This window comes from Duganella sp. Dugasp78, assembly GCF_059491455.1.
In genome coordinates this window covers 6,487,979-6,545,649 of record NZ_CP168506.1, presented here as the reverse complement: position 1 = coordinate 6,545,649, position 57,671 = coordinate 6,487,979, and the positions used below count along the sequence as shown (strand labels likewise).

48 protein-coding genes, 2 tRNA genes and 2 pseudogenes (1 of these 52 cut by a window edge) are annotated in these 57,671 nt (G+C 63.9%); 35 read left to right on the top strand and 17 right to left on the bottom strand.

From position 1 onward, the window contains the following. The 3 genes from ACEN9O_RS29035 to ACEN9O_RS29025 form a co-directional block, all read left to right on the top strand. A protein-coding gene (locus ACEN9O_RS29035; protein ID WP_495618554.1) for a CoA transferase crosses the window boundary here: on the top strand, positions 1-762 show its 3' portion. 588 nt of this gene lie to the left of the window's left edge; 762 of the gene's 1,350 nt are visible here — the last part of the coding sequence; its start codon lies off the left edge, out of view; the stop codon is at positions 760-762. Between the two features lie 186 nt (positions 763-948). Beyond that, positions 949-2,328 carry a flagellar filament capping protein FliD gene (fliD, locus tag ACEN9O_RS29030; RefSeq protein ID WP_495615247.1) on the top strand — a complete coding sequence of 460 codons (1,380 nt, stop codon included), beginning with the start codon at positions 949-951 and terminating at the stop codon, positions 2,326-2,328. A gap of 141 nt (positions 2,329-2,469) precedes the next feature. Beyond that, positions 2,470-3,582, top strand: a complete 1,113-nt coding sequence (locus ACEN9O_RS29025; RefSeq protein WP_495615246.1) for a polyamine ABC transporter substrate-binding protein — start codon at positions 2,470-2,472, stop codon at positions 3,580-3,582. A gap of 278 nt (positions 3,583-3,860) precedes the next feature. Here ACEN9O_RS29025 and sixA read toward each other — a convergent pair whose 3' ends face one another. Further along, on the bottom strand, positions 3,861-4,328 hold the full coding sequence (sixA, locus tag ACEN9O_RS29020; RefSeq protein ID WP_495615245.1) for a phosphohistidine phosphatase SixA: 468 nt from the start codon (positions 4,326-4,328) through the stop codon (positions 3,861-3,863). A gap of 42 nt (positions 4,329-4,370) precedes the next feature. Beyond that, positions 4,371-6,467: a polyphosphate kinase 1 gene (ppk1, locus tag ACEN9O_RS29015; RefSeq protein WP_495615244.1), complete on the bottom strand. Its 2,097-nt coding sequence runs from the start codon at positions 6,465-6,467 to the stop codon at positions 4,371-4,373. Between the two features lie 304 nt (positions 6,468-6,771). On the opposite strand from ppk1, the gene pstS reads away from it, so the two are divergent. The 7 genes from pstS to phoR all read left to right on the top strand — a co-directional run bounded on the left by pstS (position 6,772) and on the right by phoR (position 13,431). Continuing rightward, positions 6,772-7,818: a phosphate ABC transporter substrate-binding protein PstS gene (gene pstS / locus ACEN9O_RS29010; protein ID WP_495615243.1), complete on the top strand. Its 1,047-nt coding sequence runs from the start codon at positions 6,772-6,774 to the stop codon at positions 7,816-7,818. Positions 7,819-7,967: 149 nt separating this feature from the next. Next, positions 7,968-8,966 (top strand): phosphate ABC transporter permease subunit PstC, encoded by a 999-nt coding sequence (pstC, locus tag ACEN9O_RS29005; protein WP_495615242.1) that lies wholly within the window; start codon positions 7,968-7,970, stop codon positions 8,964-8,966. After that, on the top strand, positions 8,963-9,835 hold the full coding sequence (pstA, locus tag ACEN9O_RS29000) for a phosphate ABC transporter permease PstA (RefSeq protein ID WP_495615241.1): 873 nt from the start codon (positions 8,963-8,965) through the stop codon (positions 9,833-9,835). Before pstC ends, pstA begins: the two co-directional genes overlap by 4 nt. A 70-nt stretch (positions 9,836-9,905) precedes the next feature. Continuing rightward, positions 9,906-10,670, top strand: a complete 765-nt coding sequence (gene pstB, locus ACEN9O_RS28995; RefSeq protein WP_495615240.1) for a phosphate ABC transporter ATP-binding protein PstB — start codon at positions 9,906-9,908, stop codon at positions 10,668-10,670. 37 nt (positions 10,671-10,707) lie between these two features. Beyond that, entirely contained in the window at positions 10,708-11,421 is a 714-nt protein-coding gene (phoU, locus tag ACEN9O_RS28990) for a phosphate signaling complex protein PhoU (RefSeq protein ID WP_495615239.1), read from the top strand. A 10-nt stretch (positions 11,422-11,431) separates the two neighbouring features. Continuing rightward, positions 11,432-12,121 carry a response regulator gene (locus tag ACEN9O_RS28985; protein ID WP_117009873.1) on the top strand — a complete coding sequence of 230 codons (690 nt, stop codon included), beginning with the start codon at positions 11,432-11,434 and terminating at the stop codon, positions 12,119-12,121. After that, entirely contained in the window at positions 12,121-13,431 is a 1,311-nt protein-coding gene (phoR, locus tag ACEN9O_RS28980; protein ID WP_495615238.1) for a phosphate regulon sensor histidine kinase PhoR, read from the top strand. The genes ACEN9O_RS28985 and phoR overlap by 1 nt, the downstream gene beginning before the upstream one ends. A gap of 79 nt (positions 13,432-13,510) precedes the next feature. On the opposite strand, the gene arr is transcribed toward phoR, so the two are convergent. Genes arr through ACEN9O_RS28965 form a run of 3 tightly spaced genes read right to left on the bottom strand, consistent with a single transcriptional unit; the run spans position 13,511 to position 15,717 of the window. Continuing rightward, entirely contained in the window at positions 13,511-13,966 is a 456-nt protein-coding gene (gene arr, locus ACEN9O_RS28975; RefSeq protein ID WP_495615237.1) for an NAD(+)--rifampin ADP-ribosyltransferase, read from the bottom strand. Between the two features lie 12 nt (positions 13,967-13,978). Beyond that, positions 13,979-14,848, bottom strand: a complete 870-nt coding sequence (locus ACEN9O_RS28970; protein ID WP_495615236.1) for a CPBP family intramembrane glutamic endopeptidase — start codon at positions 14,846-14,848, stop codon at positions 13,979-13,981. A 56-nt stretch (positions 14,849-14,904) separates the two neighbouring features. Next, positions 14,905-15,717 (bottom strand): MipA/OmpV family protein, encoded by an 813-nt coding sequence (locus ACEN9O_RS28965; protein WP_495615235.1) that lies wholly within the window; start codon positions 15,715-15,717, stop codon positions 14,905-14,907. 178 nt (positions 15,718-15,895) lie between these two features. Between ACEN9O_RS28965 and ACEN9O_RS28960 the strand changes: the two genes are divergently transcribed. Next, positions 15,896-16,558, top strand: a complete 663-nt coding sequence (locus tag ACEN9O_RS28960; RefSeq protein WP_495615234.1) for a glutathione S-transferase family protein — start codon at positions 15,896-15,898, stop codon at positions 16,556-16,558. A gap of 6 nt (positions 16,559-16,564) precedes the next feature. Here the strand turns inward: ACEN9O_RS28960 and ACEN9O_RS28955 are convergent, their stop codons facing one another. Further along, a complete protein-coding gene (locus ACEN9O_RS28955) occupies positions 16,565-17,098 on the bottom strand; it encodes a phasin family protein (protein WP_495615233.1) in 534 nt (177 codons plus the stop codon). Positions 17,099-17,352: 254 nt separating this feature from the next. On the opposite strand from ACEN9O_RS28955, the gene ACEN9O_RS28950 reads away from it, so the two are divergent. Further along, a complete protein-coding gene (locus tag ACEN9O_RS28950) occupies positions 17,353-19,161 on the top strand; it encodes an FAD-binding oxidoreductase (protein WP_495615232.1) in 1,809 nt (602 codons plus the stop codon). A 77-nt stretch (positions 19,162-19,238) separates the two neighbouring features. After that, on the top strand, positions 19,239-20,012 hold the full coding sequence (locus ACEN9O_RS28945) for an alpha/beta fold hydrolase (protein ID WP_495615231.1): 774 nt from the start codon (positions 19,239-19,241) through the stop codon (positions 20,010-20,012). 89 nt (positions 20,013-20,101) lie between these two features. Here the strand turns inward: ACEN9O_RS28945 and ACEN9O_RS28940 are convergent, their stop codons facing one another. The 6 genes from ACEN9O_RS28940 to ACEN9O_RS28915 are packed head-to-tail and all read right to left on the bottom strand — an operon-like array spanning position 20,102 to position 27,271. Beyond that, a complete protein-coding gene (locus ACEN9O_RS28940; RefSeq protein ID WP_495615230.1) occupies positions 20,102-21,895 on the bottom strand; it encodes an MFS transporter in 1,794 nt (597 codons plus the stop codon). An 11-nt stretch (positions 21,896-21,906) separates the two neighbouring features. Continuing rightward, positions 21,907-23,013: an N-acetylglucosamine-6-phosphate deacetylase gene (gene nagA, locus ACEN9O_RS28935; RefSeq protein WP_495615229.1), complete on the bottom strand. Its 1,107-nt coding sequence runs from the start codon at positions 23,011-23,013 to the stop codon at positions 21,907-21,909. A 2-nt stretch (positions 23,014-23,015) separates the two neighbouring features. Further along, positions 23,016-23,783: a DeoR family transcriptional regulator gene (locus ACEN9O_RS28930; protein WP_495615228.1), complete on the bottom strand. Its 768-nt coding sequence runs from the start codon at positions 23,781-23,783 to the stop codon at positions 23,016-23,018. A gap of 33 nt (positions 23,784-23,816) precedes the next feature. Continuing rightward, positions 23,817-25,172, bottom strand: a complete 1,356-nt coding sequence (locus ACEN9O_RS28925; protein ID WP_495615227.1) for a D-tagatose-bisphosphate aldolase, class II, non-catalytic subunit — start codon at positions 25,170-25,172, stop codon at positions 23,817-23,819. Between the two features lie 10 nt (positions 25,173-25,182). After that, positions 25,183-26,142, bottom strand: coding sequence for an ROK family protein (locus ACEN9O_RS28920; RefSeq protein WP_495615226.1), 960 nt, complete (start codon positions 26,140-26,142; stop codon positions 25,183-25,185). Then, the gene (locus ACEN9O_RS28915; protein WP_495615225.1) at positions 26,129-27,271 is read right to left on the bottom strand and encodes an AgaS family sugar isomerase; all 1,143 of its coding nucleotides are present in this window, start codon (positions 27,269-27,271) and stop codon (positions 26,129-26,131) included. The genes ACEN9O_RS28920 and ACEN9O_RS28915 overlap by 14 nt, the downstream gene beginning before the upstream one ends. Positions 27,272-27,542: 271 nt before the next feature. Between ACEN9O_RS28915 and ACEN9O_RS28910 the strand changes: the two genes are divergently transcribed. The 11 genes from ACEN9O_RS28910 to ACEN9O_RS28860 all read left to right on the top strand — a co-directional run bounded on the left by ACEN9O_RS28910 (position 27,543) and on the right by ACEN9O_RS28860 (position 44,362). Continuing rightward, positions 27,543-30,830 carry a TIM-barrel domain-containing protein gene (locus tag ACEN9O_RS28910; protein WP_495615224.1) on the top strand — a complete coding sequence of 1,096 codons (3,288 nt, stop codon included), beginning with the start codon at positions 27,543-27,545 and terminating at the stop codon, positions 30,828-30,830. Between the two features lie 91 nt (positions 30,831-30,921). Beyond that, positions 30,922-33,900, top strand: coding sequence for a TonB-dependent receptor plug domain-containing protein (locus ACEN9O_RS28905; RefSeq protein WP_495615223.1), 2,979 nt, complete (start codon positions 30,922-30,924; stop codon positions 33,898-33,900). Between the two features lie 20 nt (positions 33,901-33,920). Then, positions 33,921-35,255, top strand: a complete 1,335-nt coding sequence (locus tag ACEN9O_RS28900) for a DUF3472 domain-containing protein (protein WP_495615222.1) — start codon at positions 33,921-33,923, stop codon at positions 35,253-35,255. A gap of 15 nt (positions 35,256-35,270) precedes the next feature. Continuing rightward, the gene (locus tag ACEN9O_RS28895) at positions 35,271-36,623 is read left to right on the top strand and encodes a Gfo/Idh/MocA family protein (RefSeq protein ID WP_495615221.1); all 1,353 of its coding nucleotides are present in this window, start codon (positions 35,271-35,273) and stop codon (positions 36,621-36,623) included. 54 nt (positions 36,624-36,677) lie between these two features. Beyond that, positions 36,678-37,601 (top strand): patatin-like phospholipase family protein, encoded by a 924-nt coding sequence (locus ACEN9O_RS28890; protein ID WP_495615220.1) that lies wholly within the window; start codon positions 36,678-36,680, stop codon positions 37,599-37,601. Between the two features lie 36 nt (positions 37,602-37,637). Next, positions 37,638-38,048, top strand: coding sequence for a GlcG/HbpS family heme-binding protein (locus ACEN9O_RS28885; RefSeq protein ID WP_495615219.1), 411 nt, complete (start codon positions 37,638-37,640; stop codon positions 38,046-38,048). A gap of 180 nt (positions 38,049-38,228) precedes the next feature. Further along, the gene (locus tag ACEN9O_RS28880) at positions 38,229-38,678 is read left to right on the top strand and encodes a type II toxin-antitoxin system HicB family antitoxin (RefSeq protein WP_495615218.1); all 450 of its coding nucleotides are present in this window, start codon (positions 38,229-38,231) and stop codon (positions 38,676-38,678) included. A 216-nt stretch (positions 38,679-38,894) separates the two neighbouring features. After that, a complete protein-coding gene (gene carA / locus ACEN9O_RS28875) occupies positions 38,895-40,058 on the top strand; it encodes a glutamine-hydrolyzing carbamoyl-phosphate synthase small subunit (RefSeq protein WP_495615217.1) in 1,164 nt (387 codons plus the stop codon). A gap of 1 nt (position 40,059) precedes the next feature. After that, complete coding sequence (gene carB, locus ACEN9O_RS28870) at positions 40,060-43,290, top strand: carbamoyl-phosphate synthase large subunit (protein ID WP_495615216.1); 3,231 nt, start codon at positions 40,060-40,062, stop codon at positions 43,288-43,290. A gap of 113 nt (positions 43,291-43,403) precedes the next feature. Then, the gene (gene greA / locus ACEN9O_RS28865; protein ID WP_008447358.1) at positions 43,404-43,880 is read left to right on the top strand and encodes a transcription elongation factor GreA; all 477 of its coding nucleotides are present in this window, start codon (positions 43,404-43,406) and stop codon (positions 43,878-43,880) included. Then, a complete protein-coding gene (locus ACEN9O_RS28860; protein WP_495615215.1) occupies positions 43,880-44,362 on the top strand; it encodes a DUF4149 domain-containing protein in 483 nt (160 codons plus the stop codon). Before greA ends, ACEN9O_RS28860 begins: the two co-directional genes overlap by 1 nt. 82 nt (positions 44,363-44,444) lie before the next feature. Here the strand turns inward: ACEN9O_RS28860 and ACEN9O_RS28855 are convergent, their stop codons facing one another. After that, positions 44,445-44,915 carry a YhbY family RNA-binding protein gene (locus tag ACEN9O_RS28855; protein ID WP_495615214.1) on the bottom strand — a complete coding sequence of 157 codons (471 nt, stop codon included), beginning with the start codon at positions 44,913-44,915 and terminating at the stop codon, positions 44,445-44,447. Between the two features lie 43 nt (positions 44,916-44,958). Between ACEN9O_RS28855 and ACEN9O_RS28850 the strand changes: the two genes are divergently transcribed. The 9 genes and pseudogenes from ACEN9O_RS28850 (at position 44,959) to ACEN9O_RS28810 (ending at position 51,778) form a co-directional block, all read left to right on the top strand. Continuing rightward, positions 44,959-45,660, top strand: coding sequence for an RlmE family RNA methyltransferase (locus tag ACEN9O_RS28850; protein ID WP_495615213.1), 702 nt, complete (start codon positions 44,959-44,961; stop codon positions 45,658-45,660). Between the two features lie 202 nt (positions 45,661-45,862). Then, positions 45,863-47,746, top strand: a complete 1,884-nt coding sequence (ftsH, locus tag ACEN9O_RS28845) for an ATP-dependent zinc metalloprotease FtsH (RefSeq protein ID WP_495615212.1) — start codon at positions 45,863-45,865, stop codon at positions 47,744-47,746. A 73-nt stretch (positions 47,747-47,819) separates the two neighbouring features. Further along, a complete protein-coding gene (folP, locus tag ACEN9O_RS28840; protein WP_495615211.1) occupies positions 47,820-48,668 on the top strand; it encodes a dihydropteroate synthase in 849 nt (282 codons plus the stop codon). Between the two features lie 14 nt (positions 48,669-48,682). Further along, positions 48,683-50,032: a phosphoglucosamine mutase gene (gene glmM, locus ACEN9O_RS28835; protein WP_495615210.1), complete on the top strand. Its 1,350-nt coding sequence runs from the start codon at positions 48,683-48,685 to the stop codon at positions 50,030-50,032. A gap of 71 nt (positions 50,033-50,103) precedes the next feature. After that, positions 50,104-50,180 (top strand) — tRNA-Pro (locus ACEN9O_RS28830). Positions 50,181-50,253: 73 nt separating this feature from the next. Beyond that, positions 50,254-50,330: transfer RNA gene (locus ACEN9O_RS28825), tRNA-Arg, on the top strand. Positions 50,331-50,349: 19 nt separating this feature from the next. Then, positions 50,350-51,054: a hypothetical protein gene (locus ACEN9O_RS28820; protein ID WP_495615209.1), complete on the top strand. Its 705-nt coding sequence runs from the start codon at positions 50,350-50,352 to the stop codon at positions 51,052-51,054. A 100-nt stretch (positions 51,055-51,154) separates the two neighbouring features. After that, a pseudogene (locus tag ACEN9O_RS28815) lies at positions 51,155-51,570 on the top strand (YeeE/YedE family protein). Then, positions 51,494-51,778 (top strand): DUF6691 family protein, encoded by a 285-nt coding sequence (locus ACEN9O_RS28810; RefSeq protein WP_495615208.1) that lies wholly within the window; start codon positions 51,494-51,496, stop codon positions 51,776-51,778. The pseudogene ACEN9O_RS28815 and the gene ACEN9O_RS28810 overlap by 77 nt, the downstream one beginning before the upstream one ends. 127 nt (positions 51,779-51,905) lie before the next feature. On the opposite strand, the pseudogene ACEN9O_RS28805 reads toward ACEN9O_RS28810, so the two are convergent. Then, positions 51,906-53,699, bottom strand: a pseudogene (locus ACEN9O_RS28805) (CocE/NonD family hydrolase). 352 nt (positions 53,700-54,051) lie between these two features. On the opposite strand from ACEN9O_RS28805, the gene ACEN9O_RS28800 reads away from it, so the two are divergent. Next, positions 54,052-54,540: a septal ring lytic transglycosylase RlpA family protein gene (locus ACEN9O_RS28800; RefSeq protein WP_495615207.1), complete on the top strand. Its 489-nt coding sequence runs from the start codon at positions 54,052-54,054 to the stop codon at positions 54,538-54,540. A gap of 15 nt (positions 54,541-54,555) precedes the next feature. Here ACEN9O_RS28800 and ACEN9O_RS28795 read toward each other — a convergent pair whose 3' ends face one another. Continuing rightward, positions 54,556-54,993, bottom strand: coding sequence for a GNAT family N-acetyltransferase (locus ACEN9O_RS28795; RefSeq protein WP_495615206.1), 438 nt, complete (start codon positions 54,991-54,993; stop codon positions 54,556-54,558). Between the two features lie 81 nt (positions 54,994-55,074). Continuing rightward, complete coding sequence (locus tag ACEN9O_RS28790; RefSeq protein ID WP_495615205.1) at positions 55,075-55,803, bottom strand: substrate-binding periplasmic protein; 729 nt, start codon at positions 55,801-55,803, stop codon at positions 55,075-55,077. 79 nt (positions 55,804-55,882) lie between these two features. Here ACEN9O_RS28790 and ACEN9O_RS28785 point away from each other — a divergent pair, with 79 nt between their 5' ends. After that, the gene (locus ACEN9O_RS28785) at positions 55,883-56,518 is read left to right on the top strand and encodes a flavin reductase family protein (protein WP_495615204.1); all 636 of its coding nucleotides are present in this window, start codon (positions 55,883-55,885) and stop codon (positions 56,516-56,518) included. Here ACEN9O_RS28785 and ACEN9O_RS28780 read toward each other — a convergent pair. Continuing rightward, positions 56,512-57,549: a type II asparaginase gene (locus tag ACEN9O_RS28780; RefSeq protein ID WP_495618553.1), complete on the bottom strand. Its 1,038-nt coding sequence runs from the start codon at positions 57,547-57,549 to the stop codon at positions 56,512-56,514. The two genes, ACEN9O_RS28785 and ACEN9O_RS28780, sit on opposite strands and share 7 nt — an antisense overlap. Positions 57,550-57,671 lie beyond the last annotated feature (122 nt).

The window sequence follows — 57,671 nt, the reverse complement described above, 5'->3', positions numbered from 1 at the left end:
CTGAAGGTGCTCGATCTGACGCGGGTGCTGGCCGGGCCAGTGGCGACGCGCTTCCTGGCCGGCTATGGCGCGGACGTGCTGCGCATCGATCCGCCAGGCTGGAACGAGCCGGGCGTGATACCTGAGGTGAGCCTGGGCAAGCGCTGCGCGCGCCTGGATCTGCGCCTGGCGCCGGACCGGGCGATTTTCCAGCGCTTGCTGGCGCAGGCGGACGTGCTGGTGCATGGCTACCGGTCGGGGGCGCTGGAGGGGCTGGGATACGGCGAGCAGGAACGCCGGCGCTTGAATCCGGGGCTGGTCGATGTGGCGCTCGATGCGTATGGCTGGTCCGGACCGCTGAGCGGGCGGCGCGGCTTCGACAGCCTGGTGCAGATGAGCACAGGCATCGCTCATCGCGGCATGCAGTGGCGTGGGGCGAGCAAGCCGGTGCCGCTGCCGGTGCAGGCGCTGGACCACGCGACCGGCTATCTGGTCGCGGCAGCGGTGGTGCGCGGCCTGATAAACCGTCTTGCTGAAGGGAGTGCGACGCAGGCGCGTCTGTCGCTGGCGCGCACGGCCTTGTTGCTGACGCAGCTATCGCCGCGGGAGGCATCGAACGCGCAGCCGCTGGCGCCAGCCGGCGATGCGGACCTGGCGCCGGCGCTGGAGCAGACCGCGTGGGGGCCGGCGCGGCGCTACCTGCCGCCGGTGGCGATCGCCGGCGTACCGATGACCTGGGCGCGGCCCGCCAGCGAACTGGGCTCCTCACCGCCCAGCTGGTAAACACCGGGGGTCAAGTCTGACATTCGGACACGGGCTCAACCATAGCAAGGCTGCTATGGTTGAGCCCGTGTCCGAATGTCAGACTTGACCCCGGCGGTTGAGGTGGCGGGTAAAAGGCGGTCTGTTCCGCGCTTTGGATTTCGGTTGATGTTGCATACTATGTAACCAAATCAGGCGGAACGTATCATGGCGACCTCCAGCATCAATTCCAGCGGCACCACCGGCGGTTCGACGGTGTCGAACGATATCTACAACCGCGTCCAGCAAACGATGGCGTCGCAGAACAGCGCCGCGACCAAGCTGAATACGACGCTGAAGAACGACCAGGCCAAGCTGTCGGCACTGGGCCAGCTGCAAAGCGCGCTGGCGAGCTTCCAGTCGATCGCTGCCGGCCTGGCCGGCAGCGGCTTGAGCACCAGCGCCGCCACCTCGGTCAAGAATGTGCTGACCGCCGCTTCGACCGGCGCCGCCAAGGCCGGCACCTATGCCATCGACGTCAAGCAGCTGGCGCAGGGCCAGTTCCTTACCAGCGACGCCTTTGCGGCGCCGGACGCAAAGATCGGCTCGGGCGCCGCCACCACCGTCAAGATCGACTTCGGCACGGCCGGCGGCGGCCAGGGTTTTGCCCTCAACGGCAAGGCGGCCAGCAAGTCCGTCACCATCGACGGCAGCAATAACACGCTGGACGGCATCGCCGCCGCGTTCAAGGCGGCCGGCGTGGACGTGAAGGTGGTCAAGGGCGGCGACGGCAAGTTCTCGCTGGCGTTTGCCGGCCAGAGCGGCGCGGCCAACAGCATGCGCATCAGCGTCAGCGGCGATGCCGCGCTGAAAAGCCTGCTCGGCTACGATCCCGACGGCAGCCAGAAACTCAAGCAGACCAGCGCCGCCATGGACGCCATCCTGAGCGTCGACGGCAAGGATGTCACGAGCAGCAGCAACACGGTCGACAAGGCCATCGCCGGCGCCACGCTGACGCTGACCGGCGCCGGCAAGACCGATGTCGCCATCACCCAGGACGCCAGCCAGATCGGCGCCAACCTGAAATCCTTCGTCAGCGCCTACAATGACTTGAACAAGAAGCTGCAAGCGCTGCAAAAGGGCGACCTGAAGTCGGACACCGCGCTGGGGCAGGTGGTCAGCCAGCTGAACCTGCTGCTGAAGACGGGTGGCGGCAGCGTCCCGGTGTCGGCGCTGGGCGCGGCCGGCGTCAGCCAGGACAGCAGCGGCCAGCTGGTGGTCGACGACAAGAAGCTCAAGGCCGCGCTGGCCAGCGATACGGCCGGCGTCGGCAAGCTGTTCACCAACAACGGCAAGGGCATCGCCGACCTGCTGTCGGCCAAGGCCGCGGCGCTGAGCTCGGACGGCAGCGTGATCAGCAAGGAAACCGGCATGCTGGGCCGCGAGATCAGCAGCGTCAATGGCCGCCGCACCGTGCTGAGCAAGGCGCTGACGGCGCAGGCGACGGCGCTGGCGGCGCTCTACACGGCGCAGGCCCAGACCAGCGCCGGCAGCGCGGTCAACGGCGCGGCCGGCAAGGCCGGCACGTTGTTCGACATGCTGGGCTAGTTTTACCCCGCACGGCACGGCGGGGTCCGACCCCGCGGGGTCAGACCCCAGGCTTGCGGGTCATTTTTACACGAATTCCTTGCGTCGGAACTGGCTATGCCCGATCATCACGGCTTGTGATTGATTCCAAACGGAGGGGCTATGGCAGGGAAGTTCGTTGGTGCGGTGCTGGTGGCGGCTGGCTTGATGGCCGGCGCAGGACAGGTCGCGGCGCAGGCGCAGGAGGAGAAAGTCCTCAACATCTATAACTGGTCGGATTACATCGCCGACGATACCGTCAAAAACTTTGAAAAGGAAACCGGTATCAAGGTCCGCTATGACCTGTTCGATAACAACGAAATCCTCAATTCCAAACTGGCCGCCGGCAAGTCGGGCTACGATATCGTGGTGCCGACCGCGCAGTGGGCGCGCCTGCAGATTGACGGCAAGCTGCTGCGCAAGCTCGACAAGTCCAAGCTGAGCAACCTGAAAAACCTGGACCCGGCCATCCAGGCCAAGCTGGCCGGCATCGATCCGAACAACGAGTACCTGGTCGACTGGCTGTGGGGCTATACCACGGTGGGCATCAACGTCAACAAGGTCAAGGCCGCGCTGGGCGGCATGCCGATGCCGGACAATGCCTGGGACCTGATCTTCAATCCGAAATACGCGGCCAAGCTGAAGTCGTGCGGCGTGTCCTTCCTCGATTCGCCGTCCGAGGTGCTGCCGGCCGCGCTGCTGTACCTGGGCAAGCCGGCCTACTCGAAGAACGCCGCCGACTATGCCGAGGCCGGCAAGCTGCTGCAGTCGATACGTCCCTACGTGACGCTGTTCAGTTCGTCGGGCTATATCAACGACATGGCCAACGGCGCGGTGTGCGTGGCGCTAGGCTGGTCGGGCGACATCAACATCGCGCGCCAGCGCGCGATCGACGCCAAGAACGGCAATGTGATCGAGGTGCTGGTGCCGAAGACCTCGGCCGCGCTGGTGTTCGACACCATGGCCATCCCGGCCGACGCGCCGCATCCGAACAACGCCCACTTGTGGATCAACTACATCCTGCGGCCCGAGGTGCATGCCAGCCTGACCAACAAGGTGTTCTACGCCAATCCCAACCTGGCCAGCCTGAAGTTCGTGCGCAAGGATATCGCCAGCAACAAGACGGTGTTCCTGTCGGATGCCGACAAGCAGCGCATGGCCGCGCCGGAGGCGGTGCCGGCTGATATCCGCCGCAACATCACCCGCATCTACACCAAGTTCAAGACCGGCCTGTAAACGCGTCATTCCCGCGCAGGCGGGAATCCATAGTCAGCATGGATTCCCGCCTGCGCGGGAATGACTGTGGCTTCAATGAAGCCGATGCTATTCGTCGTGATAGCGGTCGATTAATTTATGTTTGCTGCCGCGCATTTCCTCGATGAGCTCATACACCACTAAGGCAATCATCCCGCCAAAGATACCCATCGTGAGCAAGGTGAACATGGTAACCCTCCCTCGTGTTGTTACGATTAAACTTTAGCAGATGGTTGCCGCTTTACAAGCTCAACGCGGATTTATTTCACCACCAGGTCGGCTGCCATGACCGCCTTCAGGTAGACGCTGATGGCGTTGCCGGGGTCGCGCTGGGAGAACCACCAGGCGCTGGCCTTGCGGATGTCCCATTCCAGATCGTCGCCCGTCAACAACAGCGAAGCCAGCTGGCCCAAGGTCGGCTGATGGCCGACCACCAGCACCGAATCCTTGTTGCCCGGCCAGTTGACGGCCTTGAGGATGTCGGACGCGTCAGCGCCCGGCGCGAGGTCGGTGTGGATTTTGAACTTGCGCCCCAGCGCCTCGGCCGTCTGCAGGGTGCGCACGGCGGGACTGCACAGGACGCGGCAGCTGTCCGGCAGTTGGGAATCGAGCCACTGGCCCATGCGCCGCGCCTGCTTCAGACCTTTCACGGTCAGCTCGCGCTCCAGATCGGACATGCCGGGTTGCGCGTCCTCGGCCTCGGCATGCCGCCACAATATGAGATCCATGTTTTTCTCCTGAACGACATGTGAAAAAAGATCCCGCTTCGCTTAGTCTCCCAGATGGGCGCCGGGCATGCCCAGCGTCTCCATCAGATGCTGCTGGGCGCTGTAGGGCAGCTGCTTGCCGCGCGCCTTGCGGCGCAGGTAGTGGCCGTCCGCCTCCAGCTCCCACGCGTTCATATTATCCTTTAAATAAGGATTCAGGCCTTCGTTCAGTACGCGCCGCTTGAGTGCCTTGTCGAGCACGGGGAAGGCCACCTCGATGCGGCGGAACAGGTTGCGGCTCATCCAGTCGGCGCTGGCCAGCATGACATCGTGCGCCAGGTCGTTGCGGAAGTAGTAGATGCGGCTGTGTTCGAGGAAGCGGCCGATGATGGAGCGCACCTTGATGTTTTCCGACAGGCCCGGCACGCCGGGCTTGAGCGTGCAGGCGCCGCGCACGATCAGGTCGATCTTGACGCCGTCCTTCGAGGCCGCGTACAGCGCGCGGATCACCGACTCGTCGACCAGCGCGTTGATCTTGACGATGATGCGTCCCGGCCGTCCGGCGCGCGCGATGCGCGCTTCGTTGCGGATGGCCTTGACGATCTCGTTGTGCAGCGCGAACGGCGCTAGCCACAGGTGCGTGAGCCGGTGCGGCTTGGTCAGGCTGGTCAGGTGGATGAACACTTCGTTGACTTCCTGGCTGATGCCCGGATGGCAGGTCAGCAGGCCGAAGTCGGTGTAGAACTTGGTGGTGGTCGGGTGGTAGTTGCCGGTGCCGAGGTGGGCGTAGAAGCGCAGCTTGTTGTCTTCGCGGCGTATCACCAGCGCCACCTTGGCGTGGGTCTTCAGGCCCACCACGCCATACACCACTTGGGCGCCGGCCTGTTCCAGCTTGTCGGCCCAGTTGATGTTGGCTTCCTCGTCGAAGCGCGCCTTGAGCTCGACGATCACGGTCACTTCCTTGCCCGAGCGCGCGGCCAGGATCAGCGACTCCATCAGGTCCGAGTTCATGCCGGTGCGGTAGATGGTCTGCTTGATCGCCACCACGGCCGGGTCGAGCGCGGCGCTGCGGATGAAGTCGATCACGGTCTGGAACGACTGGTAGGGATGGTGCAGCAGGATGTCGCCGTCGCGCAGGGCTGCGAAGATGTCCGGGCTGCCCGCCTTCTGCGCGATGCCGGGATAGAACGGCGGGAAGCTCAGCGCCGGGTTGTCGACGTGGTCCATGATCTCGGTCAGGCGCACCAGGTTGACCGGGCCGTTGACGGCGTACAGCCGGCTCTGGTGCAGGCCGAACTGGTCGAGCAGGAACTGCGACAGCTCGGGCGGGCAGTTCTTGGCCACCTCCAGCCGCACCGAGGTGCCGAACTGGCGGCCCTGCAGCTCGCCCTTGAGCGCCTGGCGCAGGTTCTTGACCTCGTCCTCGTCGACCCACAGGTCGGAGTCGCGGGTGACGCGGAACTGCGAATACGCGATCACCTCGCGGCCGGCAAACAGGTCGGAGATGTGGGCGTGGATGATGGACGAGAGCAGGCAGAACGACACGCCGCCGCTTTTCGACAGGTGGTCGGGCAGGCGGATCACGCGCGGCAGCACGCGCGGCGCCTTGACGATGGCGATCGCGGTGCCGCGGCCGAAGGCGTCCTTGCCGGACAGCGAGACGATGAAGTTGAGGCTCTTGTTGACCACCTGCGGGAAGGGGTGGGCCGGATCGAGGCCGATCGGCGTCAGCAGCGGGCGCACCTCGGTGTCGAAGTAGTCCTTGACCCAGGCGCGCTGCGCCTCGTTGCGCTCGTTGTGGCGCACCAGGTGCACGCCGTTGGCGGCCAGCTGGGGCAGCACTTCCTGGTTGAGGATTTCATACTGGTGGGTCACCAGCGCGTGGCATTCGGCGCTGATGCGCGACAGCGTGGCCACCAGCGCCGGATGGTTGGACAGCGAACCTTCGACGCTGCCGGCCGCCAGCAGGCTGGCCACGCGCACTTCGAAGAACTCGTCCAGGTTGCTGCTGGCGATGCACAGGTAGCGCAGCCGCTCCAGCAGGGGAATGCTTTTATCTTCGGCTTGCGCCAGCACGCGCCGGTTGAACATCAGTTGCGACAGCTCCCGGTCCAGAAACGCGGAGTTCTTGTTTACTTCAGCATGCAAGTCAGGCTTCATGTCTTTTTGTTCACTTTGCAGGTAGTCTCATTCTAGCCTGTATTGCGGCAGAATGATGCAACAGTGTAAATAAGAAATATGACAGGTCCATGACATCGCTTGTCATAAATGACGCGGACGGCGCGCCGATTATGACAACGCTGGCGTAGTATATGGCGGCACATGGCCTGTTTCCAGAGGAGGGAGGGCGCAAAAGCGGGGCGGGATAACTATTTTTGACATATTTCGGTCATGTCATAAAGCTGTCATATAGCCCCGGTAGACTGCGCAGCATCCTAACCTGTCATAAACCAAAGGACCTGTAATGCGACTCAAACAACTGATCTCTTCCCTGGTAGTGGGCGTGTCTGCTGTCATGGCGTTCTCCTCCGCCGCATCCGCCGCCGATATGACCGGCGCCGGCTCCTCGTTCATGTACCCGATCGCCGCCAAGTGGGCCGATATGTACAAGGGCGCCACGGGCAACGTGCTGAACTACCAATCGGTGGGCTCCGGCGCCGGCATCAAGCAGATCAAGGCCAAGACCGTGGACTTCGGCGCATCGGACAAGCCGCTGAGCGCCGCTGAACTGGACGCCGAAGGCCTGATGCAGTTCCCTGCCATCATGGGCGGCGTGGTCACCGTGGTCAACCTGGACGGCATCACCCCTGGCCAGATGAAGCTGACCGGCCCGCTGGTTGCCGACATCTACCTGGGCAAGATCACCAAGTGGAACGACGCCGCGATCGCCGCGCTGAACCCGGGCGTCAAGCTGCCTGCCGAAGAAATCACCGTGGTGCACCGCGCCGACGGTTCGGGCACGACCTTCCTGTTCACCGACTTCCTGTCGAAAACCAGCCCTGAATTCAAGACCAAGATCGGCGCCGACGCTGCCGTGAAGTGGGCTGTGGGCGTGGGCGGCAAGGGCAACGAAGGCGTGGCCGCCAACGTGCAGCGCATCAAGGGCGCGATCGGCTACGTCGAGTGGGCCTTCGCCAAGAAAAACAAGATGTCGCACACCCAGCTGAAAAACAAGGACGGCAACTTCCTGCAGCCTGACGACGAGTTCTTCAAGGCCGCCGCCGCCAACGCCGACTGGGCCAAGACCCCGGGCTTCGCCGTGGTGCTGACCGACCAGCCAGGCAAGAACGCATGGCCGATCACCGGCGCGACCTTCGTGCTGATGCACAAAGCCCAGGCTGACGCAGCCAAAGGCAAGGAAGTGGTCAAGTTCTTCGACTGGGCCTTCAAGAACGGCGCCGCCGCTGCGACCGATCTGGACTACGTGCCGATGCCACCGTCGGTCGTCAAGCTGATCCAGGACTCCTGGAAAGCCCACCTGAAGGATGCATCGGGCAAGGCCATCTACTAATCGGGATCGTCCCTTCGCTGCCGGCTGTTGGCGGCGAGGGGGTTAGCCTGCGCCGCCCGACCGGGCGCCGCAGGCTAGCTTACATCAACGAGACAACCATAATGAGCGCTGATATCACTTCCACGCCCCTGACCCCATCGGAGCCGCTTATGCAGGCCAGCACCGCCCAGGCGAGTGCAGCGGAGCACGCCGCGCTGCGTTCCCTGCAACGCACCATGCGCAACCAGCGCATCCAGGATTTCATCTTCCACAAGACCACCATGCTGTTCGCGCTGTCCGTGCTGGCGGTGCTGCTCGGTATCATCATCTCGCTGGTGGTGGGCGCCTGGCCGGCGTTCAAGGAGTTCGGCCCGGGCTTCATCACCACCGTCGAGTGGGACCCGGTCAATGAAAAATACGGCGCCGCGATCGCCATCGTCGGCACCCTGGCCACCTCCGGCATCGCGCTGCTGATCGCCTTCCCGGTCAGCTTCGGCATCGCCCTGTTCCTCACCGAGATCTGCCCGGCTGGCCTGCGCCGTCCGCTGGGCACGGCGGTCGAGCTGCTGGCCGGCGTGCCGTCCATCATCTACGGCATGTGGGGCCTGTTCGTGTTCGCGCCGCTGTTCGGCGACTACGTGCAGCCGCTGCTGAAAAACACCCTGGGCCACCTGCCCATCATCGGCCAGTTCTTCAGCGGCCCGACCATGGGCATCGGCATCCTGACCGCCGCGCTGATCCTGGCGGTGATGATCATCCCGTTCATCTCGTCGGTGATGCGCGACGTGTTCGAGATCGTGCCGGCCGTGCTGAAGGAATCGGCCTACGGCCTGGGCTGCACGCGCTGGGAAGTGGTGCGCAAGATCGTGCTGCCTTACACCAAGACCGGCGTGGTCGGCGGCGTCATGCTGGGCCTGGGCCGCGCGCTGGGCGAGACCATGGCCGTGACCTTCGTCATCGGCAACGCCAACAAGCTGTCGTGGTCGCTGTTCGCGGCCGGTAACTCGATCGCCTCGACCCTGGCCAATGAATTTGCCGAGGCCGACACGCCGCTGCACACCTCGTCGCTGTTCGCGCTGGCGCTGATCCTGTTCGTCATCACGTTTATTGTTCTGTCCTCCGCCAAGCTGATGTTGGCGAGCATGTCCCGCAAGGAAGGCATCAAATGAAGCAAGCTACCACTTCGTCGCCGGTCAACCCGGTCTACCGCAAGCGCCTGCTGGCGCACCGTGTCGGCATCGCCCTGTCCGTGCTGGCGATGTCGGTCGGCCTGCTGGTGCTGGCCTGGATCCTGATCACGCTGGCCGTCAAGGGCTTCGGCGCGCTCAACCTGCACCTGTTCACGCAGCCGACCCCGTCGCCCGGCAGCGAGGGCGGCGGCGTGGCCAACGCCATCGTCGGCAGCCTGATGATCGTCGGCCTGTCGACGCTGGTGAGCACGCCGATCGGCATCCTGGCCGGCATCTACCTGGCCGAGTACGGCGAGGAAAACAAGATCGCCAGCCTGACCCGCTTCGTCACCGACATCATGCTGTCGGCGCCGTCGATCGTGATCGGCATGTTCGTGTGGGCGCTGTACGTGGCCACCGTCAACCATTACTCGGGCTACGCCGGTTCGCTGGCGCTGGCGCTGATCGCGATTCCGGTGGTGGTGCGCACCACCGACAACATGCTGCGCCTGGTGCCCAACAGCCTGCTGGAAGCGGCCTTCGCGCTGGGCGCGCCGCGCTGGAAGGTGGCCATGCTGGTGCGCCTGCGCGCCGTCAAGGCCGGCGTGATCACCGGCGTGCTGCTGGCCGTGGCCCGCATCTCGGGCGAGACCGCGCCGCTGCTGTTCACCGCGCTCAACAACCAGTTCTTCAGCGCCGACATGAACCGGCCGATCGCCAACCTGCCGGTGGTGATCTACGGCTTCGCCATGAGCCCGTACGACAACTGGCGCGAGCTGGCCTGGGGCGGCGCGCTGCTGGTGACCTTCAGCGTGCTGGCGCTGAACATCATCTCTCGCACCTTGTTCAGCCAAAAAGTCCCGAATTAAACCTGCGAATCAAATCTGAAAAAAGCGATCAACAATGAATACGCAACTGAGCCAAGAGAATGTGGTGCCCATGAACGGCAAACGTAAAACCATCGAGATTTCGGGTCTGAATTTTTTCTACGGTAAAACCCAGAGCCTGACCAACGTCAACCTGGACATCCACGAGAAGCAGGTCACGGCCTTCATCGGCCCATCGGGTTGCGGCAAGTCGACCCTGCTGCGCACGCTCAACCGCATGTACGACCTGTACCCCGGCCAGCGCGCCGAGGGCTCGATCATGTACCGCGGCCGCAATATCCTGGAAGAGGGCCAGGACGTCAACATGCTGCGCGCCAAGGTAGGCATGGTGTTCCAGAAGCCGACGCCGTTCCCGATGTCGATCTACGACAACATCGCCTTCGGCGTGCGCCTGTATGAAGACCTGTCCAAGGGCGAGATGGACGAGCGCGTCGAATGGGCGCTGAAGAAGGCCGCGCTGTGGACCGAGGTCAAGGACAAGCTGGGCAAGTCGGGCCTGTCGCTGTCGGGCGGCCAGCAGCAGCGCCTGTGCATCGCGCGCGGCGTGGCGGTCAAGCCGGACGTGTTGCTGCTGGATGAGCCGACCTCGGCGCTGGACCCGATCTCGACCTCGAAGGTGGAAGAGCTGATCAGCGAACTGAAGCAGGACTACACCATCGCCATCGTCACCCACAACATGCAGCAGGCGGCGCGCTGCTCGGACTACACCGCCTATATGTACCTGGGCGAGCTGGTGGAGTTCGGCGAGACCGACCAGATCTTCATGAATCCGGCGCGCAAAGAGACGCAGGATTACATCACCGGCCGCTTCGGCTGATCGCACTTATAATAGCAAATCGACTACGGAGAGCAGCATGATCGGTGAACATTCATCCAAACAGTACGACAACGAACTGGAAGCCATACGCAGCAAGGTGCTGCTGATGGGCGGCATCGTCGAGACCCAATTCCTCGACGCCATGACCTGCTTCCGCATCGGCAATCCCGAGCGCGCCGACCGCGTGATGCGCGAGGACGACGCCGTCAACCAGCTGGAAGTGTCGCTGGACGACGCCTGCAGCCACCTGATCGTGCGCCGCCAGCCGGCCGCCAACGACCTGCGCACCATCATGGCGACCATCAAGGTGATCACCGACCTCGAGCGCATCGGCGACGAGGCCACCAAGATCGCCCGCACCGCCAAGGCGCTCCACGCGCGCGGCGCGGTGACCGTCAACCACTACGAGATGGTGCGCGGCATCGCCAACAACACCAGCGACATGCTGCACGATGCGCTGGACGCGTTCGCCCGCAACGACGGCAAGCAGGCCCTGCAGCTGATCGCCCAGGACGCCGTGATCGACCACGAGTTCCGCTCGATCATGCGCAACCTGATCACGTTCATGATGGAAGATCCGCGTACCATCTCGGCCGCGCTGGATACGCTGTGGGTGGCCAAGGCAATCGAGCGCATCGGCGACCACGCCAAGAACATCGCCGAATACGTCATCTACGTCGTCGAAGGCAAGGATATCCGCCACACCAAGACCGCACCGATACCGGACGACGTGCCCCTGCAAGCTGAGTAAATAAGAGAACATGGCATCCGATAAAACTACCGTACTGATCGTCGAAGACGAGCCTGCCATTGTCGAGCTGGTGACGTTCTCGCTGCGCGAGGCAGGCTGGAACTGCTGCGCCGTGCAAAGCTGTGCCGAGGCCTGGGACTTCATCCAGACCAAGACCCCGCAACTGATCCTGCTGGACTGGATGCTGCCCGACCAGACCGGCCTGCGCCTGCTGGCGCGCATCCGTTCCGACCGCCAGTTCAATGAAATCCCGGTCATCATGCTGACCGCCAAGAGCATGGAAGAGGACAAGCTGGCCGGCCTCAACAGCGGTGCCGACGACTACGTCACCAAGCCGTTCTCGCCGCGCGAGCTGCTGGCGCGCGCCAAGGCGCTGTTGCGCCGCAAGAGCCCGGAGCACGCGCAGGCCACCATGCGCGCGGCCAATGTGATGCTGGACCCGGTCAGCTGCACGGTGTCGATGGACGAGCAGAAGATCGACATCGGCCACGCCGAGTACAAGCTGCTCAAGTTCCTGCTGGCGCATCCGGAGCGTGTGTTCTCGCGCAGCCAGCTGCTCGACAAGGTGTGGGGCGACCACGTGGTGATCGAAGAGCGCACCGTCGACGTCCACGTGCTGCGCCTGCGCAAGGCCCTGAAAGAGGCCGAGCATCTGATCAAGACGGTGCGTAGCGTGGGCTACATGCTGTCGGAGAAATAATGAATCCTAAACTGGTGTTCTGGGTGCCGGCGGCACTGCGCACGGCCATCATCCTGGCGGGCTGCGCGACGCTGGGCTGGATGTTCGGCTGGATCAACGGCCTGGTGGTGGCGCTGGTCGCCATGATGGTGCTGGTGTTTGTGCAGCTGTCGTATCTGTACCAGCTGAGCAACTGGATGGACGATCCGCAAAGCGCCAAGCTGCCCGACGGCTGGGGCGCGTGGACCAACATCTTCTCGCGCCTGTACCGCATGCGGCGCGACGACGAGAAGAACCAGGCCGAGCTAACCGAATGGCTGGCGCGCTTCCGCCAGGCCATGCACCTGCTGCCGGACGGCGTGGTCATCATGGACGACGTGCTGTTCCTGGAGTGGTGCAATCCGGCCGCCGAGAAGCACCTGGGCCTGACGCATGAGCGCGACAAGGGCATGCGCGTGACCAACCTGGTGCGCAGCCCGGATTTCATGGACTACATCATCCTCGGCCGCTACGAGCAGCCGCTGACGATCAGCTTCCGGGAGCGCAAGCTGATCGTGCACATCATTCCGTTTGAAAACCGCCGGCAGATCCTGGTGACGCACGACGCCACTGAGAGCGAGCGCATCGAAGAGATGCGGCGCGACTTCATCGCCAACGCCTCGCACGAGCTGCGCACGCCGTTGACGGTGATCGTCGGCTTCCTGGAGATCGCCGCTTCCGAAGGGCTGGATGCGGCCACGCGCTCGGCGCACCTGAAGCTGATGACGGAGCAGGGCCACCGCATGCAGCACCTGATCGAGGACATGCTGACCTTGTCGCGGCTGGAGTCGGTGGACTATCCGATGCGGCCGGAGCAGGTCGACGTGGCCAAGCTGATGGAGCAGGTGCTGCGCGACGCGCGGGCGCTGTCGGCGGGCAAGCATGAGATCACGATGTCGGTCAACGGGCCGGACATCATGGGCAGCTACGAAGAGCTGCACAGCGCCTTCGGCAACCTGGCCTCGAACGCGGTGCGCTACACGCCGGCGGGCGGCAAGATCCATCTGGTGTGGAAGACCTACGAAGGCGGCGTCAAGTTCATGGTGGAAGACACCGGCATCGGCATCAGCCCGGAGCACATCTCGCGCCTGACCGAGCGCTTCTACCGGGTCGACAAGAGCCGTTCGCGCGAGACCCAGGGCACCGGGCTGGGCCTGGCGATCGTCAAGCACGTGCTGCTGCGCCATGGCGGCACGTTGCAGATCAAGTCGGAGGCGGGCAAGGGCAGTTCCTTCCTCGTCTGCCTGCCGAAGACGGCGGTGGTGCAGCGCCAGCCCGAGCTCTTGCTGTAGGCCGGGTGTGGCGCCTCAAATTACTGCTTGGTAAGTCATACGCTCCGGGGCGCCGCCGATCGCGGTTACAGTGGCCAGGTTAGTCCTCGATCGCAGCCGAACCGTTACGCATTTTTTCCCGCAGACCGTCGAGCATCTGCTGGAGCATTTCCGGCGCATGGCCCGTCCAGTCCTCGACCTTGCCGACGATTCTCAGGGGATGACGGGTGCGGTAGGATTGCGTCGGGTTGCCTGCGAAACGCTTGTTTGTGAGGTTGGGATCATCCTCGAAGGTGCCGGTCGGTTCGACGATATAGATGTAGCCACGGCCTTCCGCTCCGGCAAGCGAAGTGGACAACTCCGCGCCCCACACAGCCGGCTCCAGTAGTGCGCTGAAATACACGTTGTTCGAGATGCGTCCCGCCTCGAAATTGGAGGCGTGTCCCGGCACCAGCAGGTCGCCTGTCTCAAGAGCGTACCTGGTCCCGTGATAGAAGGGGCCTTGCACGTCGCGACAATTGTCATGAGTGACCGCCGTCCAATCTGGATTGCTCATGTGTACATCTCCTTAGCGGGCAATGAATGGATAGGTGAAGAAGATGAAATGCACGGCGTTGAGCGCGATGTGCATGAGGATGGGCGCTTCGATGCGCTGCGTCGTGTGGTAGGCGTAGGCATAGCCCAGGCCCGCGATGGTGGCGAGCGCGGCGTACAGCGGGCCGCCCGCCAGATGGGCGGCGCCGAACAGCAGGGCGGAGCAGATCAGCGCCACCCACGGGCCAAAACGGAGGCCGGACAGCGCCGACGCCAGCCGCGCTTGCAGGAAGCCGCGGAAGAAGGCTTCTTCGGCGACGACCGTGAAGAACAGGTTGACCGCCAGGAATTGCAGCGTGACCTCCGGCAGCTTGAACGCAGGGTGCACGAAGCCGAGGCCGACGGCAAAGGCCATCACCGCTGCCACGGTGACCAGCAGCACCGGCCAGGTCTTCTTCAGCACGCCGCTGAACTCGGCCAGCGAGGAAGTGCGCCGGCAGATAAAGGCCAGCAGTATCAGGCCGACCGCGCCCTTGTCGAAATTCGCATATTGGGTAAACGGGTTGGCGCCAGGCGAGAACACCGCGTCCGCGATCACCACGGGATTGCTGAACCCCGGCAGCTTGTGGATCGCCAGCGCAAACGCCAGCACCAGCGTGGCGACGCCAGACAATATCCGCAAATATTTTTTGGACGCCCCATCGGTCAGCCAGGCCGCTCCGCCGAACAAGGCCAGCGCGATGAAGGCCGGTGCATGCAGCACGCCCGCCAGCGCGCCGCACAGCAGCGCCACGGCAAACAAGGCTTGCCATGGCGCGACCGGAAATCGAGGAAAGGGTTTGAACCAGACCGCGCCCATGGAGAGGGCGAGCGCGATGAAAGTCAGCAGTGTGAGTGTCGGCATTATTGAAGGAAATGGAGAATTAAAATTCCTTCAATAATATCACTCCGCTAAGCGGCTTAGAACTTGTAGGCAACGCCCGTCATCAGCACCGGCGTGGTCTTGCGCTGGGTTAGCGGACTGTCGGCCGCATCGGTGGTCAGATGCGTTACGCCCAGCGCCGTATGCGCCGACCAGTTCTTGTCGATGACATGATTCCAGTTGACGCTGGCCGCGACGTTGGCAAAGCCGCCCTTGGCGGTAAAGGCCTTGTAGCCGGAGGTGGCGCTTTGCGCGGCGGTCACGCCGAAATAGGTTTGCATGTGCTTCTTGTCGTCATACTCGGTCGACACGCTCATGCCGACCTGGTCGCTGGCGGTGGTGTACAAGGGCATCGCCGCGCCCAGCGTGTAGGTGGCGCCGTGTTCGCGGCGTGCCAGGTTCTGCGTGGTGCTCAGGCTCACGCCGACGGTACCCAGTTGATAGCTCGCGCCCAGCACGGCCTGCGCCGCACCGTGGATCTCGTCCATGCCCTTGAGGGCGTCGGAGCCGTCGAAGTAACTGCGTTTGTGGTCGGCGCGCGCGCCGCCGTAGGTCAGGGCGGCGCTCAGGCCCACGCCGTTCACGCTGGTCTGGAAGCCGGCGCCGCGCATGGTGCTGATGAAGGCGCCGTTGTCGAAGGTGCGCTCAAGATAGGGCAGCGGCAGCACGCGGCTTTTCTTGCTGCCGGCGTATTCGGGTACGTAGGCCAGGCCGGCGCCGATGGTCAGGCTGTCGCCGGCGGCGGGCGCGGTTTTCGGGCCCTGCGACGATGGCAGTTCGAGGGCGTCGGCGTTGCTGTTGCCGCTGAAGGCGCAGAGGGAGGCGAGTACGAGAGGGACGATAAAGCGCATGGAGGATCCTGTGGTATGGTGGTTCGGTGGTCCGCCGGCGCTTGATTGGAGTGGGCCCGGCGTATGACGGAGCGCAGTGTCGCAACATTTCCCGTCCGCCGCTATCGGCTTGTCTGAAGTATCATTTGTCGATTTGATTGGTACCGCGTGGCGGTGCCCGACCTTCGGAGAGCCGACCATGTCCCTGACGTTGTACTACCACCCCCTGGCCTCGTTCTGCCATAAAGTGCTGATCGCGCTGTACGAGAACAACACGCCGTTCGACAAGCGCCTGATCAACCTGGGCGAGGAGGCCGACCGCGCCGAGCTGGGAGCGATCTGGCCCTTGTGTAAGTTCCCGGTGCTGCGCGACCACGAGCGTGGCCGCGAGGTGCCGGAGACCTCGGTCATCATCGAATACCTGGACCGCCATTTCCCCGGCCCGCAGGACCTGATCCCGGCCGACTGGGATGCGGCGCTCGACGTGCGCCTGTGGGATCGCTTCTTCGACAATTATGTGCAGGGGCCGGTGCAGACCATCGTCAGCGGCCACCTGAGCGGCATGCAGTGCGACCGGACCGCGGAGCGCACCAAGCTCAAGACGGCGTACAAGATGATAGAGAAGCGCATGGCCACGCGCAGCTGGATGTGCGGCGATGCGTTCAGCATGGCCGATTGCGCGGCGGCGCCCGCGTTGTTCTACGCCGCCACGCTGTTGCCGTTCCCCGAGGAGTACGCGCACCTCAACGACTACTTCGAACGGCTGGTCGGCCGGCCGTCCGTCAAGCAGGTGCTCGACGAGGCCAAGCCGTATTTCTCGATGTATCCCTTCGTTGACGATATTCCGGAACGCTTCCTGTAGCCGCGCCTAGTTCTGCTTGGCCTGTTCGTCGGCGCTCTGCATCGAGGCCGGCTGCGCCATCGAACCGTTCTGCGCCGCCACGCTGGCGAACTGGTGGGCCTGATCCATGATGGCCTTGCCGCTGGCCTTGCTCTGGCGCAGTTGCTGGTCGACCTGGGCGGCGGCCTTCTGCGTGACCGCCTCGGCCAGCTCGGTGGCGGTGCGCGCCGCCTGCGGCGCATGCTGCTGCACCAGCTGGTTGATGCGGACCTGATACTCGCTGGCCACCTGGGTCAGTTGCTCCTGCCACGCCTGCAACTGGTGCGCCGCGCGCTCGGTCGACGGCGGTGCGATCGCGGTGCGCTCGGACTGCGGGGTCAGCAGGGCGGCGCGCACGGCTTCAGTGGATTCCTGTAGCCAGTCGCGGCTGAATTGCAGGTTCACTTCCGACAGCTTGCGCACCGATTGCAGGGTGGCGAGGGTCAGGTCGCTGAAATAGTCGATGCGGGCGAGCGCGTGATTTTTTGCTGCTGGCGAAATGGTTTCCACAAACGAATTCATGTACTTCTCCTGGATGGTGTGGGGCCAAAGTGAGAGTGCTTGAACGGGCGCTCTGGCCGGACGCCTGTAGCACTTATCTTCGCAGGTCGGGGCGGTTTTTGCCACACCAGAGCTTGGCGGCATCATTCGTTTTGGCTGGTCAATAAATTATCCGCTTCGCCACGTCATTGTCCGTCTCGCCACATAGGAATGGACCGGCGGAGGACCGCTGCGCTAAGGTGACGTTGTCCCTATCACACATGAAAGCCAGTCCCATGAAAAGAAGAAGCTTGCTCAAGTCGGCAGCGGCCTTGTCGCTGATGTCGGTCACCTCGCTGGCCTCGCTGCCGGCATGGAGCGCCGCCGCGCCGCGTCGCCGCGTGCGCCCCGGCGATGCCGCCTGGCCATCGGCCTCCGCCTGGGCGCAGCTGCGGCAGCGGGTGGACGGCCACCTGCTCAAACTGGATGCGCCGTTCGCCGCCTGCGCCGGTGGTGTCGCCGCGCCGGCCTGCACCGCCGCGCTGGATCAGCTGAACAACACCTACGCCATCGGCGACCAGCCGGCGCTGACGCAGACCAGCGGCTGGCTGGATGCCTGGTCCTCGCAGCCGAGCGCTTATGCGGTGGCGGCGCGCGGCACGGCCGACGTGGTGGCGGCCATCAACTTCGCGCGCGAGCACAATCTGCGGCTGGTGGTCAAAGGCGGCGGCCACAGCTACCAGGGCACGTCCGACGCGCCCGATTCGCTGCTGGTCTGGACCCGCCAGATGAACGACGCCACGCTGCAGCCGGCGTTCGTCGCGCAGGGCTGCAGCGACGCGCCGCAGCCGGCTGTCACGCTGGGCGCGGGCGCGATGTGGATCGACGCCTACGACGCCGTCACCACGCGCGGCGGCCGCTACGTGCAGGGCGGCGGCTGCACCACGGTCGGCGTGGCCGGCTTGGTGCAGAGCGGCGGCTTCGGCAGCTTCTCCAAGAACTACGGCACCGCCGCCGCCGGCCTGCTGGAAGCCGAAGTGGTGACCGCCGACGGCCAGGTGCGCATCGCCAACGCCTGCACCAATCCCGAGTTGTTCTGGGCCTTGAAGGGCGGCGGTGGCGGCAGCGTCGGCGTGGTCACGCGGCTGACCCTGCGCACGCGCGAACTGCCGGAGACCTTCGGCGGGGTGATGTTCAACATCAAGGCAGCCTCCGACGATGCCTACCGCGCGTTGATCGCACAGGTGATGGCCTTCTACGCCAGCACGCTGTTCAACGCCAACTGGGGCGAGCAGATCGGCTTCAACACCAACAACACGGTGGACGTGTCGATGGTGTTCCAGGGCCTGAACCAGCAGCAGGCGGAGGCGGCGTGGGCGCCGTTCCTGGCCTGGCTGGGCGAGCGGCCCGAATACACGCTGGAGCAACCGTTCCGCGCGGTGGCGCTGCCGGCGCGGCAGTTCTGGAACGTGGCCTTCTTCAAAAAATACGCGCCGGGCTTCATGCTTGCGGACGAGCGTCCCGGCGCTCCGGCGCACCACGGCGTGTGGAAGGGCGACGCCGCCGACGCGGGCTGGTTCATCCACGGCTACCAGTCGGCCTGGCTGCCGGCCAAGCTGCTGGCGGCCGAACAGCAGGCGCAGTTGGCCGACGCGCTGTTCCGCAGCACGCGGCACTGGCGCGTGGGCCTGCACTTCAACAAGGGACTGGCCGGCGCCTCGGCCGCCGACCTGGCCGCGGCGCGCGACACGGCGATGAATCCCGACGTGCTGGGCGCGTTCGCGCTGGCCATCATCGCCGGCGGCGACGGCCCGCACTATCCCGGCATGCCGGGCGATGCGAAGGATGGCGCGCAGCGCGGCCGCGAACGGGCCGCCGCGATCGGCCGGGCGATGGGGGAGTTGCACAAGGCCGCGCCCAAGGCCGGCTCCTACGTGTCGGAGAGCGACTACTTCCTCAAGGACTGGCAGGCCGCGTTCTGGGGCGCCAACTACGCGCGGCTGGCGCGCGCCAAGCGCCAGTACGATCCGCACGGCCTGTTCTTCGTGCGCCACGGTGTCGGCAGCGAGGCGTGGAGCGACGACGGCTTTACGCGCAAGGGCTGATGCCGGCGCTGGTCGCGTACTTGTCAAAAAAGCACAGTTGCGTTACGCTGGCGCCAGTCCACTGACGAGGAGCATACATGGCATCGATCTTCTATCTGCACGGCGGCCCGGGCCTGAGCGTCGCCATCGAAAGCACGCGCTTCCCGCAGGCCAGCGATGTGGAGTGGTGGCAGCAGCCGCCTGCGGCGCCGTGCGCGCAGCGTCCCTACCTGGATCTGCTGGAGGCCACGCTGACGGGATTCCGCCGCAGCGCACAGGCGCACGGCGCGCCGCTGACCGTGATGGCCAGCTCCTTCGGCGCGCATCTGGCGACGCACGTCGCCAACCACGCGCCGGAGCAGGTGGCGCGCGTCGTGCTGCTGGCGCCGACCTACAATCCTGAACAGGCCGCGCTGCGATTGGCGCGGCACGCGCTGGCGCGCAATGCTAGCCACGCGGACGCACACAAGGTCGTCGCGGCGCTGGCCGCCTACGATGCGGCGCCGGGACGCGCGCGCTTCTGGGACGTGTTCGGCGTGCTGCAGTTGCTGCCGGATGTGCCGTCGCTGTATTTCGGCCCGAACGCCGGCGATGCGCCGCGCCATTTCCTCGACGTGCTGCAGCAGCCGGGTGCCTTCGACGGCCCGACTTCGGTCGCCGTGTCGGACGACTTTGCGGCCAGCTTCCAGCCGCCGGGGCGCAGCGCTTTCAATGGGCCGGTATCTGTGCTGTTCGGCCGCCACGATCCGATGATCGATGCGGAACAGGATGGCGCCATCTGGCGCGCCATCTTCCCGCAGGCCAGCGTGCGCATGGTCGACAGCGGTCACTTCCCGCTGCTCGAGACCTCGCTCGAAGCCTGCCTGGCTTAGCGCGTCATTCCCGCGCAGGCGGGAATCCATGCTGAGCATCTGACCACGCGGCCTATGGATTCCCGCCTGCGCGGGAATGACGGGACGGGTCAGCGCGAGAAGTAGGCGTCGATTTCTTCCAGCGTCTTGCCCTTGGTTTCGGGCAGCAGGAAGGCGGCGGTCAGGAAGTACAGCAGCGCACAGCCGGCGCCGTAGAAGAACAGCGTGGCGTAACCATACTGGCCTACGGTCGGCAGGAATACCGCCGCAATCACGGTGGACACGAACTGGTTGATCAGCAGCGCCACGCTCATGCCATTGGAGCGGATCCGGTTGGGCATCAGCTCCGACAGCGCCAGCCATACGCACACGCCGGGGCCGACCGCGAAGCTGGCGACGAACAGGCAGATCGCCAGCGCCACCTGCCAGCCGTGCGCGGAGGGCGGTACCGCCGACAGGTGCGCCTGCTCGATGCGCAGCGGCTCGCCGACAGCTTGCGCCGGATCGGCGAACGGATTCAGATGCAGGCGGCGGAAGAAGGCGCCGATCACGCTGTCCGGCTGCACCGTGTCTTCCCGCGTGACGCGCAGCAGCGGTAGCGCCGGATCGTCGCTGCGGCGGCTTTGCACATTGGTGAACGGGCCGTAGGAATAGGCGATCGACAGCTGCATCGCCGCGCCGTCCACCGGCCTGCCGCCCAGCGCCTGCAAGGTCGCCGGATCGAGGCGCAGTTCCAGGCTCCCGGCCTGGGCGCGCGTTTGCAGCATGGCGCTGATGTCGCTTTGTTCGCCCTCCACGCTGCGGAACAGCAGACCCGCTGTCAACAGCGCCAGCACGATGCCGCCGGTGCCCAGCATCATCAGGAACTTGCGGCCCTTGCGGTCCACCAGCGCCACCGCCACTACCGTCATCACGGCGTTGAGCACCTTGAGCGCGACGTCGGCCATGTTGGCGGTGGCGCCGGGCAGGCCGGCCTGATTGAGAATGGTGACCACGTAGGCCAGGATGGAATTGATGCCGGTTGCCTGCGTCAGCGCCAGCACCAGGCAGGCCAGCAGGAAGGGCAGCACGTAGCGGCGGCTCAGCAGGCGGTCGTTGGCGGCCGCGCCGCCGTGTGACGCGGCCGGCGACAGTGCCAGTTCGATGTCGCGCAGTTCCGCTTCCGCCTCGGCGGCGGGTCGCGTGCGCAGCAGCGCGGCACGCGCCTGCGCGATGCGGCCCTTGGCCGCCAGCCAGCGCGGCGATTCCGACAGCAGCAGGCCGCCCAGCGTGAACACCAGGCCCGGCGCCAGACACACCCAGAAGATGCTGCGCCACGCGTGGTCCTTGGCCGCAAACACGGCGTCGGCGCGCGCCGCCTCCGCCAGATGCTGTGCCGCTGCCATCGCGGTTTCCACGGTCTGCGCCTGGAACAATCCGATCAGCGCCGCCGCCACCAGGCCGATGGTCAGAAGCAGCTGGAACAGCGCCGCGCCGCGTCCGCGATGGCGCGCGTGCAGGCACTCTGCCAGGTACAGCGGCACCACCACGCCGATCAAGCCGCCGCTGATGCCTTGCAGCAGACGGCCCAGCATCAGCGGCAGGTAGCCGTCGGCGAGAGCGATCAGCGGTATGCTCACCGTGAACAGGGCGCCGGCCAGCACCATCGCCGCGCGCCGCCCGACCAGGTCGGCCAGCGCGCCGGCGAACAGCGACGACAGCACGGACCCCAGCAGCACCGCCGCGACGATAAAGCCCAGCTGCTGCGCGCTCAGCTTCCACGCCACCGACGCCGTCGATTCCAGATAGGGCAGGGCGCCGGCGATAATGCCGACGTCTATCCCGTACAGCAGCCCTCCCATACCGGCGATAAACAGCAGAAAGCCCATGGCGCGGGCGGGTGCGGTTGGCAGGGTGGCTTGCATCGAAACTCCGGCTAGTGGGAAGAAAGATCGATGGCTTCGCCTTCAACGAAGACGGCCACCGGCTGCAGATCAGCATTCAGGACCACCATGTCGGCCCAGGCGCCGGGCGCCAGGCGCCCGCGTTCGGTCTCGCCCAGATAGTCGGCGGGGTAGAGCGACAGGCGGTTGGAGGCGTCGGCCAGGTCCAGGCCCAGGCCGACGAAATTGCGCAGCGCCTGGTCCATCGTCAGCACCGATCCGGCCAGCGAGCCGCTGGCCAGCCGCACGCAGCCCAGGCACTTGTAAACGCGCTGGCTGCCCAGCCCATACTCGCCGTCCGGCATGCCGGTGGCCGAGGTGGCGTCGGTCACGCCGTACAGGCGCGGGATGGCGCGCAGCGCGGCGCGGATCGCGCCTTCATGCACGTGCTGCAGGTCGGGGATGATCTCGGCGTATTCGGCGTGCGCCAGCGCGGCGCCAGCGATGCCTGGTTGGCGGTGGTTGAGCGCCGTCATGCCGTTGAACAGATGGGTGAATCCGGCCGCGCCGGCGTTGAGCGCGGCCACGCCGTCCTCGTAGCTGCCGTTGCTGTGGCCCAGCTGCACGCGGATGCCCATCTGCTTGAGCATCGGGATCAGCGCCAGGTGGCCATCCACTTCGGTGGCGATGGTCAGCACGCGGATCGGCGCCAGCTCATGATAGCTGCGCATCAGCTCCAGGCTGGCCACCGCCACCGAGTCGGCCGGCTGCGCGCCGAGGCGGTGGATGCTCAGGAACGGCCCTTCCAGGTGCACGCCCAGCATGCGCGCCGCGCCGGCAGGGCGTTCGGCGATCACGCCGGCCAGGCCCTTGAGCGCGCGGCGGATCGAATTGTCGGTGGCCGTCATGGTGGTGCCCAGCATCGCCGTGGTGCCATGGCGCGCGTGGCTGCGCGCCACGCTGGCGCCGGCATCGCCGCCCTGCATGATGTCGACGCCGGCGGCGCCGTGCACGTGCAGGTCGATGAAGCCGGGCAGGATGGTCAGGCCGCTGTCGGCTTGCGCGTCGGCCTGGATCGATTGAATGCGCCGGGTTTGTTCACTGAAGGCGATGCTGCCCGTGATCCAGCCTTGTGGAGTGAGGATTCTGCCGCTTAACACTGTTATTCCGCTATCAGGAGTTCGATGCCGGCGTCCAGCAGGCCATCGCGGTATTCCGCGCTGATGCTGGCGTCGGTAATGACGGTATGGACGCGGTCCAGCTGCACGATGCGGTGCAGGCTGACGCGCCCGAATTTGGAGGCGTCGGCGAGGACGATGATCTTCTTGGCCCGCTCCACCATCTTGTGGTTCAGGCTTGCTTCCGCCTCGTGGTGGGTGGTGACGCCGAATTGCAGGTCGAAGCCGTCGACGCCGAGGAACAGCTTGTCGAAGCTGTAGGCCTGCAGGCAGGCCTCGGCCTGCGTGCCCTGGATCGACAGCGACTGCTTGCGCAGCAGGCCGCCCGTCAGGATCAGGTCGACGCCGGGGGCGTCGGCCAGTTCCCAGGCGATGTTCAGGCCATTGGTCATCACCGTCACGTCCTGCGCCGTGCGCAGGTGGCGCGCCAGCGAGATGGTGGTGGTGCCCGAATCGATGATGATGTTATCGCCCGGCTGCACCATGCGCGCGGCCCAGGCGCCGATGCGCTCCTTCTGCTCGTGGTTCAGCGCGTCCTTCTGCGGTATGGTCTGCTCGGGCGGCGGCGTGCGGGTCAGCGTGGCGCCGCCGTGGCTGCGCGTGGCCAGGCCTTGCGATTCCAGCGCACTGAGGTCGCTGCGGATGGTGACGGCGGAGACGCCCAGCTGGTCCACCAGCTTGGTCACCTGCACCGAGCCGTGTTGGGTAAGCGCCTGCAAAATGGCGGCGCGGCGTTGACTGGTATGTCGCATTGTTCTGCTGTCAGATATTCAAAGATGTCGAGCTTAACAGATCGCGGCCGCTGTGCCAGCGGGCGCGGTCGCATTCAGCGTCGTATTTGCCGTCCCGTTGCGGTTGCAGGCGCGCGCATACTGCGCCAGCACGCGGCCGATTTTATGCTCCAGCAGCGCGTCGGCCCTGGTGGTCAGCTGGCCTTGCAGCACTTCCAGATACTGCTCCGGCAGGTGTTGGCTCAGCAGCGACAACGGGATCGCCAGCGCGTCGAGGTTGGCGCACAGTTTGTCGACGGCGGCCACGATCGCCGGCTCGCCCCAGTAGTAGCGGCAACGGTCGCTCAGGCCATAGCGGCGCAGCAGGCGCTGTTCGGCGCTGCTGCCGGGGTAGTGCCTGGCCCAGTGCTTGGGCTGCGCCAGCATGGTTTCGTCCAGCACCTGCATCAGGCGCGAGGCGCGGCCGGGCGCCACCAGTTCCTCCTCGATGCGGCACAGCGCCTGCAGGGCCTCGCGCAACGCGAAGGTGGCGGCCGGGCCGACCTTGAGGATGGCGAAGTGGTCGCGCACCATGTCATGCAGCGCCGATTCGCGCTGGTAGTCGGTGGAGTGGGCTTCGAACACCAGGCCGGGCTGGCCGGCGACGAAGGCCGACAACGCGGTCGCCTGGGCGGCGTCGTAGTGCCGGATCTGGCTGTGGTCGAAGTCCACGCCCGGCTGCACCACCATCGCGATCACGCGACGCCAGGCGTCGTGCAGCTCCATCGCGAAGAAGGCCAGGCGGTGCACGTCCAGCGTGCGCGCGGCGGCCTTGGGCGAGGTGACGGCGCCGGCCTGCGCCAGGCTGGCCTCACCGCCGGGGATCGGGACTTCGGTGCCGATCACGTAGACCGGCGGCGGCAGGCCGGCCTGCCCGGCGGCCTTCTCCGCGACCGCGCACAGCCGCGCCGAGCGGGCGGCGATGGTTTCGTCGCTCAGCAGCTGCGGATCGTCGGCGCAGCGCATGCTGCAATCGAGGTGGATCTTGTGGAAGCCGGCGGCGGCGTAGGCGGCGATCAGCGTCTCCGCATGCTGCATGGCGGTGGCCGCGTCCAGGTGCTGCCAGGCGTTGGGGCCGAGGTGGTCACCGCCCAGCACCAGGCGCTCCAGCGGGAAGCCCTGGCCGCGCGCCAGCGTATGCACGTAGTCGCGGAAGGCCGATGGCGTCATGCCGGTGTAGCCGCCGAACTGGTCGACCTGGTTCGAGGTCGCCTCCACCAGCAGCATGGTGTCGTAGCCGGCCGCCACGCGCATCGCCGCGCGCAGCACGCTAGGATGGCTGCAGCACACGCTGTACAAGCCGACAGCTTCGCCACGGCGGTGAGCAGCGACGATCTGCTGGACGGGGGACAGGGATTCGGTAGTTTTCATGGGCGTTGGCTTAGTGGTCGGCGAGTTGCTGGCGGGCGAGCAGGGCGGCGCCGCGCGCGCCGCCGGCGTCGCCGAACTTCGGCGGCAGGATGGGCGGCACGCGCACGCCGGGGAACAGGTGGCGGCGTATCGCGGCCGGCAGCAGGTCGTACAGGTGCGCCAGTTGCGACAGGCCGCCGCCCAGCACGATGACGTGCGGGTCCAGCGTCAGCACCAGCGTGGCCAGCGCGTGGCCCAGCAGGTCGGCATGCAGCGCCATGGTCCGGCCGGCGAGGGCCGAACCGGCGCGCGCCTGCGCGACGATGGCCAGCGGTGTTTCGTCGGCGCCGCCGAGGTGCTGGTGCAGCTGGCTCATGCCGGGACCGGAGACATAGCGTTCCAGGCAGCCGCGCCGGCCGCAGGCGCAGTCGAGGATCGGTAGTGCGGCAGGGGCCAGCGGCGATGCCAGTTGTGCGGCCGGCAGCGGCCAGTGGCCCCACTCGCCGGCCACGCCGTTGGCGCCGCGCAGCAGGCGGCCGTCGACGCAATAGCCGCCGCCGGCGCCGGTGCCGATGATGGCGCCGAACATGGTCGGCTTGCCGGCCGCCGCGCCGCCTTGCGCTTCCGACAGCGCGAAGCACTGGCAGTCGTTGCCGACCGCGATAGGGCGCTGCAGCGCATCCTTGAGCGCATCGGCCACGGCGCGGCCGTTCAGCGCCGGCACGTTGGAGCTGAGCTGCCGCCCGGTGGCGCTGTCGATCACGCCGGGCAGGCCGATGCCGACCGGCGCCCGCAGGCCCAGCATCTTGTCGGCGCGGCCCACCAGGCCCTGGATCGCCAGCAGGAACTCGGCGAAATCGGTGCCCGGCGTGGCGATGCGCTCGCGGTGAACTTCCCGCAGTTCATGGCCTTCTTCGGCATACGCCACCAGCTCGATCTTGGTGCCGCCGATATCGATGCCGTGATAGCCGCGTGGTTCAGAATTCGTCATGGCGGTAGATGGTGACGCCCTGCACGACACGGTTGACGGTGCCGCCGGCGAAAGGATTATCGGGACGCAGCTGCAGCAGCGCCGACTGGTGCAGCGCGTACTGCTGCGCCATCAGCAACCACAATGGGGCCAGCCAGGCGTCTGGCCATGCCGGCGCATCGATGCCGATGTCGGCGTCGGCGCCGGCGCCCACGGTCAGGCAGCGGCCCGCGACCTGGTCGCGCTGAAGTTCCAGCAGCAGATCATGTTCATAGCGGCGCGATAGCGGATCGGAACTGCGGAACAGCACCACCAGCGTCTCGTGGTTCAATGCGGCCTTGGGGCCGTGGCGGAAACCGAGCGCGCTGTTGGCCATCGCCAGCACGCTGCCGGCGGTCAGTTCGAGGATCTTCAACGCCGCTTCCTTGGCCAGCGCTTCCAGCGGACCGCTGCCCAGGTAGACCACGCGCGAGACGCGCTGCACGGCCAGTTCCGCCACCGGTGCCGACCACGCGGCCAGCGCCTGCTCGCCCAGTTGCGCCAGCGTGTCCAGACGCTCTGGCTGGAAGTCGGGATCGAGCGCGCACAACGCGGCCAGCAGCATGCAGGTGAAGCTGCTGGTCATGGCGAAGCCGCGATCGCAGCTGGCGGCCGGCATCATCAGGTTGAGGGTTTGCTCGTCGCCGGCGCCTTGCAGGGCCAGCGCGCCGTTGGCGTTGCAGGTGATGTTGAGGAAGCGCGCGGTCGGCACCATGTCGCGCACCAGCTGCACCGCAGCCGTGCTTTCCGGGCTGTTGCCGCTGCGGGCGAAGGACACCACCAGCGTTGGCGCCGTGCGTTCCAGGTAGAGCGCGGGGTGGGTCAGCAGGCTGGTGGTCGACAGCGCGCGCACCTGGCACGGCCAGGCGGCGTTGATTTCGTCGGCGATGATTTCGCCGACATAGGCCGAGCTGCCGGCGCCGGTCAGGATCACGCGCTGCTGCGGATTGCTCAGGGTGTCGCCCAGGAAGGCGGCGATCCGGCTTTTTTGTGCGCCGAGATCCGCCGCCAGTTCGCGCCAGAGGGCGGGCTGATGGACGATTTCTTCGGCGGTATCGAGGCCGCCGATATCGCGCCAGGCTTGGGGAACACGCTGGAGTAGGTTGGTCATCGAAAGAATTAGTCTGGTTAAGTCAGGCAAAGAATAGGGTTTTATTTTCGAAATGTCAAATTCGAAAGTAAAAAGAAAGTTATGTTCGCTGTTGATTTGCGGGTGATGTACCACTTTCGCCACGAAAACGAAAGTGTGTTATTCAATCAACTATCAATACGAAAGATTTGGCGCATTCTTTTTAAATATTCCCTTTCTTTTTGTTGACCGGGCTTATTTTTATTCCTAGAGTAATTGCATCGCAACGCTTTTCTTTCGAAATAAGCACACTATGAAACAGATTTCAGCCATTGCCGTCTTGCTCGCCAGCGCTCCGTTACTGGCCGCGCCGATCGGCAATTTACGCACCGTCACCGCTGGCGCCGGCCAGCAGTGGGATCTGGTCACGGACACCGGCGCCCATATACAGGTTAGCCTGCCGCGCGCAGATGTGCTGCATATTTGGGCAGGCTCCAAATCCGGCCTGACCGGCGCCGGCGACAAGGCCGCGCCCATCGTGGTCGCCACGCCGGCCGCCACGGTGGAGCACAGCGTCAGCGAACAGGCCGACCATATCCTGATCCGCACGCCGGCCCTGAGCCTGCGCATCGACCGCAAGCCGCTGCGTTTCAGCCTGTTCCGCGCCGGCGACGCGCAGCCGCTGTGGCGCGAGATCCAGCCGCTGGAACTGGGCGACAAGCAAAGCGTGCAGACGCTGTCGAGCGACAAGGCCGAGCGTTTCTTCGGCGGCGGCCAGCAGAACGGCCGCTATGAATTCAAGGGCAAGCAGCTGCAAGTGTCGTACTCCGGCGGCTGGGAGGAGGGCGACCGTCCGAGTCCCGCGCCGTTTTTGATGAGCTCACGCGGCTGGGGCGTGCTGCGCAACACCTGGTCCGACGGCAGCTACGACCTGCGCCAGAACGACCAGATCTCGCTGGAGCACAACGAAGCGCGCTTCGACGCCTACTACTTCGTCGGCAAGGACCTGCGCGATGTGCTGGCCCGCTACACCGAATGGACCGGCCGCGCGCGCATGCTGCCGCGCTGGGCGCTGGAATACGGCGACGCCGATTGCTACAACGACGGCGACAACGTCAAGAAGCCGGGCACCGTGCCCAAAGGCTGGACCGACGGCCCGACCGGCAAGACGCCGGACGTAATCGAGACCGTGGCGCGCCAGTACCGCGAACACGACATGCCGGGCGGCTGGATACTGCCGAACGACGGTTACGGCTGCGGCTATTCGGCGCTGCCGGAGACGGTGCAGGGCTTGGCCAAGTACGGCTTCCGCACCGGCCTGTGGACCGAGAACGGCGTCGAGAAAATGGCATGGGAAGTCGGCACCGCCGGCACCCGCGTGCAGAAGCTGGACGTGGCGTGGACCGGCAAGGGTTATCAGTTCTCGCTCGACGCCAATAAGGCGGCCTACGATGGCATCCTGAATAACTCCGATGGACGTCCGTTCATCTGGACCGTGATGGGCTGGGCCGGCACCCAGCGCTACGCCGTCACCTGGACCGGCGACCAGAGCGCCAGCTGGGACTACATCCGCTGGCACGTGCCGACGCTGATCGGTTCCGGCCTGTCCGGCCAGGCCTACGCCACCGGCGACGTCGATGCGATCTTCGGCGGCAGCCCGGAGACCTACACGCGCGACCTGCAGTGGAAGAGTTTTACGCCGGTGCTGATGGGGATGTCCGGCTGGGCGGCGGCGGAGCGCAAGCATCCGTGGTGGTTCGCCGAACCGTACGTCAGCATCAACCGCCGCTACCTGAAGCTGAAGATGCGCCTGACGCCTTATATGTACACGCTGATGCGCGAGGCGGAGCAGAGCGGCGCGCCGCTGGTGCGCGGCCTGATGTGGGATAACCCGGACGATCCGGCGGCCTACACCGAAGCCTATAAATACCAGTACCTGCTGGGCCGCGACCTGCTGGTGGCGCCGGTGTACCGCAGCCAGGCCGTCAGCCAGGGCTGGCGCCGCGCCATCCACCTGCCGCAGGGCCAGTGGTTCGATTATTGGGACGGCCGCCAGGCCACGGCCGGCAAGGGCGGGCGCGATATCGACCTCGCCGTCACGCTGGACAAGCTGCCGGTGTTCGTCCGCGCCGGCACCATCCTGCCGATGTACCCGGAGATGCTGTACGACGGCGAGAAGCCGAAGGACGTGCTGACGCTGGACCTATATCCGCAAGGCGCTTCCGAATTCACGCTGTACGAGGATGACGGCAACACCCGCAAGTATCAGGACGGCGCCTTCAGCCAGCAGGTGATACGCATGAACGCCGCTAGCGATGGCGTCAAGGTCGACGTGGAGCCGGTGGTGGGCAGCTATGCCGGCCAGCCTGCGCGCCGTGCCTACGCCTTGCGCATGCTGACCCGCCAGCGCCCGGCCGCAGTGAGCACCGGCAGCGCGGTCCTGCTGCCACTGGCCGACCGCGCCGCCTTCGATGCCGCCGCCGAAGGCTGGTACTTCGACGCCGCCGACCGACTGGGCACGCTGCACGTCAAGGCTGCCAGCCAGGACATCCGACAGCCGTTGCGCTTCACCGTGCAGACCGGCGCCGCGCCAACGGTGGCAGACGACGCCTTCCCGTCCGCGCCGGTGCTGGGCCGCGCCATCCCCGCCGACGGCATGATGGTGATGAACCGTCCGTCCGAGGAAACTGGCTATCCGCTGGAAAACGCCTTCGACAACAACCCGGCCACCTGGTTCCGCACCACGCGCAGCCCGGCGGTGCAGGGCGGTCCGCATGAATGGGTGATCGGCTTCACCGAGCGCCGCCTGATCGACGGCATCGAACTGGCGCCGCGCAACGACCAGCACTGGCAGCACGGCCAGATCCGCGACTACGAGATCTACATGGGCGACAACAACGGCGACTGGGGCCAGCCGATCAAGCGCGGCCAGTTGAAACTCCAGAAGGAGGCGCAAACGATCAGCTTCCCGCCGGCCGCCGGCCGCCTGCTGCGCTTCCGCGTGCTGAGCACGCAGAACCCGGAAGGCGATGGCGCATCCGCCACCGATCCGATGGTCACCGCCGTCGGCACGCCGCCAGCGCGCGCCTTCAACGCCGCTGTGCCGAGCGAGGTGCAGCCGATCACGCTGTCCGAATTCCACGTGATGGCCTACCAGCCGAAGGAAGGCCCGGAAGTACAGCAGTTCCTGTCCGACCTGGCCTTGCCGAAGGGCGTCAGCCGCGACAAACCCGCGCACGGAAGCGAGATGCGCATGAACGGCCTGTGGTTCCGCAAGGGCCTGGGCGTGGGCGCCACCAGCCGCATCGACCTGCAACTGGCCGGTAACTGGAACCTGCTGCGCGCCGACCTGGGTGTGGACGACAGCTGCCGCAGCGCGGGCGGCATGCAGTTCCAGGTCTGGAGCGGCGAGCGAATGCTGTACGACAGTGGATTGATCGCGGCGCCTGCCGTCGTCAAGCCGGAAATCGACGTGCGCGGACTGAGTCAACTCAGCCTGCGCACCCTGGGCGCGCGTGGCAGCAAGCCGGCCCAGGTCTGCGGTAACTGGGCCAATGCGGTCCTGATAGGCACAGAGGGCAGCACCGTCCGGCCGCGCTGACCTTACCCCGTCTTTACAAGAAAGAACCCCTCTGCGGACCGGGGAGGGGCTGTTGCAGCCTCAATAAACCACTAATAACAGGGAGATAGCGATGCAGATGAAAAAACTGGTGGCCGCGATGGTAGCGGTGGGACTGGCCTCGACGGCGCACGCCGCCGACGCGCTGGACGAACAAGCGCAGAAGAGCGCCAAGGACGACAAGATCGAGCGGGTCGAAATCACCGGCTCCAGCCTGAAGCGTATCAACGCTGAAACGGCGTCGCCGGTGCAGGTGATCGACGCCAAGCAGATCGAGAACATGGGCGCCCGCACGCTGCTGCAAGTGCTGGACAACCTGCCGGCTGCGCGTCCGGGGCAGCAGGACTTCCGTTCGATGTTCACCGGTTCCGACGGCGCCTCGCAGGCCAACCTGCGCGGCCTGGGCGCGCAGGGCACGCTGGTGCTGCTGAACGGCCGCCGCCTGTCGTTCTACGGCGCGCCGGCCGGCTTCCAGACCATGTTCGTCAACATCGACGCGATTCCTGCTGCCGCTATCGAGCGTATGGAAGTGTTGACCGACGGCGCATCGGCCGTCTACGGTTCGGATGCGGTGGCCGGCGTGATCAACGTCATCACCAAGAAGAACTACCAGGGCCTGGAAGTCCGCGCCACCAATGACTCCACGCCGAGTGTCAAATCCTACGGTGAGCGCCAGGCCAATGTGCTGTACGGCCTGGGCGACTTGAACACTGACGGCTACAACGTCTATGGCGCCATCAACGTCTACCAGCGCGACCGCATCTCGCTGGAGGACACTTATCTGAAGCGCCCCGACTACTTCTACGTCAACAACCCAACCTTTGTCTCAGGCATGCGCATTGGCGTCGGCAGCGAGCCTGGCGTGATGAACCCCGGCACGCTCTTCGTGTTCGACAAGGCCAAGAACAACGCGCGCACCCAGCGCGCCGTCAGCGGCTGCACCACCTCCATCACCGAGGCCGCCGGCAGCCGCTGCGTGTGGAACACGCTGCCGTACCAGCTGGACACCGGCCCCAGCTCCGACCGCGCCACCGGCTTCCTCAGCGGGCGCCTGAAGATCAACGAGAACCTGGAAGGCTTCGCCGAAGCGACCTACACCCACATCAAGATGCGCGGCGAGAACGGCCCGCGCAGCTTCAACAGCGGCAGCACCAGCAATTGGTTCGCCCGCAATACCGGCACCACGCTCAATACCTTCATCACGCCTTATCTGGGGCCGAACAACGTTTACCTGAAAGGCAAGCTGGATGCCGACATGGCGGCCAAGATGGGCGGCGCGGCGGGGCTGAACTACCTCATGCTCGACGCGCCGGGCCACTTCGGCCAGACCAACGAGGATGACAATTACCGCGCGGTGGCCGGCCTGCGTGGCAGCATCGGCGGCGGCTGGGATTTCGAGACGGCGCTCAGCGTGGCCGGTAGCCACTCGACGCTGTTCCAGACCGTTAACATCAACACACAGGGCTTTGCCAAGGCCTTCGGTCCATTCACCACCGACGCGGTGACAGGCCGCACCTACATCGCCGACAATCCGGCCTACAAGTTCGGTGAGATCAGCGACGCCAACGCCGCATTGCTGCGCGCCGCTTATCCAACCTTCGACATCCAGTCCTGGACCAAGCTGATTACGTGGGACGGCAAGATCGAAGGCACCATCGCCAAGATCGGCGAGCGCGAAGTGCGCGCCGCTTTCGGCGCCAACCTGATGCGCGAGAGCTTCTATACGCCGGGGAACCAGGATGCGGCTAACGGCTACATCACGCAGCAGGGCGGTTCCTGGTTCGACGGCCAGCGCAATATCGCCGCGCTGTTCGGCGAAGTGGTGGTGCCCGTCACCGACAAGCTGGAAGTGAATGCCGCCGCGCGCCTGGACAAATACCCGAACTTCGCCGCCAACCTGGCGCCCAAGATCGGCGTGCTGTGGCGCGCGCGTCCTGAGGTGATGGTGCGCGGCACCTACTCCGAAGGCTTCCGCGCGCCCAACCTGGCCGAATCGGGCAGCGGCGGCGTGTTCGCGCAGGTGGGCGGCATCCGCGACACCGTGCGCTGCGACGAAACCAATGCGATCGCCAAGGTGCTGATGAAGTCCGTCTCGCCGACCGAGGCGGAACTGGGCAAGAACCTGCTCAACTCGAACTGCTCGACCACGGTCGGCGGCCTGACGCCGCCCAATCCGTCGCTGCGTCCGGAGAAGGCCAAGATCTCGACGGCTGGCCTGGTGCTGCAACCGGTCAAGGATCTGAGCATCTCGGTGGACTACTGGTTCGTCTATCGCCGCAACGAGATCGTGCGCCAGGACTTCAATGAGCTGTTCACGCAGCTCGTGGACAAATACGGCCCGACGCTGGCCGGTACCAGCGCCGCCATCCGTAATCCGATCACCGACGCGGACCGTGGCAACATGGCGGCCGTCGCCGCCATGTGCAACAACCCGGCCAACGCGGCGGCTTGCTCCGGTGGTGTGCCGAAGTACTCGGTGGGTAATCTGGGCGGCTTGATCAACTCCTACTCCAACCGTGGTCGCACGCTGATCGACGGCGTCGATATCGATGCCCGCACGCGCTTCTCGCTGGGCGAGTACGGCAAGTTGAACACCGGCGTGTCGGCGACCATTCGCCGCCGCGAGACCTACAACTCGGAAGACGGCACCGGCTTCTCGGGCAACTACGTCGGCTTCTACGATTCGCCGCGTGTGCGCGCCACGTTCAACGCCGACTGGGCATATCAGAAGTTCGTCACCAGCCTGTTCGTCAACTACACCGGCAAGACCAAGTGGGCCTACGGTCCGTGGGACACCGACAACACGCCGGAAAACTGCACGGCCGCCTCGGTTGCCATGCCCGCCAACCTGTGCGGCGGCGCGCCGTCGTACTACACGGTCAACCTGGGCCTGAACTGGAAGCCGATGAAGAACCTGGAGCTGGGCCTGAACATCAAGAACCTGCTGAACAAGCAGCCCACCTACGATCCGAACGGCTGGGAAGGTTATAACCACAGCCAGAACCTGTTCGGCCGCATGTACTCGTTCTCGGCCAGCTACAAGTTCTTCTGACCCGTGCTGAGGAGAGCATCATGAAACAACGACCATTGAACCAAAGACGATTGTTCCTGTATTCCGCAGCGTTGATGTTGAGCGCCTGCGGCGGCGAAAGCACCGGCGGCCAGGCGGAAAAAACGGCAGCGCAGGTGACCATGGGCGGGCAGCAGGCCAGTGTGGCCGCCGCCAGCTCGAAGGCAGTGGCGCTGGCTGGCAATGCCTTCATCACCAGCGCTCCGGCTGGCGCGGCGGAGGAAATCAACAGTAATGGCCTGGCCAACTGGAGCAACCCTGCCACCGTCACCAGCGCCTATTTCCGCATGGCGTCCGCAGGTACGGTCACGCTGGGCCTGGACGCCCGGCTGGCCGGCAGCAACAACAGCACGATACGCGTCACCGTCAACGGCACGCCGTTCCTGGTCAAGTTGTCCGTCAACGGCAGCCGGACCTACAAGGTCGGCACCGTCAACATTGCCGCGCCGGGCTACGTCAAGGTCGACCTGCAGGGCGTCAGCAAGGACGGCGGCTACTTTGGCGACGTCTCCGCGCTGCGCGTGACCACCAGCGCCGCCATCAACTACGCCGACGACCCGACCAACTATTACTGGTCGCGGCGCGGACCGTCGGTCCACATGGGCTACACCACACCGGCGAACACCGAATACTTCTACAACGAGGTGACGGTGCCGGCGGGGCAGGACCCGGAGGGCTCCTACTACATGGCCAACGGCTTCGGCCAGGGCTACTTCGGTATCCAGGTGAAGTCGCCGGGCGAACGCTGGGTGCTGTTCTCGGTGTGGGATGCGGACGGCGGCGGCAAGACCACGCTGGTTAAAAAGGGCGCGGGCGTGGTGGACAACAGCTTCGGCGGCGAAGGCACCGGCGGCCAGTCCTACCTGAGCTACAACTGGATCAGCGGGAACACCTACCGCTTCATCACCCGCGCGCGGCCGGACGGCGCCGGTGCCACCGACTACTCGGCGTGGTTCTACGCGCCGGAGCTGGGCGTGTGGCGCTTTATCGCTACCTGGAAGCGTCCTGCCACCACCACGTATCTGACGGGAGCCTATTCCTTCCTGGAGAATTTCATCGATACCAAGGGCTATACTGGCCGGCGTGTATCGTTCGGCAACCAGTGGGCCCGCAACGTGTCGGGCGCGTGGTCCGAGGTGACGAAGGCGCGCTTCACCGGCGACGCCACCGTGACCAACGTCCAGCGCATGGATTACGCCGGAGGCCTGGATAATGGCCAGTTCTATCTGCGGAACGGCGGCTTCTTCGCCGCTTATGTTCCCGTGAACCAGAACTTCATCCGTCCCGCCACCGGCCAGCAACCGGCCGTGGATGTGAACACGCTGCCGCAGCAATAAAATTAAAGGAGCACCATGAATTCAGCTTTTAATCGACGAGACTTCCTGACCGCCGGCGCGGCCCTGGCGGGCAGCCTGATGATGCCGACGGCCTTTGGCGCCACGCGCGAGCGGGTGCGGATCGGCATGATCGGCACCGGCATGCGCGGCCAGGTGCTGTTGCAGGAGCTGCTGCGCCGCGATGACGTCGAAGTCGTCGCGCTGTGCGACATCGAACCGATCATGCTGGGCCGCGCGCTCCAGCAGGTCGAGAAATCGGGCAAGGCCAAGCCGAAGACCTTCGGCGAGGACCGCGATCCGCAGGCCTACAAGCGCATGCTGGACGCCGGCGCGCTGGATGGCGTGATCATCGCCACGCCATGGGAATGGCATGCGCCGATGGCCATCGCCGCGATGCAGGCCAAGGTGCCTGTGGGCTGCGAGGTGGTGGCCGGCATCACGCTGCAGGACCACTGGGATGTGCTGAACACGCAGCTCAAGACCAACACGCCGTATATGCTGCTGGAGAACGTCTGCTTCCGCCGCGATGTGATGGCGGTGCTGCAGATGGTGCGTTCCGGCTTGTTCGGTGAGCTGATGCATCTGCAGGGCGGCTACCAGCACGACCTGCGCGCGGTGAAGTTCAACAGCGGCGATCCGGTCAAGCCGTATGGCGGCGGCGTGGAGTTCGGCGCCAAGGGCTGGTCTGAAGCCAAGTGGCGCACCGAGCATTCGGTGCAGCGCAACGGCGAGCTGTATCCGAGCCATGGCATTGGTCCCTGCGCGATGTACACCAACATCAACCGCGGCAACCGCTTCACGCGCATCAACAGCTTCGCTACCAAGGCGCGCGGCCTGCATGACTACATCGTCAAGCAGCCGGGCGGCGCCAACAGTCCGAGCGCGAAGACGCAGTTCAAGCTGGGCGACGTGGTCACCACCACGCTGTCGTGCGAGAACGGCGAGACCATCCTGCTGCAACACGATACCTCGCTGCCGCGCCCTTATTCATTGGGCTTCCGCGTGCAGGGCACCGATGGCTTGTGGATGGACGTGAACAATTCCATCCATATCGAAGGCAAGAGCAAGCCGCACCAGTGGGAGGACTTCCAGTCGTACCAGGATAAATACGACCATCCGCTTTGGCGCAAGCATGCCAAGGATGCGGAGGGCGCCGGTCATGGCGGCATGGACTTCTTCGTGATCCAGTCCTTCATCGAGGCGCTGAAGGCGAGGGCGCCGATGCCGATCGATATCTACGACGCGGTGACGTGGAGCGCCATCTCGCCGCTGTCGGAGCAGTCGATCGCGCAGAACTTCCAGACGCTGGACTTCCCGGACTTTACGGCCGGGCAGTGGAAGACCCGGAAGCCGATCTTCGCGCTGTAAGGTAGGTTACAATCTGCTGCGTCCAAACCCAGCACCAGCAGATTGAACCCCTACATGCCATCACGCCGTCTTTCCCTTGTCGCTTTAGCTATCTTTGCCGCAGCCGCCGTTGTGGGCTGCAAGTCCAATCCGGTGATTGAAACACCGACGGCGCCACCGCTGGCGGTGCCGGAACCTCTGCCTCCCAAGAAGATCAAGATCGGCCTGGCGCTGGGCGGCGGCGCGGCGCGCGGCTTCGCGCACATCGGCGTGATCAAGGCGCTGGAGGCGCAGGGCATTTATGCAGACATCGTGGTCGGCACCAGTGCCGGTTCGGTGGTCGGCGCGCTGTACGCGGCAGGTAACACCGGCTTCCAGTTGCAGAAGGTGGCGATGGACATGGACGAAGCGGCCATCTCCGACTGGGCCGTGCCGTTGTTCGGCAAAAGCTCCGGCGTGCTGAAAGGCGAGGCGCTGCAATCCTACGTCAACAAGGCGGTCAACAACCAGCCGATCGAGAAGTTGAAGATACCGTTCGGCGCCGTGGCGTCGGATTTGAAGACAGGCCAGCCTATCCTGTTCCAGCGCGGGAACACGGGCATGGCGGTGCGGGCGTCGTCGTCGGTGCCAGGCGTGTTCCAGCCGGTGGTGATCAACGGTCGCTCGTATGTGGACGGCGGCCTGGTGGCGCCGGTGCCGGTGCGCTTTGCGCGCGACATGGGCGCGGACTTCGTCATCGCCGTGAACATCTCGACCCAGGCCGACGTGCAGGCCACCGTCAGTTCGCTGGACGTGATCATGCAGACCTTCAGCATCATGGGCCAGCGCATCAACCAGTACGAATTGAAGGATGCGGATGTGGTGATCGCGCCTAGCCTGGGCAAGATGGCGGGTAACGATTTCGCCGGTCGCAACCAGGCGATCCTGGCCGGCGAACAGGCCGCCGCGCAGGTGATGGCGCAGCTCAAGCAGAAACTGGAAGCCAAGCGCAGACCATAGCAGTACAATATCCGGTCCAATAATAAGGAATAGCACATGCAAACCAAACCATACCTGTCGCTCGCCGACATCAAGAAGATCGCTGCCGGCGCCGAAGCCGAGGCGGTCGCCAACAACTGGCCGGTCGTGATCGCCATCGTCGACGACGGCGGCCATCTGCTGTGGCTGCAGCGCCAGGACGGCGCCGCGCCGCTGTCGTCGCACATCGCCCCGGCCAAGGCGCGCGTATCGGCGCTGGGCCGCCGCGAATCGAAGATCTACGAAGACATGATCAACAACGGCCGCACCGCCTTCCTGAGCGCCCCGGCGCCGATGGCCGACGGTCTGCTGGAAGGTGGCGTGCCCATCATCGTTGACGGCCACGTCATCGGCGCCGTCGGCGTCTCGGGCGTCAAGTCGGCCGAGGATGTACAGGTTGCCAAGGCCGGCATCGCCGCGCTGAGCTAAGCAACTCCGTCGCACAAGAATGCCGCCTGGCTCAAAACCAGGCGGCATTTTCTATTGGAGAATCGACGCAGCATGCAAACGGCATGTCTATAATGTGATATCGCCAGCGATATCGCTGCGATGCCATTAAATCGTTGTTGATAGAAGTGCAAGTATGGGAGGATTACTTGCAAGGGGGCGATGATGGACATCAGTGATGAGGAAATTCTGGCAATTCTGGCTCGGCCCTACGTTCGTTGTTTGCTTCCCGATCCAGACGGCGGTTATACGGTGACGGTGCACGAATTTCCTGGCTGCGTCGCGGAAGGGGATACAGCGGAAGAGGCGCTGCGCAATTTTGACTCCGCTGCGGCATCGTGGATCGCCGCAGCCGGCGAAAGCGGTTATCCGATCATCGAACCGATCGAACCGCCTTTCTATAATGGGCGGATAGCGTTGCGTATTCCGGGCGGGTTGCATCACGATATTGCGCATTTGGCACAACTCGATGGATGCAGCATCAATCAACTTCTTAGTGTGGCGATCTCGGAATACGTCGGGCGCAGGCATGGAACTCCCTTTGCTCCACCACTAAAGAAAAAGGAACCAAGCGCCATGCCGCGTGTGGACATTGACGTTGCTACCAAATGAAATTGGACTGCATTTTTGCGGGTATTTTGCCGGCGGTCCATTGCCAAGCAGGGGAGATTTGGTTATAATTCAAAGGTTTAGCCAATCTCACCTCTACCGTAGCGACTACCACTCACTCCATCATCAATTGACCTTCCACCCTGGCCTGCGACGGCGGGGGACACACGACGGTCGTCTGACGTGGCGCAGCTACGGTAACTTTATCAGGAGTTGCCCTTGCCGCCATTTTTTTCTGGCCCTGCCGTTCCAGCCATACTGGCCCTCGCTGACGGAACTATTTTCAAAGGTTTTTCGATCGGCGCAGCCGGTCATACAACCGGCGAGGTAGTCTTTAATACGTCCATGACCGGCTATCAGGAAATCCTGACCGATCCTTCCTACAGCCGCCAGATCGTCACCCTGACGTATCCGCATATCGGCAATACCGGTATCAATCCGGAAGACGTCGAATCCACCAAAGTCCATACGGCCGGTTTAATCATCCGTGACCTGCCGCTGATGGCGTCGAATTTCCGCTCCACCCAGTCGCTGTCCGATTACCTGAAGGCCGAGAACATCGTCGGCATCGCCGGTATCGACACCCGCAAGCTGACCCGCATCCTGCGCGAGAAGGGCGCTCAATCCGGCGCCATCCTGGTCGGCACCCAAGGCAACGAGCCTTCGGCGGCGCAAGCGCTGGACCTGGCCCGCTCCTTCCCCGGCATCACCGGCATGGACCTGGCCAAGGTAGTCACCGTCAAGGCGGCCTATGACTTCACCGAAACCGAGTGGACGCTCGGCGAAGGCTACGGCAAACTGACGGACCCTAAGTTCCACGTGGTCGCCTACGACTTCGGCGTCAAGCGCAACATCCTGCGCATGCTGACCGCGCGCGGCTGCAAGGTCACCGTGGTGCCGGCGCAGACCAGCGCCGCCGACGTGCTGGCGCTGAACCCGGACGGCGTGTTCCTGTCGAACGGTCCAGGCGATCCTGAGCCATGCGACTACGCGATCGCCGCCGCCAAGGTCTTCATGGCCAGGAAGCTGCCGCTGTTCGGCATTTGCCTCGGCCACCAGATCATGGGCCTGGCATCGGGCGCGAAAACCCTGAAGATGAAATTCGGCCACCACGGCGCCAACCACCCGGTGCAGGACCTGGACAGCAAACAAGTGCTGATCACGTCGCAGAACCACGGCTTCGCAGTGGACCCGGACACCTTGCCGGCCAACTGCCGCGTAACCCACAAATCGCTGTTCGACGGTTCGCTGCAGGGCTTCGCCCGCACCGACACGCCGGCCTTCTGCTTCCAGGGCCACCCTGAAGCATCGCCCGGCCCGACTGACGTCGCTTACCTGTTTGACCGCTTCATCGGCATGATGGAAGCAACGGAGAAAAAATAAGATGCCTAAACGTACAGACATTAAAAGTATTCTGATTATTGGCGCTGGCCCGATCATCATCGGCCAGGCTTGCGAGTTCGATTATTCCGGCGCACAGGCCTGCAAGGCCCTGCGCGAAGAAGGCTACAAAGTCATCCTGGTCAACAGCAACCCAGCGACCATCATGACCGACCCGGAAATGGCCGACGTCACCTACATCGAGCCGATCACCTGGCAAGTCGTGGAGCGCATCATCGCCAAGGAGAAGCCGGACGCGATCCTGCCGACCATGGGCGGCCAGACCGCGCTGAACTGCGCGCTGGACCTGCATCGCCACGGTGTCCTCGACAAGTACAAGGTCGAGCTGATCGGCGCCACGCCGGAAGCCATCGACAAGGCCGAGGACCGCTCCAAGTTCAAGGACGCGATGACCAAGATCGGCCTGGGTTCGGCCAAGTCGGGCGTCTCGCACACCATGGAAGAATCGTGGGCCGTGCAGCGCACGCTGGGCTTCCCGGTCATCATCCGTCCGTCGTTCACGATGGGCGGCACCGGCGGCGGCATCGCCTACAACGAAGAAGAATTCGAGACCATCTGCAAGCGCGGCCTGGAAGCTTCGCCGACCTCCGAACTGCTGATCGAAGAATCGCTGATCGGCTGGAAAGAGTACGAGATGGAAGTGGTGCGCGACAAGGCGGACAACTGCATCATCATCTGCTCGATCGAAAACCTGGACCCGATGGGCGTGCACACCGGCGACTCGATCACCGTGGCGCCAGCGCAGACGCTGACCGACAAGGAATACCAGATCATGCGTAACGCCTCGCTGGCGGTGCTGCGTGAGATCGGCGTCGACACCGGCGGCTCCAACGTGCAGTTCTCGATCAACCCGGCCGACGGCCGCATGATCGTCATCGAAATGAATCCGCGCGTATCGCGTTCGTCGGCACTGGCGTCGAAGGCCACCGGCTTCCCGATCGCCAAGGTGGCGGCCAAGCTGGCCGTTGGCTTTACGCTGGACGAGCTGCGCAACGAGATCACCGGCGGCGCGACCCCGGCCTCGTTCGAACCGTCGATCGACTACGTCGTCACCAAGATCCCACGCTTCACGTTCGAGAAGTTCCCGACCGCCGACCACCACCTGACCACGCAAATGAAATCGGTCGGCGAAGTGATGGCGATCGGCCGCACCTTCCAGGAATCGTTCCAGAAAGCGCTGCGCGGCCTGGAAGTGGGCGTCGACGGCTTGAACGAAAAGACCAAGGACCGCGAGAAGATCGAAGAGGAACTGGGCGAGCCAGGTCCTGAGCGTATCTGGTACGTGGGCGACGCGTTCGCGCAAGGCTTCACGCTGGAAGAAGTGCACCAGCTGACCAAGATCGACCCATGGTTCCTGATCCAGATTAAAGAGATCGTGGACCTGGAACTGTGGATGGACACGCAGAAGCTGGAGCAGATCGACAAGCCTACGCTGTACAAGCTGAAGCAAAAAGGCTTCTCGGATCGCCGCCTGGCCTTCCTGCTGCAGACCGATGCCAAGACCGTGCGCGCCAAGCGCCATGAGCTGAACATCCGTCCGGTGTACAAGCGCGTCGACACCTGCGCCGCGGAGTTCTCGACCAACACCGCCTACATGTACTCGACCTACGATGAAGAGTGCGAATCGGCTCCGACCGACAAGAAGAAGATCATGGTGCTGGGCGGTGGTCCTAACCGTATCGGCCAGGGTATCGAATTCGACTACTGCTGCGTGCACGCGGCGCTGGCGATGCGCGACGACGGCTACGAGACCATCATGGTCAACTGCAATCCGGAGACCGTGTCGACCGACTACGATACCTCGGATCGCCTGTACTTCGAATCGCTGACGCTGGAAGACGTGCTGGAAATCGTCGACCTGGAAAAACCGGTCGGCGTGATCGTCCAATACGGCGGCCAGACTCCTTTGAAACTGGCGCTGGACCTGGAAGCGAACGGCGTGCCCATCGTCGGCACCTCGCCGGACATGATCGACGCCGCCGAAGACCGCGAGCGTTTCCAGCAGATGCTGCACACGCTGGGCCTGCGCCAGCCGCCTAACCGCACCGCGCGCACCGAAGCCGACGCCCTGGCGCTGGCGCAGGAAATCGGCTACCCGCTGGTGGTCCGTCCTTCCTACGTGCTGGGCGGCCGCGCGATGGAAATCGTCCACGAGCAGCGCGACCTGGAGCGCTACATGCGCGAAGCGGTCAAGGTATCGCACGATTCGCCGGTGCTGCTGGACCGCTTCCTGAACGACGCCATCGAGTGCGACGTCGATTGCATCTCCGACGGCGAAACCACCTTCATCGGCGGCGTGATGGAACACATCGAACAAGCCGGCGTGCACTCGGGCGACTCGGCCTGCTCGCTGCCGCCTTACTCGCTGGCGCAGGACACCATCGATGAACTGAAGCGTCAGACCTCGCTGATGGCCAAGGGCCTGAACGTGGTCGGTCTGATGAACGTGCAGTTCGCGATCCAGAAGCAGGAACGCGACGGCGAATTGCGCGACGTGGTCTACGTGCTGGAAGTGAACCCGCGCGCATCGCGCACCGTGCCGTTCGTGTCCAAGGCCACCGGCCTGCAGCTGGCCAAGATCGCCGCGCGCTGCATGGTCGGCCAGACCCTGGCGCAGCAGGGCATCACCAAGGAAGTCGTGCCGCCTTACTTCAGCGTCAAGGAGGCCGTGTTCCCGTTCGTGAAATTCCCGGGCGTCGACACCATCCTCGGACCTGAGATGAAATCGACCGGTGAAGTCATGGGCGTCGGCAAGACCTTCGGCGAAGCCTTCGTCAAGTCGCAGATGGGCGCGGGCATCAAGCTGCCGAAGTCGGGCAAGGTGTTCCTGTCGGTGAAATCGTCGGACAAGCCGCGCGCCGTGAAAGTGGCGCGTGACCTGGTGGACATCGGCTTCACGCTGGTGGCGACCAAAGGCACCGCTGCCGTCATCGCGGCGGCCGGCATTCCGGTCACGCCGGTGAACAAGGTGGTCGAGGGCCGTCCGCACGTGGTCGACATGATCAAGAACCACGAGATCGTCCTGGTGATCAACACGGTGGAAGAGAAGCGCAGCGCCATCACCGACTCGCGTGCGATCCGCACCTCGTCGCTGGCCTCGCGCGTGACCACCTATACCACCATCGCCGGCGCGGAAGCGGCGGTCGAAGGCATCCGTCATTTGGACGAGTTGCAAGTGTACGATTTACAAGGGCTGCATAAAACCTTACACTAAGGTTCTTTCGTCGCCCCGGTGACGAAAAACAGTACCTTTTAACCACAGAGCTCGCGCTGCAGGTTGGCGTGGCCTCTGTGGTTTTCCATTGTAACAACAGAGTAAATATAAACATGACTTCAGTTCCACTTACCAAGTTCGGCGCAGAGCTCCTGAAAGAAGAGTTGCACCAGTTGAAGACCAAAGAACGCCGTATCGTGATCGACGCGATTGCTGAAGCGCGTTCGCATGGTGACCTGTCGGAAAACGCCGAGTACGATGCCGCCAAGGAGCGCCAGGCGTTCGTCGAAGGCCGCATCGCGGAACTGGAAGGTAAGCTGAGCGCAGCACAGATCATCGACCCGACCACGCTGGACGCCGATGGCCGCGTGGTGTTCGCCTCGACCGTGGACCTGGAAGACCTGGATTCGGGCGCGAAAGTGACCTACCAGATCGTCGGCCTGGACGAAGCGGACCTGAAACTGAGCAAGGTGTCGGTGACCTCGCCGATCGCCCGCGCGCTGATCGGCAAGTCGGCCGGCGACGTGGTGGAAGTGCAGGCGCCGTCCGGCCCGCGCGAATACGAAATCCTGGAAGTGCGTTACATCTGATGCTGCTCGCGCGTACACGTTTGCTGGTCGCAACGCTGTGGGCGGGCAGTTTGTGGGCGGTCGGCTATCTGGCCGCGCCGACGCTGTTCGCCACGCTGAGCGACCGCGTGCTGGCCGGCACCATCGCCGCCAGCCTGTTCAAGAACCAGGCCTGGCTGTCGATCGCCTGTGCGCTGGTGATGCTGGTGCTGTTGTGGGTCAGCAAGGGCGCGGAGACGGGCGGGATCTTCGCCGGTTCGGCAGCCAACTCGGCCGCCAAGACGCGCCGCGTGCTGTTGTTCATTGTTTCGACGATGCTGGCCTGCACGCTGGTGTCGCACTTCGGCCTGCAACCGATGATGGCCGCCTTGCGTGCCGCGGCGGGGCCGGGCGGGGTGATGGATGGTGCCGCTCAGAATGAGTTCGGCGTATTGCACGGTATTTCCAGCAGCATCTACCTGGTGCAGAGCTTGCTGGCCGCGTGGCTGGTGGTCAAACAGTAACCCTAAGACAAAAGGGTCGGACCCCGTACGGGGTCCGACCCTGATCATTGGTGTGCGGGGTACAACGGTGCCGCCAGGACCGTTATTTCGAGCCCAGCGCGCTCTTCTTGGTCGACTTCTGCAGTGGCTTGGCGCGTTTGATATTGCCGCCTTGCGTCACGCGTTCATTCCCCTTGAGCAGTACCTTGGTCACCGACGGACGCTTGGTGCCGCTTGGGCTAGGCTTGACGATGGTGACTTCGCGCAGGCCCTTGCCGGAGGTCGAACGGGCTTTTTCCGTTTCCACCTTCGGACGGTACAGCACCAGCAGCTTGCCGATGTGTTGCACCGGCGCAGCATCGAGCTGTTCGCAGATGGTGTCGTACATGGCGGCGCGGGCTTCGCGGTCGTCGCCGAACACGCGGACCTTGATTAGGCCGTGGGAGTCCAGGCCCAGCGCAATTTCCTTGAGGACGTTGGCTGTCAGGCCAGCCTCGCCGATCATGACGATAGGCTTGAGGCCATGCGCTTCGGCGCGCAGAGCGCTGCGCTCAACAGGTGTAAGTTTTTGCATAATATATTTTTAGTGGTTCCCTTAAAGGCAGTATTCTACGCGAATGAAGAAGAAGAAATTAAACAAAAACTGGTTGCACGACCATATTAACGACCCTTACGTGAAATTGGCGCAGAAAGAGGGCTACCGCGCCCGCGCCGCTTTCAAGCTCAAGGAGATCGACGAGGACGAGCACCTGATCAAGCCCGGCCAGGTCATCGTCGACCTCGGCTGCACGCCCGGCAGCTGGGGGCAATACGCGCGCCGCAAGCTGGCCGGCAAGGAGGGCGGGGGCATCAACGGCACGTTGATCGGCCTCGACCTGCTGCCGATGGAGCCCATCGCCGACTTCCACTTCATCCAGGGCGATTTCCGCGAGCCCGACGTGCTGCAGATGCTGGAAGATCATGTTAAAGGTCAAAAAGTTGATTTGGTGTTATCGGACATGGCGCCGAATCTGTCGGGTATTCCCGATTCGGACGCCGCGCGCATGGAGCATCTGATCGATTTGGCAATTGAATTCTCGCAGGCGCACTTGAAACCCACCGGCTCGCTGCTGGTGAAATGTTTTAAGGACATGGGTTTTAACGATATCGTGCTTAAATTCCGCCGCGAATTCAAAACCGTGATCCAGAAAAAGCCGAAAGCCAGCCGCGACAAGTCTTCCGAGATTTTCCTGCTGGGACGCGGCCTGAAAAACCCGACCGATGGCATGCTGTCGGCCCAGCCGCTGGAAAATGACGATTTCCCCCTCGGACGCCCTTGATATTTGGCCCTTGGGCCGCACATCGACACAGTGTGAATCAGTTTTGACTTGATCGCACCGGTATTTTGGTCAAATAATGTGCTTTACGGCTGGAATTTTGGCCGCACGCGCAGGCGGGCTTCTGGCACCGCCTGCTTATTGCGAGTAAAATCGGGTTTCTAGCTATCGGTTAAAAGATGCGTCCAGCATCCAAGGAGTTTTCGTGAATAACATGTTTTCCAAATCAGCCATCTGGGTAGTCGTGGTACTGCTGCTGCTGATGCTGTACAAGCAGTTTGACAGCCACGGCGTGACCGCTGGCGCCAAGCCCATCGCTTATTCCGATTTGCTGGATGAGGTCAAGGCCAAGCGTATCAAGGATGTGGTGATCGAAGGCGTCAACATCACGGCCACCCGTAGCGACGACACCAAGGTGCGCGCCACCGCCACCGGCCTTGACCGTGGCCTGGTCGGCGACCTGCGCGACAACGGCGTGCACTTCGACGTGCGCCCGCCTGAGGAACAGTCGTTCCTGCAACAAATCTTCGTTTCCTGGTTCCCGATGCTGTTGCTGATCGGCGTGTGGATTTTCTTCATGCGTCAGATGCAGGGCGGCGGCAAGGGCGGGGCGTTCTCCTTCGGCAAGTCCAAGGCGCGCATGATGGACGAAACCAATAACACCGTCACCTTCGCCGACGTCGCCGGTTGCGACGAAGCGAAGGAGGAAGTCAACGAGATCGTCGACTTCCTCAAGGACCCAAGCAAATTCCAGAAACTGGGCGGCCGCATTCCACGCGGCGTGCTGATGGTCGGTCCGCCGGGCACGGGTAAAACCCTGCTGGCGCGCGCCATTGCCGGCGAAGCCAAGGTGCCGTTCTTCTCGATCTCCGGTTCGGACTTCGTTGAAATGTTCGTCGGCGTGGGCGCGTCCCGCGTGCGCGACATGTTCGAGAACGCCAAGAAGCATTCGCCTTGCATCATCTTCATCGACGAGATCGACGCGGTCGGCCGTCATCGTGGCGCCGGCATGGGCGGCGGTAACGACGAGCGCGAACAGACGCTGAACCAGCTGCTGGTGGAAATGGACGGCTTCGAAGCATCGTCCGGCGTGATCGTGGTGGCTGCCACCAACCGCGCCGACGTGCTGGACAAAGCGCTGCTGCGTCCGGGCCGTTTCGACCGCCAGGTCTCGGTCGGCCTGCCGGACATCCGCGGCCGCGAGCAGATCCTGAATGTACACATGCGCAAAGTGCCTATCGGCACCGACGTCAAGGCCGACATCCTGGCTCGCGGCACGCCTGGCTTCTCGGGCGCCGACCTGGCCAACCTGGTCAACGAGGCCGCGCTGTTTGCCGCACGCCGCAGCAAGCGTCTGGTCGACATGATCGATTTCGAGGATGCCAAGGACAAGATCTTCATGGGTCCCGAGCGCAAGTCGATGATCATCCGCGAGGAAGAGCGTCGCAACACCGCGTATCACGAGTCTGGCCACGCCGTGGTCGCCAAACTGTTGCCGAAGGCCGATCCGGTCCACAAAGTAACCATCATGCCGCGCGGCTGGGCACTGGGCCTGACCTGGCAGCTGCCAGAGCACGATAATATTTCGGGCTACAAGGACAAGATGCTGGAAGAGATTTCCATCCTGTTCGGCGGCCGCATCGCTGAAGAGATCTTTGTCGGCCAGATGTCGACCGGCGCCTCGAACGACTTCTCGCGCGCCACCAAGCTGGCCCGCTCGATGGTGACCCGCTTCGGCATGTCCGACAGCATGGGCGTGATGGTCTACGAGGACAGCCAGAACGACGGCTTCTTCGGCGGCGCGTCGAAGACGATTTCCGAGGCGACCCAGCAAATGGTCGACGCCGAGATCCGCAGCATCCTCGATACGCAATACAAGCTGGCGCGGACGCTGCTGGAAGAGAACCGCGACAAGGTCGAAGTGATGACCAAGGCGCTGCTGGAATGGGAAACCATTGATGCCGACCAGATCAACGACATCATGTCCGGCCTGGAGCCGCGCGCGCCGAAAGCCGGCGTCACCATCCGCAAGCATCCGCCCAGCGACGGTGGCTCGGGTGTGTCGCCCAGCGTGACGGCACCAGCCTGATACGTGGCTGAACGCTAAGATAGAGGGGTGGGGAGCGATCCTCGCCCTTTTTTTATTTTTCTTCCGGTTTTACATGCGATCTACTTTACAGTTTGGCCGTTTCAACTATCCGTGGCGTGGCGAGCGCGTCCGCGCCCGCGTGATGGGCATCCTCAACGTCACCCCCGATTCGTTTTCCGACGGCGGCCAGCACCAGTCGCTGGAGTTCGCCATCTCGCATGCCGAGCAGATGATACTGGATGGCGTCGACATCATCGACGTCGGCGGCGAATCCAGCCGCCCCGGCGCGCCGCCGCTGCCGCTGGAGCAGGAGCTGCAGCGCGTGATGCCGGTGCTGTACGCGCTGCGCGACATCGGCCCGGCCATCTCGGTCGACACTTATAAGCCGCAGGTGATGCGCGAAGCTATCATCGCCGGCGTCGACATGATCAACGACATCAACGGCTTCCGTGCGCCCGGCGCCATCGATGCGGTGAGCGACAGCGACTGCGGCTTGTGTATCATGCACATGCAAAGCGATCCCCGGCATATGCAGCTGGCGCCCAGCTATACCGACGTGGTGGCCGAAGTCATCGGCTTCCTGCGCGAGCGCATCGAAGCGCTGACAGCTGCCGGCATTGATCCGCGTCGAATCTGCATCGATCCAGGTTTTGGATTTGGCAAAACTGTGGAGCATAATTACGCCTTGTTGAAAGCCACCGGGCAGCTGATTGCCGAACTGGACGTGCCGCTGCTGGCCGGCCTGTCGCGCAAATCGATGGTGGGCGCGGTGACCGGCAAGCCGGTCGAGCAACGCATGGCCGGCAGCGTCGGCGGCGCGCTGGCGGCGGTGGCGCAGGGCGCGCTGATCGTGCGCGTGCACGACGTGGCGGAAACGGTGGATGCGCTAAAAGTATGGCAGGCAGGAACTAACCTACAATGATAAGAGAACACACAATGTCACGTAAATATTTTGGAACCGACGGCATCCGCGGCCTGGTGGGTGTATCGCCGATTACGCCGGACTTCGTCATGCGGCTCGGTTACGCGGCCGGCAAGGTGCTGGTGCGCGCCCGCAGCGGCGCAGTGCGCCCGACCGTCCTGATCGGCAAGGACACCCGCATTTCCGGTTACATGCTGGAAGCGGCGCTGGAGGCCGGCTTCTCGGCCGCCGGCGTGGACGTCATGCTGGCCGGCCCGATGCCGACCCCGGCCATCGCTTACCTGACGCGCGCGCTGCGACTGTCGGCCGGCGTGGTGATTTCGGCTTCGCACAACCCGTTCCAGGACAACGGCATCAAATTCTTCTCCCACCAGGGCACCAAGCTGCCGGACTCGGTCGAGCTGGAGATTGAGGCCGCGCTGGACGTGCCGATGGACTGCGTGCCGTCGGAAAAACTGGGCCGCGCCAAGCGCCTGGACGACGCCCACGGCCGCTACATCGAATTCTGCAAGAGCACCTTCCCGAACGAGCTGGACCTGCGCGGCCTGAAGCTGGTGGTCGATTGCGCCCATGGCGCCGCCTACAACATCGCGCCGCACGTGTTCCACGAGCTGGGCGCCGAAGTGATTGCCATCGGCAACAAGCCGGATGGCTTCAACATCAATCTGGGCCACGGCGCCACGGCGCCGGATGCCATGGCCGCCGCCGTGCGCGCCCACGGTGCGGACCTCGGCATCGCGCTGGACGGCGACGCCGACCGCCTGATCATGTGCGACGCCAACGGCCGCCTGTACAACGGCGACGAGCTGCTGTACCTGATGGTCATGGATCGCCTGGCAACCGGCCCGGTGGCGGGCGCGGTCGGCACGCTGATGACCAATATGGCGGTCGAAGTGGCGCTGAAGGAGAAGGGCATCGGCTTTGCGCGCGCCAAGGTCGGCGACCGCTACGTGCTGGAAGTGATGAAGGACAAGGGCTGGTTGCTGGGCGGCGAGGGCTCCGGCCACCTGCTGTGCCTGGACAAGCACACCACCGGCGACGGCATCATCTCGGCGCTGCAAGTGTTGTCGGCGTTGAAACGGGCCGGCAAATCGCTGGAGCAGTGCGCCGGCGAGCTGGTGATCTTCCCGCAGGCGCTGGTCAACGTGCGCGTCTCGCCAGGCTTCGACTGGACCAAGAACGCGGCCATGGTCGCGGAAAAGGAGTTGGTCGAGCGCGAACTGGGCGACAGCGGCCGTGTGCTGATCCGCGCATCGGGCACGGAACCTTTGATACGCGTGATGGTCGAAGCACGTAACGCCGCCGATGCGCAGTCGATGGCCCGCCGTATCGCGGACAAGGTAGAAACCCAGCTGGCTGCGTAAAATTTCAGCAGTGTAATAATTTATTGGCCTTTCATTGACGTAGCGGGAGCCAAGCGTTAGAATACTGTCTTCGGAGTGTGGCGCAGCCCGGTAGCGCACCTGGTTTGGGACCAGGGGGTCCAAGGTTCGAATCCTTGTACTCCGACCAAGAACTTTTAAAACGGGTTGTCGAAAGACAGCCCGTTTTTCATTTCCGCAGCATATTCTTGCCGCGAACATATCTGCCCATAGCTCAGTTGGATAGAGCATCAGCCTTCTAAGCTGAGGGTCGCAGGTTCGATTCCTGCTGGGCAGGCCAAATTCTTATTCATAATAGTATGACATCCGGCACACCCCCGAATAATGCAACTACCGAAGAAACCTGTTCATGGCTATGTGAGCAGACTGGCACGCCGTGGAATCTGGCGCGTTTGCTGGAAACGGGTTTAACTCCTTATGTATGGCTGGACTATACGGAAGAATATGCCGGACTATTCGCCGAGGGGATTACCCGATATCCGGCGCCGATATTCTTTATCGAAGATACCCAGCGGTTGATCGCCGGCAGCGGCGATGTATTAATTCGCATGACACGGGATTCGGACCGGATTTCTTTCAAGCTCAAACCTCCAGGCATCACCATGCCATTGGATGCGCTGCGTTTCTTTCAAAGGGATATCGCCGAATTATTGGACAATATATTGAATCCGAAAGAAGAAGTCGTTGCTCCGCCGCCGAAGGAGATTCTGAAAGGAATCACGAAGGAAGAGGTGCTTCGTATCTTTGGCGGCATGGCCAAGCTGGATCTTGAGAAAGCCCTGGCCGGTGGCATAGGTATATTCGGCGATGACGGCGCCAGGGTGAGGAAAAACTCCCGCGCCGGCAAAAATACCCATTTGTGGAATCCGGTCACGTTGGCGCTGGGATTGAATGATGTGTATCGCGTGCCGATGTCGCATCTGAAGAAGGCGTTTGCCACCCAGCCGGATCTGCGTCCGTGGAAAGCCGCATGGCTGGAGTCGCTTGCCTTGTTGGGAGAGTAGAATTGTGCCAATTATTAGCTTGTTCACGCCGCTTTCTGGCGTGTAGCCCTGGGAGATCCGAATGGTAATCGATAGTCTGCACTTCACGCCCTAGTCCGCGTTGCTGGGCGGAGCGCTGATTGGCGCGGCGGCAGCGCTGCTGATTTTGTTGAATGGCCGCATCGCCGGCATTAGCGGAATTATTGGCGGCCTGCTACACCCGTGCCGGCCGACATTCTGTGGCGTATTACGTTCGTCGCCGGCCTGATATAGGCGCCTCTGGTTTATGGCGTGTTTTACGCCTGGCCGCATGTGCAGATCGATGCAGATTATGGCGTATTAATCGTCGCGGGCTTGCTGGTGGGCGTGGGAACAACGCGCTACGGATCCAGTTGCACCAGCGGACATGGCGTATGTGGAATATCCCGGCTTTCTCCCCGCTCCATCGCTGATATTTGTTATGTGCGGCGCTATAGTCGTGGGCTTCCTTGCTTTTTCTTATATCGGTCGCCGCAAGACTACATTGCTAGGGGCTGAAATTAAACTGCCGGCCGCGACTAAAATCGACCGTCGCCTGGTATTTGGTTCGATATTATTCGGCGCCGACTGGGGAGTTGCGGGATTTTGTCCCGGGCCGGCATTGGTCGGGCTGGGTATGGGCTTGCCGAAGGCGATTATATTCGTTCTGGCAATACTGGCCGGGATGGGGATATTTGAATTGCTCGAACGCCGGCGCGGTGGATAACTGGACGCTGCGACTATTTTGCGCAGCGCCATTTTCTCTATCTGAAACAATTACTTAGCCGATGGCTGCCTGGCTTGTTAACAAGCTTATCCACAGAATTTGTTAACAACCGGCAGCCATTCCCGCCTTACTTGCCTAATACCTGCACTTCCACGCCGGAATACATGGCCGGCGCGTGGTACACGCGTTGCGTTGCCTTCTGGAAGTCCTCTGGCTTGGCTTTTGGAATATCCACAAACGTCTGCGGATTCAAGTCCACCAGCGGGAACCACGAGCTCTGGATCTGCACCATGATGCGGTGGCCGCGCCGGAACGTGTGGTTGACGTCGCTCATGGCGTAATTGACCGCCTCCACCTTGCCAGGCGTGAACGGCTCTGGCTTCTCGAAGCTGTTGCGGAACTTGCCGCGCAGCGGATCGCCGCGTACCAGTTGCTGGTAACCAGCCATCGCCAGGCTTGGTTTCGGCACGTCCGGGCCGTGTTCCTCGTCCTCGCCCGCGCCAGGATAAGCAGACGGATAGACGTCAATCAGCTTGACCACCCAGTCGGCATCGGTGCCGGTGGTGGAAACGAACAGCCTGGGTTTGACCGGCCCGGCCAGGGTGACGTCTTCTTCCAGCGCCTCGCTGCGGTAGGTCAACACGTCCGGCCGCGACGAGGCGAAGCGCTGGTCGCCGACCATGTATTCCTTGGGGGCGCCCAGCGCCGGATAAGCCGTGAACGGCACCGGCTTGCGTGGATCGGCCACATATTCGTCGTAGGCCTCGCCGGCGGCCGGCTGTTTCCAGCTCAGCGTGCCGTTCGGGCCCAGGAACAGGGTGCGCGGCTGGGCTTGCTTGGGCGGCCAGGCTGCATAGTTGCGCCACACATTGCTGCCGGTCTCGAACGCATACACTTCCGACACATTCTTGTTCGCCACGCCTTTCAGGTGCTGCTCGAAGAAGGGATAGAGGATGTTGCTGCGAAACTGTTCGCCGGTCTTGGCATCGAATTTGACGTAGCCCAGGCTCTTGCCGTCGGAACGGCCCCAGGCGCCGTGCGACCATGGACCCATCACCAGGCCGCTGTAGATGCCGGGATTGTTGTGCTTGATGCTGCTGTAGGTGGTCAGCGGGCCCTGCAGGTCTTCGGCATCGTACCAGCCGCCCACGGTCAGCACGGCGGCCTTGATGTTCTTCAGGTGCGGCGCGATGTTGCGGATTTTCCAGAACTCGTCGTAGGTCGAGTGTTCGATGGTCGGCAGCAGCAGGGCGCGTTGTTTCGGCGTCAGGGTGCCGGTGATGCTGGACAGCGTCAGGTGCGACAGGAAGAACTCGTAGCCGTCGGCGCTGCCGTAGTCGAAATGGTCCTAGGTTTTTGGCAGCGGGGTCGGGTTTTCCGCCTCCACAAAGGCCGAGTAGAAATCGAAATTGGCCGCCAGCATGAAGGCGCCGCCATGATAGGAATCGTCGTTCATGAATAGGTCGGTCACCGGCGCTTGCGGCGACGCCGCCTTGATCGCCGGGTGCGAATCGATGATGCTGGCCGAGGTGTAGAAGCCAGGGTAGGAGGTGCCCAGGATGCCGACCTTGCCATTGTTGTTGGCGACGTTCTTCAGCAGCCACTCGACAGTGTCATGCATGTCTTCGCTCTCGTTGCCCTGGCCTTTGGCGCGCGTGGGATTGACGTGCGGCGTCATTTCGACCCACTTGCCCTCGGACATGTAGCGGCCGCGCACGTCCTGCTTGACGAAGATGTAGCCGCTGTCCTCGAAGTCCTGCGAGGGGCCGATGTGTTCAGGGTAGAAATCCACGCCGTAGTGCAGTTCGCCGCCCGACTGCACGCCGGCGCTGTACGGCGTGCGCTGGACCAGGAAGGGGTAGCTCTTGCCGGCGTCCTTGGGCACGTAGACGGCGGTGAACAGGCGCACGCCGTCGCGCATCGGGATGCGGAATTCGTACTTGGTGTAATGTTCGCGCAGGCTGTATTTCGGCGCGGCGCCGGCATCGGCGGCGCCGGCGTGGCAGGAAAGGCCGCCCAGTATCAGGGCGAGGGCAAGGGCAGTAAGACGTGGTTTCATGAATTCCTTGTTAATGAGAAGTCAAACCCGCCCAGTGTAATACCAGTGGATAACTTTTACTGCGACAATTTTACGCAGCGATATTTTTCCCTTTCTAAACAAACACTTGGCTGTCGCGCTTGACTCTTGTTAACAGCCTTATCCACAGAATTTGTTAACAACCCGACGTTCAACGAGACGCGGTGCGCCGCCCGCAAGGCTTACAATGCGCGTTATGAAGACGCTGCGCACATTGCTGCTGGGACCGGCGCTGTGGCTGTTGTTAGCCGCAGACCCGCAGGCGGCGCCCTCGAAGCAGGCTCATGCGGAAAAGCAAAAGGTGGGGAAAGTCTCGCCATCCGGCCATCACCTCGACCGTTCCGGCAAAACCCGCAAAGGCAAGGCCTCCTACTATGGCCGCCGTTTCCGTGGCAAGAAAATGGCAAATGGGGAGCCCATGAAGCCCGACAGCAATGCCGCCGCCAGCAAGACGTTGCCGGTGGGTACGGTCGCCAAAGTCACCAATCTGGAAAATAACAAGAGCGATGTGGTCGTGGTCAAGGACCGCGGTCCGTATGTGGACGGCCGCATCATCGACGTCACGCCCAAGACCGCTGACAAGCTGGACATGAAGGAAAACGGTGTCGCCCCGGTGGCCGTCACGCCGCTCAAGCTACCGCCCAAGACCGAGGCCGCATCGGCACCGCCGGACAAGTCGCACTAGCCCGGCGCGACGGCGTTATCGTGCCAGGAGCATCTTCGGCAGCAGCGGATTGACGTCTTTTTTCAGCAACATCGGTAGATAGGGATCGGTGTGAAAGGACAAGGACTCGTAGAATTTTTCGGTGCCGTTGGCTGCCTGCAGCACCAGGCGGCGGATGCCGAAGTTGTTGCAATATTGTTCGATGCGCTGCATGAACCAGCGGCCCACGCCCTGCGACCGGTATTTGCTGCGGACGATGACCTCGCTGACGGCGCAGAACTCAGGCGGGGCCAGCTCCAGCCGCGCGATGGCGATTTGCTTGCCGTTTGTTTCCACGCTGACCCACACAACCTTGCCGCGCGGGTCGTGCGGCAATTCGGGTTGCGAGGGCCAGTTGGCGTCCTGGCGGTAGGCGTGCAGCACTTTGGCAGGGATCGCTGACTTGAGCGGGACGAATTGTAATTCCAGGCGCATAGGTGGATCAGTCTAAGGGTATCCCTTATCCTGAGGCGCGCACGATTGGAATGCAAGCAATAATTTGTATAAATTGTTGCGTCAGTCAGGGCGGAAGCGATCGAGCATGGCCTGGATTTCTCCGCGTCGTTTCAGCGCCTGGATCGCCTTGTCCAGCGCCGGCAAGCTCAGCTTGCCCCGTTGTGGCAGCGCGCAGTAAGTGTCGAAGGCGGACACTTTGAACGCCACCGGATTCAGCAAGGCTCTTTCCGGGTGCACCTTGCGCTGATAATCGAAATACAAGGAATTGGTCAGCATGTAGGTAAAGCGCTTGCGCAACAGCTTGGACAGGTTGTGGTCGTCGCTGGCGGTGTCGTCGCGGATGAATTCCCCGCCCAGCGGCTGTTCCAGGGGGGCGTAGCGGTAGCCGAGGATGGTGCCGATGCGCTGCCGGCGCAACTCGCCCACGCGGCGCACGGCCGCGGTATCGATGCGGGTGGCGATGATCTCGTTGTTGGTGAAGATGGCCTCCGACCACAGCCAGTCTTTGCCGTCCAGCCATTCCGGCCGCAGGTCGCACAGGATGTCGGCCTGTCCGCCGGCCAGCGGCACCTCCACGCGCTTGCGCGGCACGCTCAGGTAGCGCGGCGTCAGGCGCAACTCGCGCGCCAGCGCATCGCCGAAGTCCTTGAGCAGGCCGCCCACCAGGACGCCGTCGCGGAAGTCCGTCATTGGCATCGCGCTGCCGGTGGAGACGACATAGACCAGCTCGTCGGCGCTGACCGGCGCCGCCGTCAGCAAGCCGATGAAAAATATCGTGGGCAACCTCATTTAGCTATCATACCTGTAGTCGGGCCGGGGGCTTGTGCGAAAATGCCCAACCGGCGCGGCAGCGTCATCTGGAGCCACCATGGAAGACCGTTACTTCTATCAACCCGCGCTGGGCCATGGCCTGCCGCACGATCCCTTCAACGCCATCGTTGGGCCGCGCCCGATTGGCTGGATCTCTTCGCGCGGCGCGGACGGCGCCCTGAACCTGGCGCCTTACAGTTTCTTCAACGCGTTCAACTATACGCCGCCGCTGATCGGTTTTTCCAGCCAAGGCCGCAAGGATACGCTGCGCAATATCGAGCAGACCGGCGAATTCGTATGGAACCTGGCCACGCGGCCCCTGGCCGAGGCGATGAACGCCAGCTGCGCGCCGGCGCCGCCGGAAGTGGACGAGTTCGTGCTGGCCGGCCTGACGCCGGCGCCGTCGACCATCGTTGCGGTGCCGCGCGTGGCGGAGAGCCCGGTGGCCTTCGAGTGCAAATGCACTCAGATCATCCGCCTGCAAGACGCGTCCGGCGCGCCGACCGACGGCTGGCTGATCATGGGGGAGGTGGTGGGCGTGCACATCGCGCAGCGCTTGCTGCGCGATGGCGTGTACGACACGGCGGGCTCGCAGACCATCTTGCGTGGCGGCGGCCCGGCCGATTATTTCGAGATCAACCGGGACAGCCTGTTCCACATGCGGCGGCCAGGCTATCCCAAGTCCGGTCAGTAGGTGTAGAACATGCGCTGGATTTCCTTGCTGTCGCTGGTCTTGGTCAGTGCCAGCATCAGCAGGATGCGCGCCTTTTGCGCATTCAGCGTATCGGCCACCACGAAGTCCAGCTCGTCGTCGTTGGCTTCGCCGTTGCGGGCCACGATGCCCTGGCCGACGCGCGCCGCACGCACGATCAGCACGCCTTGCTTGCGGGCCGCGGTCAGCGAAGGCACGACCTTGCTTGCCAGGCTGCCGTCGCCGACGCCGGCGTGGATGATGCCCTTGGCGCCAGCGGCCACCAGCGCGTTCAGCGCCACCGGACTGACGTTGGCGTAACCGTAGACGATGTCGACCTGCGGCAGCGCATCGAGCTTGCTGATGTCAAACTCGGTGTCGACCGTGTGCTTGCGGGTCGACGCGTGGTAGAAGTAAGGCTTGTTGCCCTGGATGTAGCCCAGCATGCCCAGTTCCGGCGTCTTGAAGCTGTCCGGGGTCGAGGTGTTGGTCTTGGTGACGTCGCGGGCGCCATGGATCTGGTCGTTCATCGCGACCAGCACGCCCTTGCCGACGGCTTCCTGGCTGGCGGCCAGCAGCACGGCGTTGTACAGGTTGATCGGGCCGTCGGCCGACAGCGCGGTGCCCGGACGCATGGCGCCGACCAGCACCACCGGCTTCTTGCTCTTGACCACCAGGTCCAGGAAGTAGGCGGTTTCTTCCAGCGTGTCGGTGCCGTGGGTGATGACGATGCCATCGACGTCAGGCTGGGCCAGCAGCGTGTTGACGCGCTTGGCCAGGGTCAGCCAATGCTCGTTGCTCATGTTTTCGCTGGCGATCTGGAACACCTGCTCACCCTTGACCTGGGCCACCTTGGCCAGTTCCGGCACAGCCTGGATCAGACGCTCGACGCCTACCGTGGCGGCGGTGTAGCCGACCGTGGTGGTGCTGGTGGCGCCGCTGCCTGCGATGGTGCCGCCGGTGGCCAGGATGGTCACATGGGCCAGCGGGGCGGCGGCTTTTTCCGCAGCCCCGGCATAGGCACTAAGTAACATTGCACAGGCAAACATGGCCTTGAGGAACCGTGCGGGCATTGGATGGGTCATGCGATCTCCTGAGCTGGCTATAAAGCTTGAGATGGTAACAAATCGCCGGGCTGTCAACAATGCGTACCGTT

Coding starts and splice junctions, on each gene's coding strand:
- phoR (WP_495615238.1), top strand. CDS start 12,121: ATGAATCCTAAACTGGTGTTCTGGGTGCCGGCGGCACTGCGCACGGCC.
- ACEN9O_RS28915 (WP_495615225.1), bottom strand. CDS start 27,271: ATGACCAACCTACTCCAGCGTGTTCCCCAAGCCTGGCGCGATATCGGC.
- phoU (WP_495615239.1), top strand. CDS start 10,708: ATGATCGGTGAACATTCATCCAAACAGTACGACAACGAACTGGAAGCC.
- ACEN9O_RS28810 (WP_495615208.1), top strand. CDS start 51,494: ATGTGCGGCGCTATAGTCGTGGGCTTCCTTGCTTTTTCTTATATCGGT.
- ACEN9O_RS28910 (WP_495615224.1), top strand. CDS start 27,543: ATGAAACAGATTTCAGCCATTGCCGTCTTGCTCGCCAGCGCTCCGTTA.
- ACEN9O_RS28880 (WP_495615218.1), top strand. CDS start 38,229: ATGATGGACATCAGTGATGAGGAAATTCTGGCAATTCTGGCTCGGCCC.
- ACEN9O_RS28920 (WP_495615226.1), bottom strand. CDS start 26,142: ATGACGAATTCTGAACCACGCGGCTATCACGGCATCGATATCGGCGGC.
- ACEN9O_RS28790 (WP_495615205.1), bottom strand. CDS start 55,803: ATGAGGTTGCCCACGATATTTTTCATCGGCTTGCTGACGGCGGCGCCG.
- pstA (WP_495615241.1), top strand. CDS start 8,963: ATGAAGCAAGCTACCACTTCGTCGCCGGTCAACCCGGTCTACCGCAAG.
- ACEN9O_RS28955 (WP_495615233.1), bottom strand. CDS start 17,098: ATGAATTCGTTTGTGGAAACCATTTCGCCAGCAGCAAAAAATCACGCG.
- greA (WP_008447358.1), top strand. CDS start 43,404: ATGACTTCAGTTCCACTTACCAAGTTCGGCGCAGAGCTCCTGAAAGAA.
- ACEN9O_RS28885 (WP_495615219.1), top strand. CDS start 37,638: ATGCAAACCAAACCATACCTGTCGCTCGCCGACATCAAGAAGATCGCT.
- ACEN9O_RS28970 (WP_495615236.1), bottom strand. CDS start 14,848: ATGCCGACACTCACACTGCTGACTTTCATCGCGCTCGCCCTCTCCATG.
- ACEN9O_RS28820 (WP_495615209.1), top strand. CDS start 50,350: ATGACATCCGGCACACCCCCGAATAATGCAACTACCGAAGAAACCTGT.
- ACEN9O_RS28900 (WP_495615222.1), top strand. CDS start 33,921: ATGAAACAACGACCATTGAACCAAAGACGATTGTTCCTGTATTCCGCA.
- ACEN9O_RS28960 (WP_495615234.1), top strand. CDS start 15,896: ATGTCCCTGACGTTGTACTACCACCCCCTGGCCTCGTTCTGCCATAAA.
- ACEN9O_RS28780 (WP_495618553.1), bottom strand. CDS start 57,549: ATGTTACTTAGTGCCTATGCCGGGGCTGCGGAAAAAGCCGCCGCCCCG.
- ACEN9O_RS28925 (WP_495615227.1), bottom strand. CDS start 25,172: ATGAAAACTACCGAATCCCTGTCCCCCGTCCAGCAGATCGTCGCTGCT.
- glmM (WP_495615210.1), top strand. CDS start 48,683: ATGTCACGTAAATATTTTGGAACCGACGGCATCCGCGGCCTGGTGGGT.
- pstS (WP_495615243.1), top strand. CDS start 6,772: ATGCGACTCAAACAACTGATCTCTTCCCTGGTAGTGGGCGTGTCTGCT.
- fliD (WP_495615247.1), top strand. CDS start 949: ATGGCGACCTCCAGCATCAATTCCAGCGGCACCACCGGCGGTTCGACG.
- ACEN9O_RS28890 (WP_495615220.1), top strand. CDS start 36,678: ATGCCATCACGCCGTCTTTCCCTTGTCGCTTTAGCTATCTTTGCCGCA.
- ACEN9O_RS28785 (WP_495615204.1), top strand. CDS start 55,883: ATGGAAGACCGTTACTTCTATCAACCCGCGCTGGGCCATGGCCTGCCG.
- folP (WP_495615211.1), top strand. CDS start 47,820: ATGCGATCTACTTTACAGTTTGGCCGTTTCAACTATCCGTGGCGTGGC.
- ACEN9O_RS28940 (WP_495615230.1), bottom strand. CDS start 21,895: ATGCAAGCCACCCTGCCAACCGCACCCGCCCGCGCCATGGGCTTTCTG.
- ACEN9O_RS28855 (WP_495615214.1), bottom strand. CDS start 44,915: ATGCAAAAACTTACACCTGTTGAGCGCAGCGCTCTGCGCGCCGAAGCG.
- ACEN9O_RS28800 (WP_495615207.1), top strand. CDS start 54,052: ATGAAGACGCTGCGCACATTGCTGCTGGGACCGGCGCTGTGGCTGTTG.
- ACEN9O_RS28905 (WP_495615223.1), top strand. CDS start 30,922: ATGCAGATGAAAAAACTGGTGGCCGCGATGGTAGCGGTGGGACTGGCC.
- carB (WP_495615216.1), top strand. CDS start 40,060: ATGCCTAAACGTACAGACATTAAAAGTATTCTGATTATTGGCGCTGGC.
- ppk1 (WP_495615244.1), bottom strand. CDS start 6,467: ATGAAGCCTGACTTGCATGCTGAAGTAAACAAGAACTCCGCGTTTCTG.
- pstB (WP_495615240.1), top strand. CDS start 9,906: ATGAACGGCAAACGTAAAACCATCGAGATTTCGGGTCTGAATTTTTTC.
- pstC (WP_495615242.1), top strand. CDS start 7,968: ATGCAGGCCAGCACCGCCCAGGCGAGTGCAGCGGAGCACGCCGCGCTG.
- ACEN9O_RS28950 (WP_495615232.1), top strand. CDS start 17,353: ATGAAAAGAAGAAGCTTGCTCAAGTCGGCAGCGGCCTTGTCGCTGATG.
- ACEN9O_RS28860 (WP_495615215.1), top strand. CDS start 43,880: ATGCTGCTCGCGCGTACACGTTTGCTGGTCGCAACGCTGTGGGCGGGC.
- ACEN9O_RS28850 (WP_495615213.1), top strand. CDS start 44,959: ATGAAGAAGAAGAAATTAAACAAAAACTGGTTGCACGACCATATTAAC.
- ACEN9O_RS28985 (WP_117009873.1), top strand. CDS start 11,432: ATGGCATCCGATAAAACTACCGTACTGATCGTCGAAGACGAGCCTGCC.
- ACEN9O_RS28795 (WP_495615206.1), bottom strand. CDS start 54,993: ATGCGCCTGGAATTACAATTCGTCCCGCTCAAGTCAGCGATCCCTGCC.
- arr (WP_495615237.1), bottom strand. CDS start 13,966: ATGAGCAATCCAGATTGGACGGCGGTCACTCATGACAATTGTCGCGAC.
- ACEN9O_RS28930 (WP_495615228.1), bottom strand. CDS start 23,783: ATGCGACATACCAGTCAACGCCGCGCCGCCATTTTGCAGGCGCTTACC.
- ACEN9O_RS29025 (WP_495615246.1), top strand. CDS start 2,470: ATGGCAGGGAAGTTCGTTGGTGCGGTGCTGGTGGCGGCTGGCTTGATG.
- ACEN9O_RS28965 (WP_495615235.1), bottom strand. CDS start 15,717: ATGCGCTTTATCGTCCCTCTCGTACTCGCCTCCCTCTGCGCCTTCAGC.
- ACEN9O_RS28945 (WP_495615231.1), top strand. CDS start 19,239: ATGGCATCGATCTTCTATCTGCACGGCGGCCCGGGCCTGAGCGTCGCC.
- sixA (WP_495615245.1), bottom strand. CDS start 4,328: ATGGATCTCATATTGTGGCGGCATGCCGAGGCCGAGGACGCGCAACCC.
- ACEN9O_RS28895 (WP_495615221.1), top strand. CDS start 35,271: ATGAATTCAGCTTTTAATCGACGAGACTTCCTGACCGCCGGCGCGGCC.